Below are 49,138 nucleotides of genomic sequence, written 5' to 3' on the forward strand. Positions count from 1 at the left end.
CGCCGCGGCCGTCCGCAAGTACAGCTGTCGGTGACCCCTCAACGCCAAAACGCACGCCCCCAAACGCGAATGTGTCCCACCCGCCGCGATATCCCTGCCGATTCGCGGCGACCCTGTCATCAGGTCTTGGGTGCTCCCGCGATCGGACGAGATGATCTCGATCCGGCGCAGTTTCTTCCCAAGCCCCTGAGCTCGTTGCAAACCTTATTGCAATTAATTCGCAATAGCAACTGATGCGGATTGCCGCGGAGGATAGTTCGCACCTCGGTGTGACGGGACTGCAACAAATTCCCGAGGCCTGAAAACGGATGACCCCGCCCGGGGGGACATCCGGGCGGGGTCGGGGCACGACACGGGGTGGATGAGGCGCCCGTGTCGGACGCAGGATCCACGTGAGATCGGCCTCAGGTACTCAAATCAGTAGCAGCTACGAACGCGGCCAACGTACTGGCCGAAGGCGTTGTACTGGGCGACCCAGCCGCAGCGGTGATAGCCGTAATAGGGATCGTTGCTGGCGGCGATCGCGGTGCCGACGACGGCGGCGGTAGCGATACCCAGGCCGACACCGACGCCCCAGCCGAGCGGCTTGGCTTGCGCCTGCGAGGTGGTGGCCACGACGCTGCCGGTCAGGGTGAGCGCGGCGAAGGCAACTGCGAAAATCTTGGTCTTGATCGACATTTGAAACTCCATCCGGGTTGAGGCGGTCCGTTGTGGCCCGCGTGCCCAGTTGGACGGAGGCTCCTCGAATCCGGTTCGAAGGCCGCGAATTCAGTCGCGCAGTTCGAATCCTTCCTGAATGATTACAATGAGATACGAGCTAGCCGAGGGGGCCTTTGGCGAGCCTGTTCACGTCGAAGTTATCGACCTCGGCAAGCAGTTCGCAAAAGGCGCGGGCGCCCTGGTCGATCAGCTGCTCGCCCTTCGCGGCCACGGCCAGCGTCGCATTACCGACGGCACCGCTCGGGTGGAGATCCTGCGCCTGCCAGGCGAAGGGCGCGGGCCGCTGCGTCGACAGCCAGCGATATTGCTTCTCCAACGCGATGCTGCTCGCGGGGAAATCCGCGATTGCATCGGCGCGCACCTGATCGGGATAGCGCGCCAGCATGATCGAGGTCTCCACCGCGCCGCCATGAATGCCGTGGCGCACTTCGTCGGCCGGGAACAGCTTGTCCGCGGCTGACAGCCGCGACCACGACGTCGTCACCACCAGCAGCTTGTGATGCGCGCGAAGATCCTGAGCAATCAGCATCATCGCGGCGCTGTTGCCGCCGTGGCTGGTGATGATGACGAGCTTCTTCAATCCGCGCCGCGCGACGTCCTCGCCGATTCCTGTCCATCTCTTCAGCGCGATTTCGGTCGGCAGCGTCTGCGTGCCCGGATAGTCGATATGCTCGGTGGAAATCCCGACCGGCTCAACAGGCAGGAAAATCGCCGGAATGTTCGCGGGCAACAGCTCGTGCATGCGCGCGAGATAGGCGTCCGCAATCAGCACGTCGGTTGTGAGCGGCAGGTGCGGGCCGTGCTGCTCGGTCGCCGCCAGCGGCAGCACTGCGATCCAGCGCGACACGTCGGTGAGGCCAGCTTCGGACCAGCGGATATCGGTCCAGTCGCGGGAGGGCGTCATCAAGGTTTCTTTGGAGGTTTCTTTGCCCAAATTTGTCACGTAGTTTGGGGTTATGGAGGGGACGCGGACTCGGCCGGCTTGCGTCCCCGATTGCCTTGTTATCATGGGCCGGAACGATCGACGGAGTCCAATCATGCGTCTCATCCATCTCTGGCGAGCGTTAACGGGGGCCTTGGTGGCCGCATCTCTCGCGGCCCTGCCCGTGCGTGCCGAAACGCTCGACAAGGTCACCTTCGGCACCAATTGGGTTGCCGAGGCCGAGCATGGCGGCTTTTTCCAGGCCGTCGCCGACGGCACCTACGAGAAATACGGCCTCGACGTCACCATCGTCCCCGGCGGGCCCAACGAGAACAACCGGATGCTGCTGATCGCCGGCAAGATCGATTTCTTCATGGCCGCGAACACGCTGATGTCGTTCGACGCGGTCGCCAACAACGTCCCGGTCGTCACCATCGCCGCGGTGTTCCAGAAGGATCCGCAGGTGATGCTGACGCAGCCCGACGCCAAGGTCGCCAAGATCGAGGACCTCAAGCCGCTGACGCTGTTCGTCTCCAAGGAGGGCATGACCAGCTATTTCCAGTGGCTGAAGTCCGAATACGGTTTCAGCGAGAAGAACGTTCGCCCCTATAATTTCAATCCGCAGCCCTTCATCGCCAATCCCAAGAGCGCGATGCAGGGTTACGTCACCTCCGAGCCCTTCGCGGTCGAGAAGGCGGCCGGCTTCAAGCCCAATGTGCTGCTGCTCGCCGATTACGGCTTCAACACCTATTCGACCCTGATCGAGACCCGCCGCGACGTGGTCGAGAAGAAGCCCGACCTGGTGCAGCGCTTCGTCGACGCCTCCATGGTCGGCTGGTACAATTACATCTACCGCGACAATTCCGCGGGCAACGCCATGATCAAGAAGCTCAATCCGGAGATGACCGACGAACTGCTCGCCTATTCCGTCGCCAAGATGAAGGAATACGGCATCGTCGATTCCGGCGAGTCGCTGAAGAACGGCATCGGCGCGATGAGCGACGATCGCTACACCTCCTTCTTCAACAAGATGGTGAAGGCGGGTGTCGTGAAGCCGGACCTCGACTTCCGCAAATCCTATACGCTGCGCTTCGTCAACAAGGGCGTCGGCGTCGAGCTGCGCCCCAGCAAGCCGTAGCGCAAGGTCGATGTCGTCAGTCAAAACTACGGCGGGGGTCGAGACCGGCCTGACGGCCCTCGCCGTCAGCCTGCGCGGCGTGACGAAGGCCTATGACAACGGCGTGATGGCGCTCGGCCCGCTCGATCTTGCGGTACGCAAGGGCGAGTTCATCTCGCTGCTGGGACCGTCCGGTTGCGGCAAATCCACCGCGCTGCGGCTGATCGCGGAGCTCAGCGCGCCGTCGTCCGGGGTCGTGCGGTTGGCGCGTCAGGAGAGCAAGGCGCAGCCGGGCCATGTTCAGCCAGGTCATTTTCAGCCAGGTCACGGCATCGGCTTCGTGTTTCAGGAGCCGACCCTGATGCCCTGGACCAGCGTGCGCGAGAACGTGCGGCTGCCGCTGAGGCTCGCAGGCGTGCCGAAGGCGGACGCGCGCGCGCGCGCCGACGAGGCGCTGGCGAGCGTCGGGCTTGTTGATTTCGCCGAAGCCTTTCCGCGCGAACTCTCCGGCGGCATGAAGATGCGGGTGTCGCTGGCGCGTGCGCTCGTCACCGACCCTGATATCCTCCTGATGGATGAACCGTTCGCGGCGCTCGACGAAATCACGCGCTTCCGCCTCAACAACGATTTGCTTGCGCTGTGGCGCAGGCTCGGCAAGACCGTCATCTTCGTGACCCATTCAGTGTTCGAATCTGTCTATCTGTCGCAGCGCGTGGTGGTCATGTCGGCGCGGCCGGGCCGCATCCAGGCCGACATCCGCATCGAGACGGTCGAGCCGCGCGGCGAGGGGTTTCGCACCTCGGCTGCCTATTCCGATTATTGCCGGACCGTGTCGGCCGCGCTGGCGCCATCCTATTCAGGGCAGTCGACGCTATGAATGCGCAAGCGACCGTCGCGGCAAAGCCGTCCGGCGCAAAACGCGCGTTGCGTTTCGTGCTGCCCGTCATCGTATTCGCGGCGGGACTCCTCGCCTGGGAACTCGTGGTCCGCATCAAGGACATCCCGCCTTACGTGCTGCCGGCGCCCTCGGTCATTTTTTTGACGCTGATCAAGGACTGGGCGGTGCTGTCACAATCGCTCGCCGCAACGTTGCTGACCACGCTTGAAGGTTTTGTGGCAGCCAGCATCGGCGGCATCGCGATGGCGCTGCTGTTCAACCAGTCCAAATGGGTGGAAGCTTCACTGTTCCCCTATGCCGTAGTGCTTCAGGTCACGCCGGTCATCGCGATTGCGCCACTGCTGCTGATCTATCTGGAGCAGCAGACCGCGGTCGTGGTCTGCGCCTTCATCGTCGCCTTTTTCCCGGTGCTGTCGAACACCACGCTTGGGCTCAATTCGGTCGATCGCAACCTCGCCGGCCTGTTCCAGCTCTATGGCGCTTCGCCACAGCAGACCCTGCGCTTTCTCAAGCTGCCAGCGGCGCTGCCCTATATTCTCGGCGGCCTGCGCATTGCCGGCGGCCTGTCGCTGATCGGGGCGGTCGTGGCCGAGATCGCGGCAGGAACGGCCGGCGCCGGCTCCGGGCTCGCCTACAGGATCGCCGAATCCGGCTACCGGTTGAACATACCCCGCATGTTCGCAGCGCTGCTGTTGCTGTCGCTGGCCGGGATTGTCATCTATGGGGTGCTGGCGCTAGTTTCGCACCTCGTTTTACGGCGCTGGCATGAGAGCGCGCTTGGAAAGGACAACTGATGACCACCGGTTCGATTTCGTCCGAAAAGATCGACCTTCTGATTTATGGGCCGGTCCGGCCGATCCTCGAGAACGGGTTTTCCGATCATTTCGTCGTGCACAAGGCGGAGACGCGGGGCGATCTCGAGCGGCTGACGCCGGCGACCCGCGAAAAGATCCGCGGCGTGGCGGTGACCTATCACACCGTGCGCGCCGACAAGGATTCGCTGTCGCAATTGCCCAAGATCGAGATGGTGGCGAGCTTCGGCGTCGGCTACGACCACATCGACTCCAAATACGCCGCCGAGCACAACATCATCGTCACCAACACGCCCGACGTGCTGACCGAGGAGGTCGCCGACGTCGCCATGGGCCTTCTGATCTCCACCGTGCGTGAGTTCATCAAGGCCGACCGTTATGTGCGCTCCGGCCTCTGGCAGACCCAGAACTATCCGCTCAGCGTCGGCTCGCTGCGCGACCGCAAGGTCGGCATCGTCGGCATGGGCCGGATCGGACAGGCGATCGCGCGCCGGCTCGATGCCTCGCTGGTGCCGGTGGTCTATCACACCCGCAATCCGTCCAAGGACGTCTCCTACAAGCACTACCCTGACCTGATCGAGATGGCGAAGGCGGTGGACACGCTGATGGTGATCGTGCCCGGTGGCGCCAGCACCAACAAGATGATCAACGCCGAGGTATTGAAGGCGCTCGGCCCGCGCGGTGTGCTGGTCAACGTCGCGCGCGGCTCCGTGATCGACGAACCGGCGCTGGTCCAGGCGCTCAAGTCCGGCACCATTCTGGCGGCCGGTCTCGACGTGTTCGCGGCCGAACCCACCGTGCCGGACGAGCTCAAGACCATGCAGAACGTCGTGCTGTTGCCGCATATCGGCTCGGCCTCGGTGGTGACGCGCAACGCGATGGATCAGCTCGTGGTCGACAACCTCAAGTCCTGGTTCGCCGGCAAGGCGCCGTTGACGCCGGTTGCGGAGACGCCGTTCAAGGGACGCTGATGAACGCGCTTCGCCTCGCTTCGTGGGTGGTGGCGGCGCTTGTCGCCGCCTCGACGCTCGCGCAGGCGCAGGATACGACGACCCTGAAGAAGGAAATGGTCGGGCAGTGGGAGCTCTCGACCACCGAGCGCAGCAAGACCTGCGTGGTCACGATGAAGGGCGAGGCAGCCGGGCAGGGTTTCAAGCTCGAGCTGGAGCCGGCCTGCAAGGCCGCGCTGCCCTTCACCAAGGGCATCGTCGCCTGGAGCGTCAGGGGCCTCGACATCGTCCGTATGCAGGATGCGAGCGGTGAAGCCGTGATCGACTTCACCGAGGTCGAGGCCGGTATCTTCGAGGGCCTGCGGCAAGGCGAGGGCGTTTACATCCTGCAAGACCTCGCCGCCGCCCGCTCGATGGCGAAGTCGATGGACCAGATGATCGGCGACTGGTCGATGGTGCGGAGCAACGGCCAGCCGGTCTGCGCGCTGACGCTGACCAACACGGAAGCCGGGCCCGACAATTTCCAGGTCTTCCTCAAGCCGAAATGCGACGCGGCCATCGCGCAGTTCAACCCCACGCAATGGCGGCTCGAGCGCGGTCAGATCATTTTGATGTCGAAGGCCGGCGACGCCTGGCAGTTCGAGGCCGACGACAACGCGCAATGGCGGCGCGTTCCCGATACCGCCGATCCCCTGATCATGCTGCGTCAGTAGGCGCCGCGAAATGCGACCTCATCCTGAGGGCCCGCCACAGGCGGGCATCTCGAAGGATGGCCGCAGGTTACGTCGTCGCCTTCGGTGGCGGCGCGGTGCCTTGGGCCCACTTCTCCAGCTTGCCGAGCACGCCCCAGGCCGTGAGTGCCAGGGAGATCGGCATCGCGAACTGGCCGAGGCCAGGCACGGCGGACACGATCGTCCCGAGCAGTCCGGCAATACCGCCCGCGTTGGGGCTCGCCGTCACCGAAGAGAGCAGCGCCGTGATCAGCGAGCCGCCGATGCCGAGCGCAGTCTTCTTGCCGTCGAGCATCTTGCCGATGGTGTCGCCGAGCGCGCCGTTGACCTGGCCGAGGACGGGCTTGCCGTCCTTGTTGAGCAAGGTACTGAGCAGGTCGACCACCTGCTTCAACTGATTGACGGGAGCGGGGCTGGTCGGGGTGACTGGTGCTGGCATGGGAGCTGTCTTGTTGACGAGGGAAAGGAGCCGTTCGAACAGGCTGATCGGATCGTTGGTGGCGGGCAGCGTGTTGCCCGATGTCGTTGTTCCCGGCGTCACGCCGCCGGCCGGTGGCCGCAGCAATTGTGCGAGGTCCTCAAGCCGCTTCATGATCTGGGACACATCGCCGGTCGGTCCGGTGGGGCCCGACTGCGCCGTGCGCGTGAGGGCGGCGATCGTGGCGCCGTCGAGAAGTCCGGTATCCCTCAGGCCGTTCCGCTGCTGAAACTGCGAGACCGCGGTCTTCGTCTTCGGTCCACTGATGCCGTCCTCGTCGAGCGGCGGATTGGCGCCGAGCTTGTTGAGCGCCTGCTGCATGAGAACGATCGTCGATGCCGAGTCGTCCTCCGGTTCCACGCGGCTCGCGAATTGCGGGTTGCCGTCGAGCGTGATCGAGGAATCGAGCGACATCATCGCATGCAGGATCACGGCGGTGCCGAGCTGGGAATCGACGTGGTTCGAATCGAACACATGGTCGCGGACGAACTTGCCGGCCCTTGCCTCGGGCGGGCCATACAATGTCGAACCACCATAAAGATAGGGTGAATTGCAGCCCTTGGCGTGATAGCCGAAGCCGTTGAACGCCTCGAGCCGGAACAGAATCCGCGCGATACCCCAGTCGTGAGCGCCGACGAAATTTTCGATTCTGAATGCATCCACGGCGCCGTCCACGAACGTGGCAAACGGACCGCGCCCTTTCGGAACGACGGTCGTGGCGCGATGAAGCGTTTCGCCGTTGCCGAGATAGGTGTCGAAATCGAAATTGGACTCGCGGTAATGACAGAGGGCAGCGAAATACCAGGGGACGCCGGTCAACCGCTCGACCTGCTGATAGGTCGCCTTGCCGTTGATGGCCTTGCGTGCGACCCCGTTCGCGTCGGAGAGGCGTGGAGGCCGGATCTCGAGATTGGCCCAATTCCGCTCGTATTCGCTTTTCAAACTCTCGAATGAGACCATTTTCCGCTCCTGCAATGAATGAATTATCGCAACTCCGTGTCAGTCCAAGTGAACCAGGTGCCGTGATCAGGGCGTGACGGCAGCGTGATCTCCCAAATCTGGCAGGCCGCCGGCGCGGCGCGTGTGAACTGGGTTACAGCCTCGCCGGGAAAATGAGCGGCGGGACCGGGATCGAGGCGGTCGCCCCCGAGGGAACCGGCAGGGACCCTCCTCCGTTAGCGACGCGAGGCAGTCCCGCAAGGATTCCTGCATGACCAAGCGCGTCCTCGCGATCGGCATCGAACCCGGCAATGCGGACTACAGCGCATTCCCGCTGCTCACACCGGAACTCGTGCGCGACTACATCGATGCGCAGCTGCTGCGCCTGCGTGATCTCGGTTACGAGGTCACGAGCTGCCTGATCGATCTCGATGCCGCGGCGGAAGCCGGCGTCACGGCGGCGCTGCGCGACGAGAGCTTCGACTGCATCGTGATCGGCGCGGGCCTGCGCGAGCCGAAGGAGCGTCTGCTGCTGTTCGAGAAGGTGCTCAACCTCGTCCACCGCCTGGCGCCTGACGCCGCGATCTGTTTCAACACCACGCCCGCCGACACCGCCGAGGCCGTGCAGCGCTGGGTCGATGCTTGAGATGAATCGGCAAGCCCGTGCATCGCAGGCGGCATCATTAAAGCCGCCGTCGCGCTACGCCTCCGGCGCCACCGCATGACGTGATGAGGCGCGGCGTCGGCAATTTGTCTGGCCCGAATCCGCTTCCGGCGCTATGACTCGCCTGACCACAGGGGAGGGCGAGCATGCTTCGAGGTCTTCGTATTGGAAGTTTCGCAATCGCGGCATGTCTGACGGTCGCGATGGCGATGCCGGTCCACGAGGCGGCGGCGCAGGACGCAATTGGCGGTGCCATCCTCGGCGGCGTCGGTGGAGCGATCGTGGGTGGCGCGCTCGGCGGGGGCCGTGGAGCCGCCATCGGCGCCGTCGTCGGTGCCGGCACGGGCGCTGCGATCGCCTCCGAGGGCGAACGCCGCCGCTCCGGCTACTACGCCTATCAGCGCGGGTGCTACATGCAGCGCCGGGACGGTTCCTACGTCCCGGTCGATCCCCGATACTGCTACTGAGATCGAGACGAGCTGTCGCGCCTCAGCTTTTCGCCGCTGACTCCGGCATGATCTGGAGCAGCGGCTCCGGCCGGATCGAGACCTGGCCGGCGAACGGCCGGTCGTGCGCCGCGATCAAGAGAACCGAGGTCGCGACGCCGGTCGCGAACAGGCCCATCGCGATCGCCGATCCCAGCCGGTTGTCGCAATGGACAAGGCCGATCACCAGCAGCGCGCAGGCCGCCTGGAGATACAGGCACCACCATTTGACCGAATTCACCGCGGCGAGGCTGACGATGATCCGCTGCCGCCGCGCATCCAGCGCCTGCTGGAGCGCGCTGATGATCTCGTGCTGCACGGTCTCCTGATTCCGGCCCTGCGGCGCCATCGCGACGACGAGCTGCAAGGCTTCGGCGAGCGCGGGCGGCGTCACCTTCAGCGACGCCTCCTGATGCGCCATCATCGGCCATTCCACCGTGACGGCCTGCTCGACATAGTCGCGCACCAGGCCGCGCAGCCTTGTCTCCTGCTCTGCCGGCAGGCCGGCGGCGAGCAGCACAGCGCTTCGCAGCGCGCTGGCCTCACGGCTCACCGCGGCGCCGGCGCGGTCGCTGTCGCCCCAGACCTGCGCCGCGGTAAAGGCGACGAACAGGCCGAAGATGATGCCGAGCACCGGCAGCATGCCCGGTGAGATCGCCTTCAGCGATTTCGCGCGCTCCCCCGTTGCGACAAGCGCGACGGCCGCGAAGATGGCCATCGCCACCAGATAGGTGAAACCGAAGACCACCAGCGCCATCCAGGGCAGTGGCAGATTGTGCAGCCAATCGCTCATGCTGTCCTTGTCATGTGATTCGATAGCCTAGATCAACCGCAGCCCACGCAGGCTGGCATGGCCGCCTCGGCCCACGATGATGTGGTCGTGCACGGAGATGCCGAGCGGCTTTGCGATGTCGATGATCGCTTTCGTCATCTGGATGTCCGCCTGCGAGGGCGTCGGATCGCCTGAGGGGTGGTTGTGCACGAGGATCAGCGCGGTCGCGGACAATTCCAGCGCGCGCTTGATCACCTCGCGCGGATAGACCGGGGTGTGGTCGACGGTGCCGGTCTGCTGCACCTCGTCGGCGATGAGCTGGTTGCGCTTGTCGAGGAACAGCAGGCGGAATTGCTCCTTGTCGGCAAACGCCATGCTGGTGCGGCAATAGTCGATCACCTCGTTCCAGGACGACAGCGCGTTGCGGTTGTTGACCTCGCCCTTGGCGACGCGGTGCGATGCCGCCGCGATCAGCTTGAGCTGGTGGATCGCGGGCTCGCCGACGCCGTCAACCTCGCGCAGGCGCGCCACCGGGGCATGGACGACTTCGGCGAACGAGCCGAATGTCTTGATGAGCGTCTTCGCCAGCGGCTTGGTGTCGCGCCGCGGCAGCGCCGGAAACAGCGCCATCTCCAGCAGCTCGTAGTCGCTGAGCGCATCCGCACCGGCGCTGTAGAAGCGCTCGCGCAGCCGCTCGCGATGGCCGAGATAGTGCGGCGCTTCCTCCGGCTTGCTCTTGTCGTGGTCTGACTTGGCGGGCATCGGCCGCCAGCATTGCCGCGGACCAGCGCTTTTGCAACCGTCAATTGCGGGACGGCGCGCAGGCCCTGGCATCTGGCTTTGAAGATGGTGACTCAGCCCGCCGGTCTCCTGGCGCCGTGCGCTGGTGCGGGCACCGTGACCGCCACCACACCGGCGAGAATGAACAGCATTCCGGCAAGACTGGACCAGGTAAATTGCTCGCCGAGCCATGCGGTACCGAGCGCCACCGCGAAACCGGCGCGCAGATAGCTTCCGCTTGTCGTGCCGAGCGGACCGAGCGTGTGGATCAGCCGGAAATAGATCACCATCGCGAAAGCCGTGCAGACCACCGCGAGCGCGATCACCGCCGCGATCGCCTGCGCCGGCGGCGGCGGCAGTGTCCACGGCTGTTCGAGAGCGGCGGCGATCGGGAGCATGAGAAGCGCCGCGCAACTCATGGCTCCGGCCGCCGTGACGATCGCGGGACGGCCCGAGAAGCGCTGCCCCCATATCGGTGCGAGCGCATAGCAGAGGCTCGCGCACAGTACCGCTGCCTGGCCCAGCGGAACGGCCGTGCCGATCCCCGCAAACGCATCGGTACCTATGGTCACGGCGACGCCCGCGAGACCGAGACCGACGCCGATGATCTTCTGGCCGTTGACGGTCAGCCGCCCGCGCATGGTCATCATCGCGATCGCGAGCACAAACATCGGCGGGGTTGCATTGAGTACGCCGGCGAGACCGCTTGCGATATGTGCCTCGCCCCAGCTGATCAGGGTGAAGGGCAGCGCACTTTGCAGTAGCCCTTGCACGAAGAGGGCCGCCCAGTCCGATCCTCGGCGGGGAAGGGCGTGTCCCTGCGCGAGAGCGATCAGGATCAGGATAATGGCCGCGATCGTCACCCGCGCGGCGACCATCGTGAAGGGCGGAATCGTCTGGATCGCGACCTTGATCAGCGTGAACGAGCTGCCCCAGATCAGCGAGAGCAGCAGCAGGAGCCCGATCTCCAGCGCGAGAGTGGTCTTGCTTCGCGTCGTTTGTTGCCCTTGCATGCTCATGCGATTTGCTCCTGAAGCGATCGACACCATGATCCGGAGCGCCGGGAGAGGCTGGCTGAATTCGGACCTCATCGCCCGATCGAGTCCGATTTCAGCTACTCGGCGTGCAGCGCGGGCATTATTATCGCGCAATGGCGACAGGCTCGGCGCATCGGCAAACGCTGCCACCGCATCTCGACTGGGAAACCTGCGATCGGGCTCGGCTGGCCCGTGCGCGCGCTTTCGACGGACTGTTCTTCTCCGGTGTCCGCTCGACGCGCATCTATTGCCGGCCGGTCTGTCCGGTTCGTCCTGCTCGCTCCGAGAACGTCACCTTCTATGCGACAGCTGCCGCCGCCGAGCGGGCCGGTTTTCGCCCGTGCCTCCGCTGCCGGCCGGAAACGGCGCCGGGGTCGCCGGCCTGGATGGGAACGGCGAGCACCGTGGCGCGCGGGATGCGTCTGATCCATGACGGTTTTCTGGATGAGGCGTCAATGACGGAGCTCGCAGAAGCCCTTGGCGTCGGGCCGCGCCACCTGCTTCGCCTGTTCATGCGCCACGCCGGGGCGAGCCCGAGCGAGATCGCAGCGACGCGGCGGGTGCAGGAAGCCAAGCGCTTGATCGACCAGACCAGCATGACATTGGCGGAGATCGCCTTCGCCGCAGGTTTCGGCAGCGTTCGCAGATTCAACGATGCCTTTGCCGCGACCTACAAGCGGCGGCCGTCGTCGTTCCGCCGGCCGCGATAGGCGCGCGTCGGCGCTTGCGCCGCCATCACCCGATCTGCTTTTCGCCGTGCCGCTCCGATAGCGTGAAGATCTCGACGCCGGTGGCGGTGACGCCGACGGAGTGCTCGAACTGCGCCGACAGCGAGCGATCGCGGGTGACGGCGGTCCAGCCGTCGGACAGGATCTTCACATGCGGCTTGCCGAGATTGATCATCGGCTCGATGGTGAAGAACATGCCCGGCTTGAGCTGCACGCCTTCGCCCGGCCGGCCGATATGGATGATGTTCGGCTCGTCGTGGAACATGCGCCCGAGGCCATGACCGCAGAAATCGCGCACCACGCTCATGGCCTGCGGCTCGACGAAGCTCTGGATGGCGTGGCCGATGTCGCCGGTGGTGGCGCCGGGCTTCACCGCGGCGATACCCCGCATCATCGCCTCATACGTCACTTCGATCAGCCGTTCGGCCTTGCGCGCGATCGGGCCGCACGCATACATGCGGCTGGAATCGCCATACCAGCCGTCGACGATGAAGGTGACGTCGATGTTGACGATGTCGCCCTCTTTCAACGGACGGTCGCCGGGCATGCCGTGGCAGACCACGTGGTTGAGCGAGGTGCAGGTCGAGTAGCGGTAGCCGCGATACATCAGCGTCGCCGGATAGGCATTGTTGCTGAAGGCGAAGTCGCGGACGAACTGGTCGATGCGCTCGGTCGGCACGCCGGGCCCGACGATGTCGGTGAGCTCGTCGAGGCACTTCGCCACCAGCGCTCCCGCCTTGCGCATGCCGGCAAAGGCGCTCGGTCCGTGCAGCTTGATCTGTCCGGTCTTGCGCAGGGAGGTATCGGAAGCTTCGACGTAACTCATGCGGGCGCTATCTTCTGGGGTGGGCTCGATATCGGCGGAAAGGCTTGATTTCACGCTCCAATTTAATGATTGCGAGCCTTCATGCAAGTCAGACGTGCCTGCCTTGCGCCCGTAAGCGGGCCTAATTCGGGACTTCTACGGTGGTTTCCACCGGCAGGGCGCCGCCGCGGATGCGGATTTCGCGGACGGGATAGGGAACCCGGATGCCCTCGCGCTTGAAGGCGTCCCACAGTGACAGCATCACGTCGCTCTTGACGTTGTCCATGCCGTCGGGGTCGGCGATCCAGAAGGTCAGCGAGAACTTCATCCCGGCTTCCGCGAACTCGGTCAGGATAGAATTCGGCGGCTTGCCCTTCTGCGCGCGGGGATGAGCGGCAGCGGTCTCGGCGGCGAGCTTGCAGACCAGCCGCGGGTCGGCGTCGTAATTGGTGCCGAAGGAGATCTTCACCAGCGTGTTCTTGTCGGTGTAGGTCCAGTTGACGACCTTCTGCGTCACCAGATCCTCGTTGGGGACCAGGAATTCGCGGCCGTCGCCGGCGGCGACGGAAATATAGCGCGTCTTCATCGCGCTGATCCGCCCCGTGTTGTCGCCGATGGTGACGAGGTCGCCGGGCTTCACCGATTTGTCGGCGAGCAGGATGATCCCCGAGATGAAATTGGCCACGATCTTCTGCAGGCCGATACCGATGCCGACGCCGACCGCGCCGGAGAACACCGCGAGCGCGGAGAGGTCGATGCCGACCGCGCCGAGCGCAATGACAATTGCGATGGCCAGAAGTCCGATGCGGATGATCTTGATCAGCAGCACCTGCACCGACGGGGTCAAATCGGTGGTCGAATTGATCCGGCTCTCGGCGAAATTGCTGGCGATATTGGTGGCCCAGAGCGCGATGAGCAGCAGCGCGCCGGCCTTGATCACCAGCAGCGGCGTCAGCCGCAGGCCGCCGAGCACGATGGCGAAGGAATCCAGCAAATCCACCGTCGCATCGAGCTGGCCGAGGATGGAGAGCGCGGCGACAAACCAAGCCGTGATCGACACCAGCTTGACGATGAAGGCGTTGCGCAGCATCGAGGTCAGCAGCCGGATCGCGAGCCAGGCCAGCCCGAGCTTGGCGGCGACCATCAGCAGATAGCTGCGGCTCGGCCACGTCGCGTGATACATCACCACGCGGGAGATGATCACCAGCAGGGTGAACACCGCCGTCGAGGCGCTGCTCACCATGACGCGGGCGAAGTGCCGGAGCGGCAGCGGCCAGTGCATCGCCAGCGATGTCATGTCGACGCGGTGGCGAACCCCGGCTTCCGCGGCATAGGCGATGCCGGCCGCAGCCAGGATCAGGCCGAATTGCAGGTAGAACCAGGGTGAGGAGATCTCCGCCCCGACGCTGCGTGGGGTGGTCTGCACGAACTCCATGAAGTCTTTGAGGTCCATGTCCATCGGTCTCGTCGGGAAGCGGGCGGGAGGATTTGATTCGAGGGCGCCGCAGAATCCCACAAAGGGAGCGGCCGGGCCACCGATACACCGCTAAGTGAAGTGCGTTAAGGCCGCAAAATACGGGCAGATTGCCGCGAGCGGGAGAAAATGGGTTGGCGCGGGAGTCCGCCGACGATAAGGATGCCATTCCAGCGAATTCGTACCCGGAAGGTGGATGGCCTCCCTCGACTCTGTCAGCCTCGCCATATTGCTCGGCGCCGTCCTGGTGTTGGCCGGCATCCTGTCGAGCCTGCTTGCACTGCGCTTCGGCGCGCCCTTGCTGCTCGTCTTTCTTGCCATCGGCATGCTCGCGGGCGATTCCGGCCCCGGCCAGCTTCAGTTCGACGACGTCCGCACCACCTATCTGGTCGGCTCGGTGGCGCTTGCCCTGATCCTGTTCGACGGCGGCCTGAAGACGCGCTTTGCCAGCATCCGCACCGTGCTCGCGCCATCCGTGGTGCTCGCCACCGTCGGCGTGCTTCTGACTGCGCTGATCACGGCGCCGTTCGCCAAATACGCACTCGATCTCAACTGGACGGAGTCGCTGCTGGTCGGCGCCGTGGTGGCCTCGACTGATGCCGCCGCTGTGTTCCTGCTGGTGCATACCCAGGGCCTGCGCCTGCGCCCGCGTGTCGGCGCGACGCTGGAAGTGGAATCCGGCACCAACGATCCCTTCGCGATCTTCCTCACCTTGATGCTGGTCGAATACATCTCCCTCGGAACGGGCACGGCCGGGCATGTGATGATGGAGTTCTTGCTGGAGGCGGTGCTGGGCGCCGTCGTCGGCTTCCTCGGCGGACGTCTGGTCGTCGTCGCGCTCAACCAGGTGGCGCTGCCGCAGGGCCTGCATGCGCCGTTTGTCACGACTGCGGCGCTCGTCATCTTCGGTGGCTCGCAGATCATGCATGCCTCGGGTTTTCTCGCGGTCTATCTCGCCGGCATCATCATCGGCAACCGGCCGACCCGTGCGCATAATTCGGTGGTGGCGTTCCTGGATGCTGCGACCTGGCTGGCGCAGATCGTGATGTTCGTGCTGCTCGGCCTGCTGGTCTCGCCGAGCCGGCTTGGCGCCAGCGTGCTGCCGGCGGTCGGGATCGCCTTCGTGCTGATGCTGGTGGCGCGGCCGATCGCGGTGTTCGTGTGCCTGGCGCCGTTCCGCTTCAACTGGCGCGAGAAGATCTTCATCGCCTGGACCGGCCTGCGCGGTGCGGTCGCGATCTTCCTGGCCTCGATCCCGATGCTGGTCGGGCTGACGAAAGCATATCTCTATTTCGACGTCGCCTTTGTTGTCGTCATCATCTCGCTGCTGCTGCAAGGCTGGACGCTGGCGCCGGCCGCGCGCAAGCTTCATGTCGCGCTGCCGCGCGCCGAGCGCGGCCCGCGCCGCGTCGAGCTCGATCTGCCCGGCCAGCTCGAGCAGCAACTCGTCGGCTATCCGGTGCGGCCCAAGAGCCTGTATTTCCGCCGCGGCCTGATCCCGTCCTGGTCCAAGCCGACGCTGGTGATCCGCAACGAGAACATTCTGACGCCGGTTGAAGCCGAGCCGATCGCGCCGGGCGACTACATCTATCTGCTGGCGCCGCCGGAAAAGGCCGAGTCGCTCGACCGCTTCTTCGTCGACATGCAGCCGAGCTCGGCACCCGATCCGCATCTGCTCGGCGACTTCATGGTCTCCGGCGAGCATACGCTCGCCGAGCTCGCGGAGATCTACGGGGTGAAGGCCGGCGAAGACGAGAGCAAGCTGACTTTGGCCGATTATTTCGACGTCCATCTCGACCGCGCGCCGAAAGAGGGCGCCGAGCTTGCGCTGGATCCGATCGTGCTCGTCGCGCGCTCCATCTCCGGCGGCCGAGTCAACGTCGTTGGCCTGCGCCTGCCGGAAGACGAGGAAGCGCCCGCGCCGCTGACGCGCAGGCAAGCGCTGCGCCGCAAGCTAGCGGAGCTGTGGACCTCGGTGGCGGGGGTCTAGTCATCTCGTTGTCACTCCGGAGCGCGCGCTAGCGCGAACCCGGTGTGACGAAAATGAGGAGCCGCCACCAAATCGCCGCAACCGCCAAAGATTTGCGCCTTCGTGATCCCTGTGTCCGGAACGCTCCGCGACGCCGCTCGTTCTTAGCCGCGTAAACGTATCTGACAGGAGCAACCTATGCGAAATCTCATCTTGCCGGCCGTCGTCGCGATCGGTCTCGGATCGGCGGCCCCGGCGATGGCCTATGACACCGGCGATCAGATCTCGATGCAGGCCGCGCTCGACGTCGCGAGTGATATTGGTGTCATGACCATTTCGCACACCGAGTTGGCCGGCGACGAATGGCAGATCGAAGGCCGTGACAGTGTCGGCCGCTGGATGGAAGTCGATGTGGACGCCCGAACGGGCGAGGTGCGCAACGTCGATCGCGGCTGGTAGTGACGGGCTGTAAGTTAGAGCGAGGCGGTTCGTCGAAACGCGATCCGCCTCGTCGCTACGTCAGCACCTTTACCCCACCAAACGACGTCACCCGCCCCTGCTTCAGCATCACGATCTGCGTGGCGAGCTGGCGCAGCTCGGCGACGTCGTGGCTGACATAGACCATGGGGACATTGGCCTCGTCGCGCAGCCGCACCAGATAGGGCAGGATCTCGAGCTTGCGGCCCTCGTCGAGCGCGCCGAGCGGCTCGTCGAGCAGCAGCAGGCGCGGCCTCGACAGCAGCGCGCGGCCGAGCGCGACGCGCTGGCGTTCGCCGCCGGAGAGTTTTCCGGGGCGGCGATCAAGCAGCGCACCGATGTCGAGCAGGTCGATGACGCGCGCGTGCTGGGCCGGGTCGGACGCAAGGCCGTTCATGCGCCGGCCGTAATCGAGGTTTTGCGCCACATTGAGATGCGGAAACAGCCGCGCGTCCTGGAACACATAGCCGATGCGGCGGCGATAGGTCGGCACATGAATGCCGGCCGCGGTGTCGTCGACGGTCTCGCCGTCGATCACGATGGTGCCGCGATCCGGACGCAACAGCCCTGCGATCATGTTGACCAGCGAGCTCTTGCCCGCGCCGGAGGCGCCGAACAGTCCGATGACGCGGCCCTCGCTGGTGAAGGACGCGGACAGCGAGAACTCGCCGAGCTGCTTTTCGATGTCGACGCGCAGCATGGTCAATTCCCGTGCAGGCGCTGCGTGGCGCGGCGGGCGAACCACTCGGCGGCGATCAACGCGCCGAGCGCGAGCACGATCGAGACGATCACCAGTCGCCCCGCGGCCGCGTCGCCGTCAGGCGTCTGGATCAGCGAATAGATCGCGGACGAAATCGTCTGGGTCTCGCCGGGAATGTTGGAAACGAAGGTGATGGTGGCCCCGAACTCGCCGATCGCTTTGGCAAAGCCAAGCACCATGCCGGCGAGGATGCCGGGCAGCGCCAGCGGCAGCGTCACCGTGAAGAACACTTTCCACGGTGCCGCGCCGAGCGTTTCGGCGGCCTGTTCGAGCCGGCTGTCGATCGCCTCGATCGACAGCCGTATCGGGCGCACCAGCAGTGGGAACGACATCAGGCCGCAGGCGAGCGCAGCGCCGGTCCAGCGAAAGGCGAAGACGATGCCGAGCGTATCGGCGAGGAAGCCGCCAATGAGGCCGCGGCGTCCAAACGTCAGCAAGAGCAGATAGCCGGTGACAACAGGCGGCAGCACCAGCGGCAGATGCACCAGCGCATCGAGCACCGACTTGCCCCAGAAATCACGCCGCGCGAGCAGCCACGCCAGTGCAATGCCGAACGGCGTTGCGACCAGCGTTGCGACGATCGCGACCCTGAGGGAGAGCAGGATCGCCGTCCATTCAGCGGGAGAAATCTCGGACATCAAGTCGCAGATATCACGTCGGAGATATTAAGTCGTGGGGCTGACCAGGTACTTGAAACCGTATTTCTCCAAAATGGTCTTGGCAGCGGTCGAGCGCAGGAAGGCGAGGTAGTCACTGGTCTCGCCCTTCGCGACCGTGGTCGCAGCAACCGGATAGATGATCGCGGGGTGCGAGTCCGCCGGAAAGGTGCCGACGATCTTCACGCCTGGCTCGACCTTGGCATCGGTGGAATAGACGATGCCGAGATTAGCCTCGCCGCGGGCCACCAGCGTCAGCGCGGCGCGCACGCTCTCGGCCATCGCGAATTTCGGCTCGGCGGCCTGCCACGCCCCGAGCTTCTCCAGTGCCGCCTTGGCATACTTTCCAACCGGCACCGACTTGACGTCGCCGGTCGCGATCCTGCCGTCGCCGGCGAGTTTTGCGAGGTCGAAGCCTTGCGCGATGGTGACGTTGTCGATCTTGGAATCCTTCGGCGCGATCAGCACGATGCTGTTGCCGAGCAGATTGACCCGGGTCGGCTCGTTGATGGCCTTCTTGCTTGTCGCGTAGTCCATCCAATCGGTATCGGCGGAGACGAACACATCGGCCGGCGCGCCCTGCTCGATCTGCTTGGCGAGCACCGAGCTCGCGGCATAGCTGACGCTGAACTTGACGCCGGTTTTTGCGGTGTAGGCGGCATCGACCTCGTCGAGCGCGTTCTTCATCGAGGCGGCGGCGAACACGGTGATGGTCTTGTGCTCGGCGGCGGCAGGCGAAAGGCTCGCGGTCAGAACGAGCAAAACCGAAAAAAGCGCGGAAAGGCGGGACATCGAAAGCGCTCCATGCGCACGCTCAGGGCACGCGAGGCGGCGCGCGCAAGACGGCGTTGGTTGAGTCAGGCTGCGACCGGCGGAAGCGCTGTTCCGGCAAGCCCGCCGGACTTACGGTCCGGCAAGCGATCGCTGGTGCGACCATAACAGGCTGGCGAAACAGGTCAAAGCCGACGTTTGGTCCGATCCAGCTCCGATCCCGCAAGGCGAGGAGGACAGCCGGCTAAGGCTTCGCGTCCCTCGCATGCAGCACCACTTTGCAGGCCGCCGGCATCTGCGCCAGCGTCATCGGCGGTTTCGGCTTCGGTGGCTCCGGCGGCGGCTTGGGGTGCAGCACGCCATCGCTGAACCAGTAAGCGAGATCGGAGGGCTTGCAGCCCTCGTCCTCGGATTGCGAGGACTGGCCTTCGCATTCGCCCGCGCCCGCCGGGCAGCGCATGCGGATATGGAAGTGATAGTCGTGGCCCCACCACGGCCGTATCTTCGACAGCCAGGAACGGTCGCCCTTGGCCTCACGGCACAGCGCCTTCTTGATCGCGGCATTGACGAAGATGCGCTGCACCGCCGGCTCCCGCGCCGCGTCTCGCAGCACCAGCACATGGCCTGGCGTGAACACTTTTGGATCGATGTCGAGCCGGTCCTGCCGCACCATCATCACCGCCGACATCTCCTCACGCTCCTCGCGCGACAAACGTCGGTCCGGCATCGGCGTCAGCCAGATATCGGCGTCGAGGCCGATCTGGTGACTGGCATGGCCTGACAGCGCCGGCCCGCCGCGCGGCTGGCCGATGTCGCCGACCAAAATGCCCGGCCATCCCGCGTCCTTGTGCACCCTGGCCGCGAGGCGCTTGATCAGCGCGATCATCGCGGGGTGACCGTAGCTGCGGTTACGCGACAGTCGCATCACCTGCCAATTGTCGCCGTTGAGCGGCATCTGCTCGGCGCCGCCGATGCAGCCCTTGACGTAGGAGCCGATGACATGGGCCGGTCCCCTCGACGGCAGCAGCTTTCGCGCGAACAGCTCCCTGGCGCCGATACTGGGATCGTTGGGATTGGTGAGCGGCGGCAGCGGTTTCGGGGTCACGCTGCCTTTGTCCTGGGCCAGCGCGTCGCCGGCGGCCAGGAGCGTCATGACGAGCAGGAGGGGGGTGAGGCGGCGGGGACTCATGCTGGCAACCTTATAACCCAACACCGCGTCGGGGTTAAGAAACAGTCGTTCGGCCAAAATATCGTCCGAAAGTCGCAGTTCCCCGCGCGGAGCCGGTCGTTTTTAACGGCGCGATAACCCTCTCATGCATTGGCCAAAATTCGTGCGGAGGACGCATACTCACTCCGCTCTGCATGCAATCGCGCGCGATCCCGGAAATAATTCAAGGCAGCGCGTAATTTTTGCGCCATCTCGTTCTCCAATGGCGACGATGCGATGCGCTTGGCGCGCCCGTCGGCGCTGCCGCGCCTTGTAAACGGGCAATAACGGCTGACTTCTTGTGGCTGCCAGTCCGTGCGTCCAACCGTCGAACTACCCAAGATTACCTTTTTTTCAGACACTTGCTCCACACCTTGCGGTCGCTGAGTGCGACTGGGACGAGTGAAGTTGAGTTCGGGGTCTCGAAAACCAAAAAAGCGGAAGGGGAGCGTGCTTGGCAGGCTCGGCCTGCACCCGCGCAAGCCGCGTTTTGCGCGCGCGCCTCATCCTCCGTCCGAACGCGACGAGGTTCTGCGCAGCCGCGCCGAGGCGGAAGCCGCGATCGCGGAAGCGCGCAAATCCCATGAGCGTCTGCGTCAGGCCATCGAGATCCTGCCGCAGGGCATCGTATTTCTCGATGCCGAGGGCCGCTACGTCCTCTGGAACAAGCAATACGCCGAGATCTACAGCAAGACCGCCGATCTGTTCGAAGAAGGCGCGCGTCTCGAAGACACGCTGCGCATTGGTGTCGCCCGCGGCGACTATCCCGAGGCTGCCGGCCACGAGGAAGACTGGATCGCCGAGCGGCTGCAAAAACTCTATCAGCCCGGCGCGCGCCACGAGCAGAAGCTGGCGGACGGTCGCGTCATCCTGATCGACGAGCGGCTGACCGGCGACGGCGGCGTCGTCGGCCTGCGCGTCGATATCACCGAGTTGAAGCAGCGCGAGGCCTCGTTCCGCCTGCTGTTCGACGGCAATCCCGTCCCCATGATCGTCTGCGCGCTGGACGATGAGCGTATCCTCAGCGTCAACGATGCGGCGGTCGCCCATTACGGCTACAGCCGCGCCGAGTTCGAGCGGCTGACAATCCGCTCCCTGCAGGCTTTCGAGAGCGAGCCGCCCTGGACCTCAGATCCGACCGGCGAGGAGCAGGCCGGGCGCACCTGGAAGCACGTCAAGGCCGACGGCGCGCTGATCGATCTTGCGATCTATTCCCGCGAACTGAGCTATGCCGAGCGGCCCGCGGTGCTGCTCGCGCTGATGGACATCACCGAGCGCAAACGCGCCGAGGCGCGGCTCGCCTTCATGGCGCAGCATGACGGCCTGACCGGCCTGCCCAACCGCAGTTTGCTGCGCCAGCAGGTCGACGAGATACTGCTGCACACCCGCCGCAGCACCGACAAGGTCGCGCTGCTGATGCTGGGGCTCGACAATTTCAAGGCGGTCAACGACGCGCTGGGACACGCGGTCGGCGACAAGCTCTTGCGCGGAGTCGGCAAGCGGCTGCGCTCGACCTTGCGCGAGGAAGACGCGCTGGCCCGGCTGAACTCGGACGAGTTCGCGATCGTGCAGAGCGGCCTGACGCGCCCCGAGGACGCGGTGTTGCTGGCGAAGCGCCTGCTTGAAGCCATCGCCGATCCCTATCTGCTCGACGGCCATTCCGTGGTGATCGGCGCTTCCATCGGCATCGCGATGGCGCCGGGCGACGGCGATGATTCCGAGAAGCTGCTCAAGAGCGCCGGCATGGCACTGTCGCGCGCCAAGCTGGATGCGCGCGGCACGTTTGCGTTCTTCGAGGCCGCGCTCGACGCCAAAGCGCAGGGCCGGCGCAAGATCGAGGTCGAGCTGCGCGACGCGATCCAGAGCGACGTGCTGCGTCCGTACTACCAGCCGCTGATCGACCTCCAGAGCGGCCGCATCACCGGCTTCGAGGCGTTGGTGCGCTGGCCGCATGCCGATCGCGGCATGGTCTCGCCGGCCGAGTTCATTCCGGTGGCGGAAGAAACCGGGCTGATCAACCCGCTCGGTGGCTTGATGCTGCGCCGGGCGTGCCTGGACGCCGCGACTTGGCCCGACGACGTCCGCGTCGCCGTCAATCTGTCGCCGCTGCAGTTCCGCAGCGGCAATCTGCTTTCGGTGGTGACGGACGCGCTGAAGCATTCCGGCCTGCCGCCGCGGCGGCTCGAGCTCGAGATCACCGAGACGCTGCTTTTGGAGAAGAGCGCCCAGGTGCTGGCGACGCTGCATGCGCTGCGCGCGCTCGGCGTACGCATCTCGATGGACGATTTCGGCACCGGCTATTCCAGCCTCAGCTATTTGCGCAGCTTCCCCTTCGACAAGATCAAGATCGACCAATCCTTCGTGCGCGATCTCGGCGCCAACCGCGAGGCCCAGGCGATCATCCGCTCCATCGTCAGCCTCGGCAAGGGGCTCGGCGTCATCATCACCGCCGAGGGTGTCGAGACCGAAGCCGAGCTGAGCTGCCTCCGGGCCGAAGGCTGCGACGAGGGTCAGGGTTTTCTGTTCAGCAAGGCCCGGCCGAACGCCGAGATCGTCAGCCTGCTGGCCGCGCAGCGCGGCATCGACGGATTGGACGAGGACGCCGCGCTGGTGGCGTGATGCTGCAGTCTGATACGGTCGAACCTTGAGCCGTCCGCCGGCGTCTTATGGCTGGATCGGACGAGCGGATGCGACATTGCCATCGCCTCTGACGCCTCAACCCTGACGCCCGGACCGCGCTACGCCCGCTTCTCGCGGCGGCTGAAAGCCATTCTGCTCGACTGGATGCTGGCGATGGCCCTGCTGTTCGGCGCCTTGACGGTGGCGAGCAACGTGCAGAACGACACTTTGTGAGCTAGGCGGCGCCGCGCAGGCCCGCGAGGAAGGTGTCGACGCTCTGCCGGAGCGCGGAGGCGTGCTGGCCGAGTTCACCCGAAGCAACCATGACATTGCTGGCCAGTGCGCGCGACTGGTCGGCGGACTGGCTCGCGCCGGCGACATTGGCCGAGACGTCGGTGGTGCCGGCGGACGCCTGCTGCACGCTGCGGGCGATCTCCCGCGTCGCCGAGCCCTGCTCTTCGACTGCAGCGGCGATGGTGGTGGTAATGCCGCTGATCTCGCGGATGGTGTCGCTGATCCCTGAAATCGCCGTGACGCAATTGCCGGTCGCGGCCTGGATCGCGGTCACCTGGCTTGCGATCTCGTCGGTGGCCTTCGCGGTCTGGCTGGCGAGCCCCTTTACCTCGGCGGCGACCACCGCGAAGCCGCGGCCGGCTTCGCCCGCACGCGCCGCCTCGATCGTGGCGTTGAGCGCCAGCAGATTGGTCTGGCTTGCGATCTCGCTGATCAGCCGCAGCACGTCGCCGATGCGCTCGGCTGCGGCGGCGAGGCTCGTGACCATCGCCGTCGTTTCGGTGGCCTTGACCACCGCGCCGCTCGCGACCTGACTGGAATGGGTGACCTGGCGACCGATCTCGTTCACCGATGAGGCCAGCTCCTCGGTCGCCGCAGCGACCGCATTGACGCTGGTCGAGGCCTCCTCGGAGGCTGTCGCCGCGGCGGAAGCACGCTGCGAGGTGCCGTTGACGCTCGTGGTGATCTCGCCGGCGACGTGTTGCATGCCTTCGGTCGCCTTTGCGACGGCCGACACCACGCCCTTGACGTCGGCCTCAAAACGATCAGCCATCTGGCGCTGCAGCGCCTGTTTCTCCATTTCTGCCCGGGCCTTGTCGGCCTCCTGCGCCTCGCGCATTGCCTCTGCCTCAAGCATGTTGCGGCGGAACACGTCAACCGCCTTGGCCATGGTGCCAAGCTCGTCCCGGCGTTCGCTCCCGGGAATGGTGACGCTGGTATCGCCGCTCGATAGCCGGTTCATGACCGCGGTGATCGCGGCAAGCGGCCGCGACAGGCCGCGGCCGAGCAGGAACGCCAGCACGATGGCGGCAGCGAGGATCGCGACCGTGCCGAGGATCAGATTGCGTTCCGCGGCCGCGAAAGCGGCCTCGTATTCCGTCGTGTCCTTGATGATTTCAAGGACGCCGACCGGCGCGCCGGCGTAGTTCTTGATCGGCCCGGCGTAGACGGCGACTGGATGACCGTCGAGCTCGGCTTCGCGCAGCAGCGGCGCGCCGTCGATCGCGGCTTTCAATTCGTCGGGCTTGGCGACCGCGTTCTCGCCGAAGGTGGACGACAGCTTGTTCAAATTCTTGCCGTCGACGGAGTAGACGGCAAGGTCGATGCCGAAGCGCTTTTTGGCGCGGTCGACGAATTCCTTGCCGAAGGCGGCGCCGACGTCGACATTGGCCAGGTTCTTGCCGTCGCGCACGATCGGCGTCATGCCGAAGATGCCGAGCGCTTCGCGGCCCGGCTCGACGCCGACGATCTGCCGGCCGGTCTTGAGCGCCTCGACCACGGTGGCGCGGCGGGCGGAAACGTCGTCGCCGAAAGTCTTGGGCGCGTGGACGCGGACGAAGGAGATCGCCGGCGGAAGCTGGAAGGTGATCAGCGGGATGCCCTGCGCCTTCAGCGCCTTGTTGGCGTCGCCGAGCAGCGTGAGGAGACTGTCGCGGTCGCCCTTGGCGATGGCATCGCCGACCGGCGGCAGGGCCGCGATCACGGTGGAGACTGCCAGCGCGGCACGTCCTTCATAGTCGATCGCGGCGATCACGCTTTCATATTGCAGCTTGAGCTGCTGATCGAGCGCGAGCCGCGTCAGCGCCCGCTGCTGGCTGATCGAGAAGCCGGAGAGAATGGCGCAGGCCACCGCAACGGTGAGCGCGATGGCGAGAATCAGGCGGGCGGCAATCGACTTGAGTTTGAACATCGAAAATTCCCAGGCATTTCCAAATCTTGCTTTTGCGGAAGGTCCCAGAAATTGCTTAACAACAAGGCCGGCACGTCCTCCGTGTTTCAACGGATTCGTTGCCATCCTTTTGCATGACTCAATGCAGTGAGCGCATGGAGCATTGGTCATTCGTCATAGCGCGAGACAAAGCGCCGCAGCTTCATTCGCCTGAGACTATCGGTTTTCGGCAAGGATCGCCTTGCCGACGTCCTCGTAATGCGTGTCGCGCGCCTGGATCTGCTGGGCGATGGCGTGCATGTCGCGAAACCGCCGCTCGAACGGATTGCCGCGGAATACCGCGGTCGCACCCGCCATGTGATAGGCGGTGTCGACCACGCGCGCCGATTGATGGATGGTCCAGGTCGCAGCCAGCCTGACGGCGCCGCGATGTGCCGTGCTGAACTCGCCGCTCGCGCTGAGATCGCGCCACATCGCATTCGCCGTTGCATAGAGATAGGCGCGCGCGGCGCGCAAATCGCCCTCGGTGCGGCCGATCAGGCCCTGGACCGCCTGGTTGTCGCGCATGGTGTGTGCGGCCAGCGACTGATGCTTTCCACGTGCCAGCGCGATTGCCGCATCCAGCGTCGCGCGCGCCACGCCGAGCGAGACCGCGGCAAAGCCGAGGCTGAAGGTCGAGCCGGTGCCGATCCTGTAGAGCGGGCCGGTCTCGCGCAGCGCGGACGGCACGTCACGAAACGCCGTGAAACGCTCGGGGATGAAGAGGTCGCTCACCTCGTACGCGTCGGTGCCGGTCCCGGCGAGCCCGATCGCCTGCCAAACGTCATGAAGCGTCGCGCTCGCCACCGGAAACAAAATAGTCCGCACCTCCGGCGAGCCATCGGCATTCTTGCGCGGCGTCCCGTCAGCACCGACGATGCGGACATGCGCCCCCAGCCAGCTCGCCTGCCGCGAGCCCGAGGCAAAGTCCCAGCGCGCCGTGACGCGGTAGCCGCCCTCGACCGCCCGCGCCTCATGTGCAATCGCGCCCCAGGCGAGGATGCCGGGGCCCGCGTTGAAGATCTCCCGCGCGGTATCGTGATCGAGCGAAGCTGCGATCATGGCGCAGACCGTGCACTGGCCGAGACACCAGGCCGTGGAGGCATCCGCCTTCGCGATCTCCTCCAGCATCTGCATGAAGGCTTCCGGTGCAGCTTCAGCGCCGCCGAGGCTTTGCGGCAGCAGTGCGCGGTAGAGCCCGTTCTCGATCAGTGCCGAGACGACGGGAGCGGTCAGCCGCCGCGTCCGCTCGATCGCGTCAGCTTCGCCCGAAATGAGCGGCGCAAGTGCGCGGGCACGTTCGACGAGGCCAACTCCGGGAGTTGCGTTCATGCGCGTTTTCCTCGCCCATTCTGCCGTGAGCGGTAAGACGCGATGGTGGTCTATTTGGCAGGGAGGATCAAGGTGGTGCGGTTGTCATTTCGGGGCGCGCGATCGCGCGAAGTGTCTTGCGTCCCGATCTTGATGGCGTGGACCGGACTTAGCACGGGTCATCGAGCACTCGCTCCATGATGATCGTGCGTTCGTCACCATAGTAGCTATCGCGTACGGCATTGAACCCGAGTCGTGCGTAGAAAGTTTCGGCGGTGACCGAGGAAGGAACGGTCAACGCGGGAATGTTCCGTTCGCGCGCCGTACGCTCGATCTGGGCCATCAGCAGCTTGCCGACACCTTGGGCCTGAACGTCGGGAGCGACGAAGACCGTGCGGACGACGCTTCCGTCAAGGCTTGCCGTTCCGACGAGGCGGCTGCCGATGATGGCGACAAAGACAGTACGTTTCCCGATCAGCTTCCGTACGGCGCCTGGACTGAAACTGCGCTCGACCCTCCCTATGATCTCGTCGGTATAGTCTTTCGGATTGGTTTCGCGCAGCGCCCGCAAGATGACCGCGCTGATGGCAGCGGCGTCATCGTCAAGCGCAGGCCTGATTTTGCATTCCATGAACCGCTCCGCTGAAGCCCTTGAGAATGACTGACGCCTGCGTCCCAGATTGGCAATCAGCTTGTCGCGCAACCAGAGTTGATGCTACCGTCTGTAGCACAATCTTGGGAGGCCGCCCACGGGGCACGTCATGAAGGAGCCAACCCGCCGCGGTGTTCGGCCTGCCGCAGCTTCCACAAGCGTCGAGGAGCAGGCCGAGCCAAAGCTCCATGACGCACCCATGAGCGATATCATCAATGCTTTGACCAGTGGACGGGCCACCGCTACGGCGCTGGCCAAAACCTATCTGGCGCGCATTGATGCCTACGACCGTGGTGGGCCCATGCTCAACTCCGTGCGCGAGCTCAATCCCGACGCGCTCATGATCGCCCGCAAGTTAGATGGCATCGTGCCATCGGCCAAGCGGCCGCTGGCTGGCGTACCGATCCTAGTGAAAGACAACATCGCGACCGGCGACAGGCAGCCGACGACAGCCGGCTCGCTGGCGCTGGAGGGGGCGCGCGCGAGGGACGATGCCACGATTGTCAAGCTGCTGCGGGACGCCGGCGCGGTGATCCTGGGCAAGGCAAACCTGACGGAGTTCGCCAACATCCTCGCGATCGACATGCCCTCGGGCTATTCGTCGCTGGGCGGTCAGGTCAGGAATCCCTACGTACCGGCGCTCGCCGACGATCACGGTATCCCGCTCGTGGACCCGGGCGGATCGAGCTCGGGTTCGGCGGTCGCCGTGGCGGCAGGTCTGTGTGCAGCCTCTATTGGCACCGAGACCTCCGGCTCCCTGCTGCATCCGGCGAGCCGGAATGGCCTCGTCACCGTGAAGCCGACGGTCGGACTGATCAGCCGAGCCGGCATCGTGCCGATCTCGCACAGCCAGGACACAGCGGGGCCGATGACGCGCACCGTGCGAGACGCCGCGATGCTGCTGAACGTGCTGGCCGCAAAGGACCCGCTCGATCCGGTGACGGAGCGGCAGCGCAGGCCGGCCGATTACACCGCCGATCTCGCGCGGGATGCGTTAAAGGGTGCGCGCATCGGTGTGCCGAGCGACCCCGCCGACCCGCTGAACGATTGCTACTACGGCAAGTTGCCACCCGACGGGACCAAGCTGATGGCCGACGTGATCATGGTGCTGGAGGATCTCGGCGCCGTCATTGTGCGCGCCAGCATGCCGACCGCCGGCTGGATGAACGGACCAGGCACGATCATGGCCGTGCTCAATCGCAATCCGCTGAGCGCCAACAAGGGCAATCCGGTCGCGCAGCGGATCGTCTTCCTCTACGAGCTGAAGCATGACGTCAATCTCTATCTGAGGGATTGGGCGATCGAGACCGACATCAAGACGATCGCCGACATCGTGGCCTTCAACGACGATAACGCCGAAAAGGCGCTGCGTTTCGGCCAGGACCTGTTGCTCGCCGCCAACGCGACCAGGGGCGATCTCAGCGAGCGCGAATACAAATCCGCACGCGCCATGGATCTGCTCACCGCCAGGACGCGCGGCATGGATGCCTACATGAACCAGCACAAGCTTGATGCTGTCCTATTCCCCGGCGCTATGGGCGCCCCGATCGCTGCCAAAGCAGGTTATCCCAGCGTCATGGTGCCTGGAGGCTTCGTCTCGGGGGCCGACGACAAGGACACGCCGGACTATCCGCTCGGCGTCACCTTCGCCGGCCGTGCCTGGAGCGAGCACAAGCTGCTACGTCTGGCCTACGCGTTCGAGCAGGCGTCACGGACGCACAAGCCGCCCCCCGGCCTACCCGGCCTTTAGCTGGGGCCAGCAGGCAACTTAAGCCGTCTCCGATGTAGCGCGTAGGACGGGGAGAGCGAACGCGAAGCCCATCAAGCTTCAGCCTTACGATCGGATCGAGCTAACAAGAATCACTGCTCCGCATCAGGGTAACGGGTTTTGCCAGGGCTCAACCCATCCGGCGAGCTTGATGCGGTGAGTCCGACTTGACCCAGCCGAGCAACATCATGCTTCCATCAATGGACTGCTTTCGGCCGCGCACCTGGCTTATGGTGCGTACCGAAGCGTTCGACCATTGTGGCGCTGGCCTGGTTGAGCCCGATGATTTCGACTTCGGCGCCGTGGCGACGAAGCTTGAGAACGATGTCATCCAGTGCTCCGATGGCAGTGATGTCCCAGAAATGCGCGTCGCTGACGTCGATTCGGACCCGGCTCGGTACATCGAGATAGTCGAAGGCATCGACGAGACTGTTGGAGGAGGCGAAAAACACCTGCCCTGTCACGAAGTAAGTGATTTCGCGTCCGTCTTCGGATAGCTCCGTTTCGATCCCGAGCAGGCGTGCCACCTTGCCGGCGAAGAACACGCCGCTGAGTACGACGCCCGTGAGCACGCCCATCGACAGATCGCCGGTCGCCACAACCACGACGACGGTGGCCAACATCACAACGCTCGAACTTAGGGGATGGGACCGCAGGTTAAGGAGGGACGACCAGTTGAACGTGCTGATCGAGACCATGATCATCACGGCCACGAGCGCGGCCATCGGGATCTGCTTCACCCACTCGCCAAGGACAACGATCAGGAACAGCAGGAAGGCGCCGGCGAAGAACGTTGATAGACGGGTGCGCGCGCCGGCGGTGACGTTGATGACCGATTGCCCGATCATGGCGCATCCGCCCATTGCACCGAGGAAGCCGGTGACGAAGTTGGCGACGCCCTGGCCTACGCATTCCCGGTTCTTATTGCTGCCGGTATCGGTCATGTCGTCGACGATCGAAGCCGTCAGAAGCGATTCCAGCAGCCCGACCGCAGCCATCGCCAGCGAGTACGGCAGGATGATCCTCAGGGTCTCCAGATTGAAGGGGACTTGGGGGATCGCGAAGAACGGAAGGCTGGACGGCAATTCGCCCATGTCGCCGACGGTACGCAGCTTGATCCCGGACCACAGCGTAAACGCGGTCAGTACGATGATGCTGACCAGGGCGGACGGCACTCGTTTGGTGACGTAAGGGAACAGATAGATGATGGCCAAGCCCGCGCTGACCATGGCGTAGGTTTCCCAGCCGACGTGCGTCAATTGCGGCAACTGAGCCAGGAAAATGAGAATGGCCAAGGCGTTTACAAATCCGGTCATGACCGAGCGGGACACGAACTTCATGAGCAGACCAAGCCGCGCGGCCCCTGCGGCGATCTGAATCAGTCCCATCAGCACCGTCGCGGCGAACAGGTACTGGAGGCCGTGATCGCGCACCAGGGTGATCATCAGCACCGCGGTCGATGCCGTCGCTGCGGAGATCATCGCCGGCCTGCCGCCGACGACGGCAGTCACGCAGGCGATCGAGAATGAGGCGTAAAGGCCCACCTTCGGGTCGACGCCCGCGACAATCGAAAAACCGATGGCCTCCGGAATGAGCGCCAGCGCGACGAGAACACCGGAGAGCAGGTCCGTGGAAACGTTTGTCAACCACTCGCGGCGGAACGTTTGGTAGAACGTCATTTTGCTGAAACCAATAAGACCAGCGAGGCGACGGGCGGCGCCCGGTCGGCCTAAAGTTAAGCTTCGATATCGCTACGCTGAGGGTTTCCGGGGGATGGGCGCCCGGCCGAGCCACCCGATGAACTCGGGTCCGACGAGCGTTCTCAGTACGATTGCCGCGACGCAACGGCAAGCCAGATCTTGTCGGACGCTAGACGTTCGCCATCGGGAGCAATTCCAGCTTTGCGGATGATTTTTCCAACAGCCGGGCGTGCGCTGTCCGCCGAGGATCATTCCGGTAGTTTTGAAAGTCCGCTTCGGACGTGAAGCTGACGATGTGGATCTCGACGGTGCCGTCCGGATTGCGAAGACGGCGCTCCAGAGATCCATTGAACTCAGGCAACAGCGGCAGGACGGCATTCTCGTAGGCTCGAAACGCGTCGACGCCCTCCGGAGGTATCCGGGCTATGAGCACAAACGTGACGGGGGTCGTTTGATAGGACATCACCGTCTGCCGACTGCACCCGCTTCCATGATGCCATCATGCCCCTGTTTTGCCCGACAAGTCAAACCGGCTTCGTAAAAAACGAAAAAGCGCAGCGCCAACAATGGGTCGGCTACTGTGCATGGGGTTGTTTTCGCGTTTCTTATTTTCCGGCCCAAACGTTCCGGATCGGAGCTGTCCGAGCCCCCGCCTCAGCTATCCACCTTCAGCGCGGCAATGAAAGCTTCCTGCGGGATGTCGACCTTGCCGAACTGCCGCATCTTCTTCTTGCCTTCCTTCTGCTTCTCCAGAAGTTTTCGCTTACGGGTAATGTCGCCGCCGTAGCACTTTGCGGTGACGTCCTTGCGTAGGGCGCGCACCGTTTCGCGGGCGATCACCTTGCCGCCGATCGCCGCCTGGATCGGGATCTGGAACATGTGCGGCGGGATCAGCTCCTTCATCTTCTCGACCATGGCGCGGCCGCGCCCCTCCGCGCGGGTGCGGTGGACCAGCATCGAGAGCGCGTCGACCGGCTCGTTGTTGACCAGGATCTGCATCTTGACGAGATCGGCCGGCTTATAGTCGGTGAGATGATAGTCGAACGAGGCGTAGCCCTTGGAGACCGATTTCAGGCGGTCGTAGAAGTCGAACACGACTTCGTTGAGCGGCAGATCGTATTTCACCATGGCGCGAGAGCCGACGTAGGTCAGCTCCTTCTGCGAGCCGCGGCGGTCCTGGCACAGCTTCAGCACGCTGCCGAGATATTCGTCGGGGGTGAGGATCGTGGCCTCGATCCAGGGCTCCTGGATCTCCGCGATCTTGACCACATCAGGCATGTCGATGGGATTGTGAATCTCGATCTCGGTGCCGTCGTTGAGCTTCATCTTGTAGATGACGCTCGGCGCGGTTGCGATCAGATTGAGATCGAACTCGCGCGACAGCCGCTCCTGGATGATCTCGAGGTGCAACAGGCCGAGGAAGCCGCAGCGGAAGCCGAAGCCGAGTGCGGCCGAGGTTTCCATTTCGAACGAGAAGCTGGCGTCGTTCAGCCGCAGCTTGCCCATCGCGGCGCGCAGCGTTTCGAAGTCGTCGGCATCGACCGGAAACAGGCCGCAGAACACCACCGGAATCGCAGGCTTGAAGCCCGGCAGCATTTCGGTGATCGGCTTTCTGTCGTCGGTGATGGTGTCGCCGACGCGGGTGTCGGCAACCTCCTTGATCGCCGCGGTGATGAAGCCGATCTCCCCGGGGCCGAGCTCGTCAACCTGCGTCATCTTCGGGGTGAAGAAGCCGACGCGCTCGACGTCATAGGCAGCACCCGTGCCCATCATGCGGATGCGGCCGCCCTTCTTCATCACGCCGTCGACGACGCGGATCAGCACGACCACGCCGAGATAGACGTCGTACCAGCTGTCGACCAGCAACGCCTTCAGCGTGGCGTCGCGATCGCCCTTCGGCGGTGGCAGGCGGGTGACGATCGCTTCGAGCACGTCGGGAACGCCGAGGCCGGTCTTGGCCGAGATCATCACGGCGTCCGAGGCGTCGATGCCGATCACGTCTTCGATCTGCTGCCTGATCTTCTCGGGTTCGGCGGCGGGAAGGTCGACCTTGTTCAGGACCGGCACGATCTCATGACCGGCGTCGAGCGCGTGGTAGACGTTGGCAAGCGTCTGCGCTTCCACGCCCTGGCTGGCGTCGACCACCAGCAGGGAACCCTCGCAGGCCGCCAGCGACCGCGAGACTTCGTAGGCGAAGTCGACATGGCCCGGCGTGTCCATCAGGTTGAAGATGTAATCCTTGCCGTCCTTGGCGTGGTATTTCAGCCGAACCGTCTGCGCCTTGATGGTGATGCCGCGCTCGCGCTCGATGTCCATGGAATCGAGCACCTGCTCCTTCCCGGCCATTTCGCGGTCGGTGAGGCCGCCGGTGATCTGGATCAGACGGTCGGCGAGCGTCGATTTGCCATGGTCGATATGGGCGACGATGGAGAAATTGCGGATGTTGGAAATGGGGACGGTCGTCATGGGCGCGGGATACCACTCACATCCCCGTGCGGCAACCATATTGCTGTAATTTCAGGGCCTTTGTTCACGCCAAGCTGATTCCACTGGGTGCCAAAACGCGCTACGCAACGGCCCATGTCGACCACTTCTCTTCCCACCGCCGGGGCGCGCGCGAAGACCCGGGCGAGCTATGCCCGTTTTCGGGCCTGGCTGGTTGCCAGCGCGATCCGGCCGGAGGCGCGCCTCTGGCTGGTGATCCAGCTCGCCATCCTGCATGCGGTGCTCTGGACCTTCATCCTGATCAACCTGAAGGCCGCGCAGGACGTTCACATGGACGTCGCAGAAGCCTGGGGCTGGGGGCAGAAATTCCTGTGGGGCTATGGCAAGCACCCGCCGCTGTCGGGCTGGGTCGCCGGCGTCTGGTTCATGGCATTCCCGCCGACGGACTGGGCGACCTATGCGCTGGCGATGGCGACCGTCAGCGTCGGCATGGTAATCTGCTGGCTCATCGCGTTGCGCGTCGTGGATGCGCGGCGCGCGTTCCTGGTCGTGGTGATGGTCGCGCTCTACCCGATCTTCAATTTCAAGGGTTTCAAGTACAATCCCGACCTGCTCCAGCTCGTCACTTTGCCGCTCCTCGTGCTCGCCTATCTCAATGCGTTCGAGAAGCGGAGCTGGCAATCCGGAGTCTTGCTCGGACTTGCCGGCGCGCTGGCGCTGATGACCAAATACTGGGTGCTGACCATGATCGGTGCCATCGGGCTTGCCGCGTTGATCCATCCAGAGCGGATGAGGTTCCTGTCGTCGCCGGGGCCATGGGTTGCGATCGTGACGATGGTGGTGGCGATGATCCCGCACATCGTCTGGCTGGCGGAGGCGCATTTCGTGCCGCTGACCTATGCCGGCGACACCTACAGCCTTGAGGACAGCGGCCAGGTGCATCAGCTCGTGGCCGGCTATGCCCTGCATAATCTGGCGCTGCTGGCATTGCCGGTGGCGCTGGCCGCGCTGGCGATGGCCCTTGTGCCGCATTGGGTCTCGCTGCTCATGCGCGCGCCCTTGCGCATCGTCACGCGGGCCTGGGCGCGCGGCGCGAATCCCGGTGTGAACCTTTCGCAGGCGCGCAACGTCTGGATCATCCAGATCATCGTCGCATTCGGCCCCGCGCTCGGCGCGCTGGCCTTCAGAATCTACATGAAGACCGACTGGGGCATCTCGCTGTTCTTCCTGGTGCCGCTCGCGCTGGTCGCGATCCCGGCGTTGCGGGTGCAGAGTGCTGCGCTGTTCAACATTGTCGCGATCTGGCTCGTGCTCAGCGTCGCGACGCTCGCTGCCTCGCCCTGGATCGCCGCGCGCGAGATGGCGGCCAATGCCGGCAACACGGCGACCTATGGCGCGCGCTCGGATCTCGCGCGTGAGCTGGCGCAGGCCTGGCACGCGCGCTTCGCCTCGCGCTGGGCGGTCGTCGCGGGCACCATGGAATCGATCCAGCCGATGGTGTTTTACAGCCCCGATCATCCGGCCGCGTTCACGCCGCTCGAAGCCTGGGGGTCCGGGTTGATCTCGCCCGATGACGTCAAGCGATACGGCTTCATCGGCGTGTTCGATCCGGCCGACGGTCGCTTGCCGGCGTTCGAGAAATGGGTGTCCGAGGTTGCGCCGAACGCCGAGCGCATCGTGATGACGACGCGCCGCTTCACTCACGGCAAGGCCGGTCCGTCGATGAGCTGGAATATCTACATCGCGCCGCCGGGGAAATGATCGAGGCGAAGCCGCCTAAATCCCTTCCTCGTTGAATTTGCTTTCAACGAGCTCGGTGATTGCGGCGAGTGCGGCTTCGGCATCGTCGCCGGCGGCCGCCACAGTGATGGTCGTGCCGGGACCAGCGGCGAGCATCATCAGGCCCATGATCGAGGTCCCGCCGACGGTCTCGCCGCCGCGCGTCACCCAGACCTGCGCGTTGAAGCGCTCGACGGCCTGGACGAACTTTGCGGAGGCCCGCGCGTGCAGGCCGCGCTTGTTGATGATCAGAAGGTCTTTGGAGATCGCGCCCGCGGGCACACCCGTCCCGGCTTGCGGCGCCTCGTCGCTCATTTGCCGGCGAGCACGCGGCTGGCAATGGTGACGTATTTGCGGCCCGCTTCCTGCGCCATCGCGATCGCGTCGGGCAGCGGACGCTCCTCGCGCACCTTGGCGAGCTTCACCAGCATGGGAAGGTTGATGCCCGCGAGCACTTCGACCTTCGGCCGGCTCATGCAGGATATTGCGAGGTTCGACGGCGTGCCGCCAAACATGTCGGTGAGGATCGCGACGCCGTCGCCGGAATCGACGCGGTTAACCGCTTCTATGATGTCGCTTCGACAGAGATCGGAATCATCTTCGGCGCCGATCGTGATCGCTTCGATTTGCTTTTGTGGGCCCATGACATGTTCAAGCGCTGCCTTGAATTCGTCGGCAAGGCGCCCGTGGGTCACAAGTACTAGACCAATCATCGGAAAACTCCTCGCGGGCGCTTTTGGTGCACCGCACGAACGCGCCACTTTGACCATCCAGAGCCCCCGCGCAAGAGGGGATGTTGCGTATCTCCCTGAATCTAGACGGATGGATGAGGGGAGCTGCGCCGGTCTATTCGGTCGCGAGTGTGGGGTTCATATGGTTACCATTTCCCTTCAAACAATCGCCTGAAGGGTTAACGGAAGATGAACTCTTGGTAGTGGTCAAGGCGGCGACAACCAAAGGAAGTGGCGAATAGTCGCGGCCAACCGGGATTCGCGGTATTTCGGCACCTAAAATGCTTGTTTTCAGGGATTCGGCCGCTGGCAGCCGCTCCGCGTCCGCTGCGTCGAGATCGACCACGAGGCCGACGGTCGCATGCTCCACGAAGTCGCAGCGGCGGATTCCCAGCCCCCGGATTTCGATCAGGCCGGCCAGTGTCCTGCTCGGGCGGACCTCAATTTCGCGGCCGACTGTCGCCAGATGGACACGGTCATCACCGACCAGGACGGCCCTTTCGACCACGCCGCTGCGCCCCGCCATGATCAAATCGAACGCAAGGCGCGACTTGCCGGAGCCGGAAGGCCCGCGGATCAGCACCGCCAGATCTCCCACCTTGACGGCGGAGGCGTGAATGCTGGGGCCGCCCTCGCTCATAGTGCCGGCAGCCTCACCACGAAGCGCGCGCCGACAGCGGTAGGCGCTCCGTCCTCGTCCGGCGGGCCAGGGCGGTTCTCCGCCCAGATGCGTCCGCCATGGGCGTCGATGATCTGCTTGGAGATCGACAGGCCGAGGCCGGAGTTCTGGCCAAAGCCCTGATGTGGTCGGTCGGTGTAGAAGCGCTCGAAGATGCGTTGCAGCGCGTCGTCGCGGATGCCGGGACCGTCGTCGTCGACCACGATCTCGATCTCTCCGCGCACGCGGCGGCAGGTGAGGCGCACCTTGTTGCCGGGCTCGGAGAAGGATTGCGCGTTGGCGAGCAGGTTGGAGACCACCTGTCCGAGCCGCGAATCGTGGCCGGTCACGGCGAAACTGTCGGTCGGGCTGCGGCCTTCGAAGCGCGTTTCGACCGCGACGTCATGGCCGAGCTTGGTTTCATTGGCGACGGAGACGAGCGTCGTCAACAGGCGGCGCAGGTCGACCGGGATCGCATCCTGGCGCTGCAGTTCGGCATCGAGGCGGCTGGCGTCGGAGATGTCCGAGATCAACCGGTCGAGCCGCTTGACGTCATGCTCGATCACCTCGAGCAGGCGTGCGCGGCTGTTGTCGTTGCGCGCCAGCGGCAGCGTCTCGACCGCGGAGCGCAAAGAGGTCAGCGGGTTCTTCAATTCATGCGCGACGTCGGCAGCGAACATCTCGATCGCCTCGATGCGGCTGTAGAGCGCGCTGGTCATGTCGCGCAGCGCACCGGAGAGATGGCCGATCTCGTCGCGACGGCGGGTGAAGTCGGGAATCTCGACGCGGGTGTTGATGCGGCGGCGGATGCGCTCGGCGCTGTCGGCAAGCCGGCGCACGGGCCCCGCGATCGTGCTCGCAAGCAGCAGCGACAGCATGATCATGACCGCGGCGGCGACGCCGCCCACTTTGAGGATAGCGAGGCGCTCGGCGGTGACCATCTGGTCGATGTCGTCGCCCTGCGTCGACAGCATCAGCGCGCCGTGGATGGCGCGCGAGCGCAGCACGGGGACCGCGACCGAGACGATCACCTCGCCGCGCGAATTGACCCGCACCATCGAGCGCTTCTGGCCCTGGAGCGCGTCGCCCACCTCCGCATAGCCGTTGCCGTTCTCGGGCCCGAGCTCGCGATAGAGCGGCAGGTCGCCGCGGTTCAGCCAGGTGCGGACCGCGACCATGCCGCGTTCGACGATGCCCGGGTTCTCGGCGGAGACCGACGGCAGGGGGAAGCGCACCACGGTCTCGAGGCTGCGGCTGTCGACCAGCAGGCTGCCGTTCGGGTCGTAGATGCGGGCGCGCGTCTTGGTCGGCGAGATCAGCGTGCGCAGCACCGGCGCCACGCGCTCCGGATTGATCGGAAAATCCAGCGGCGAATACTCGTCCGACCCGCCATAGGTCTCGCCCGGCTTGAGGTCGAGCAGCCGGTCGGGATCGATGGTGATGGCGTTGGTCTGCACCGTCGCGGAGGCCGCGATCGCGCCGGCGATGATCTCCGCCTGCACCAGCAGGCTCTGCGCGCGCGCGTCGATCAGGCCGGCGCGGAACTGCGACAGATAAAGGATGCTCGCCACCAGCGCCACGAGGCCGGCGAGGTTGAGCGAGACGATGCGGCGGGTCAGGCTCGAGAAGGACAGCGCGAAGAAGAACTGCCCGGCGCGCGTCAGCCAGTTCAGCGGCCGCCAGCCGTGCACGGCCGGCTTGTCATCGGCCAATTGATCCGGATCGCCGTGGGCGGTGACGTCCTCGGCGTTCTGGTTCTCGTCAGGCTGCGTTCGGTCAAGCAATGCTCACGCCCGCGTTAGGACAACTCGTGCGAAGGTCCTCGCATCCTAGAGCCATCCCGGTCGTGATGGAATCAGAACCGGCGATGCTCTCAGTCTTTGGTGAAGGCGCGTGCGCCTCAGGCTTCCTTGAAGCGGTAGCCGACGCCGTAGAGCGTCTCGATCATCTCGAACTCGTTGTCGACCACCTTGAACTTCTTGCGCAGTCGCTTGATGTGGCTGTCGATGGTGCGGTCGTCGACATAGACCTGATCGTCATAGGCGGCGTCCATCAGCGCGTTGCGGCTCTTCACCACGCCGGGCCGGGTCGCGAGCGCCTGCAGGATCAGAAATTCGGTAACGGTCAGCGTCACCGGCTCGTTCTTCCAGGTGCAGGTATGCCGTTCCGGATCCATGCGCAGCAGGCCGCGGTCGAGCGCCTTGGCGTCGTTCTCCTTCGGCGTGACGGTCGGGTCCTTCGGCGCCGACCGGCGCAGCACGGCCTTGACGCGCTCGACCAGCAGGCGCTGCGAGAACGGCTTCCGGATGAAGTCGTCGGCGCCCATCTTGAGGCCGAACAGTTCGTCGATCTCTTCGTCCTTGGAAGTCAGGAAGATCACCGGCAGGTCGGATTTCTGCCTGAGACGGCGCAGCGTCTCCATCCCGTCCATGCGCGGCATCTTGATGTCGAGGATGGCAAGATCGGGTTGGGTGGTGCGGAAACCGTCAAGCGCGGAGGCGCCGTCGGTGTAGGTCATGATGCGGTAGCCTTCGGCTTCCAACGCGATCGAGACGGATGTGAGAATGTTGCGGTCGTCGTCGACCAAAGCGATTGTGGGCATGAGCCTCTGCTTTCTGCTTTCCGTTTGAATCGTGGCTTAAAACGGCGAGCAATCCAGTGGTGCGCCGCATAGATGGGTGCCGATTTGGCAGTCGAACCTTGTTACCGAGCAATGCAAGCTAGGCTGAAGTGTGACCAAGTTCCACGAAACACGGCAGGTTCGCCGTATCTCGACCCATAACCAGGCCCCGGTTTACCCGAAAAATGGCCCTCCATGCAACCACCTGAGCCGAGAAAGCCGATGCAACCGACCTCCGATTTCGACCCCGGAAAGCTCGCCAAATCGCTGCTGCGGCGGTCGCGGCAGGGGGCCCTGGCAACGTTGATGGCCGGCAGCGGCGATCCCTATTGTTCCCTGGTCAATCTGGCCAGCCATCCGGATGGCTCGCCCATCCTGCTGATCTCGGGATTGGCCGTGCACACCAGGAACATCCTGGCCGATAGCCGGGTCTCCCTGATGCTGGACGAGCGGGCGGCGGGCGATCCCCTGGAGGGCGCCCGGATCATGCTGTCCGGTCACGCCGAGCAGGCCGATGCCGACAAGGATCTGCTCCGGCGACGGTATCTCGCTGCCCATCCCTTTGCGGAAGCGTTTGTTTCCTTTAAGGATTTCTCCTTCTACCGGATCCGGCCCACGGGAACCCATCTGGTTGCCGGCTTCGGCCGCATCGTCGATCTCAAGCCCGGGCAATTCCTCACGGACCTCACCGGGGCCGAGGATTTGCTGGCGGCGGAGGAGGGAGCGGTCGCGCACATGAATGCCGACCACCGCGACGCCATGGGCCTCTATGCAACAAAACTGCTCGACGCGGCCGAGGGCGACTGGCGCTGCACCGGTTGCGATCCTGAGGGCATCGACATGCAGGAGGGCCAGACCGTGCTCCGGCTGGAATTCCCGGAGCGGGTGGCTGATGGCACGGCGCTGCGCAAGATGCTGGTCCGCCTCGCTGGCGAAGCGCGCACAAAGACGGACCCGAGCGCAACAATTTGAACGCTGCTGCCCACCGCCGCGACCCAAGTCCGTAATCGGTACCGTAACCGGTCCGAAGGCGGCGGCGAGAGTGTTCATGGCAGGATGTAATCGACTGGCGCTGGTTGCGGGTTTGGCGCTCGCGATCACCGCATCGCTTGTCACGCCAAGCTTTGCCCAGAAAGGTCTCGCCCAGAAAGGTCTCGCCGCGGAGAGCGCGCGGATCAACGCACTCATGAGCGCCGGCAAATATTCGGAAGCACTACCTTTGGCGCAAGGCATGGTCGCGAGCCTGGAGAAGAGCGACACCGGTCGCGAACTCGCCGCCGCGTTGAACAACCTTGGTTAGGTTCACGCCGGTCAGGGCCACGACGATCTGGCGGAGCCGCTCTACAAGCGCGCCATCGCTTTGATGGAAAGATCGCTCGGTCTCGAAACCCCACTGCTTGGAGCCGAACTGAGCAATCTCGCCGCGCTCTACCAGCGGCAGGGCCGTTATGCCGAGGCCGAGCCGCTGTTCAAGCGTGCGCTCGCCGTTCGCGAGAAGGGACTGTCGCGCGAGCACCCCGACGTCGGTCAGTCGCTCAACAATCTCGCCACGCTCTATGTGAAGCAGCAGCACTATGCGGACGCCGAGCCACTGTTTCAGCGGGCGCTGGCGATCTACCAGAAGGCTGGCGGCCCCGAGCATCCGGCGGTGGCCACGGTCCTGAACAATCTCGGCCAGGTCTATCGCGATCTCAACCGCGATGCCGACGCGGAAGCGCCGATCAAGCGCTCGCTCGCGATCCGCGAGAAGGTGCTGGGACCGGAACATCCCGACGTCGCGCGCTCCCTCAACAATCTCGCCGGCCTCGACGAGCACCAGCAGCGCTACGCCGACGCCGAGCCGATCTATCGCCGTGCGCTGGTCATCCGCGAACGTGCGCTCGGGCCCGATCATCCAGAGGTCGCGACCTCGACCGGCAATCTCGCTTATTTCCTCTACGTGTCCGGGCGCACCGCGGATGCATTGCCGTTTGCGGAAAAGACGTTGCGGGACGATCGCGCGCAGTTGCGCGTCGTGTTGCCGGTCCTGTTCGCCGCGCGCCAACAAGATCTGCTGCCGGGCGACAAGGCGCTGGACCAGGCCCTCTCCGCGATCCAGCGCGGCACGCAATCCTCCGCCGCGGCCGCCGTGAACAAGCTCGCGGTTCGGCTTGCCGCCGGCAGCGACCGGCTTGCCGAACTGGTGCGCCGGGACCAGGATCTTGCGGCTGAATCCGAGGCACTCGACAAAGCGATCGTCACCGCGGTGTCGAAGCAATCCGCCCAGCGTGATCTCGCAGCCGAGCAGCGCAGCCGCGCGCGGATCGCAATGATTGCGAACGAGCGTGCGGGCTCGCAGAAGACGCTCGCGGTCGAGTTTCCCGACTATGCGTCGCTCTCCAATCCCCTGCCGTTGACAGTAAAGGACATCCAGCCGCTGCTGTCGGCCGACGAGGCGATGGTGCTCTACTCCGTCGTCGACAAGCAGAGCTATGTCATCGCGATCACACGCGAGGGCGTCGACTGGAAGGCGATTCCACTCGGGGCGGATGCGCTGGCGCAGAAGGTGACTGCCTTCCGCAAAGGACTCGATATCGGCAAGGCGCGCGATAAGGCGCGCGATGCGTCCGGCAAATCCGGATTGTTCGATCTCGGGCTGGCCAACGAACTCCATGTCGCGCTGCTCGGTCCGGTCGAGGCGTTGACGAAGGACAAGCGCAGCCTGCTGGTGGTGCCGTCGGCTGCGCTGACTGCATTGCCGTTTCATCTGCTCGTCACGGAGAAGCCACCGGCTGCGATCCCGGACACGCTCGAAGGCTATCGCGGCGCCGCCTGGCTGCTGCGGCGTCAGGCCGTCTCGGTGCTGCCGTCGGTGGTCAGCCTGAAATCGCTGCGCGCCTTCGCGCGGAGGGATCATGGCGTGAAGCCGATGACCGGCTTTGGCGATCCCGTGTTCAATCCTGCGCTTGAAGCGCCCGCCCAGCGGCGCGCCGCGAACGGCAAGGTCGCCGCGCGCAGCATCGCGACCATCGCCTATACCGACTTCTGGCGCGGTGCCGGCGTCGATCGCGCGCGGCTTGCGCAGGCGTTGCCGCAACTGCCGGATACCGCCGACGAGTTGAACGCGGTGGCCAGGGATGTCGGGGCTGCCGAGGCCGATATCCATCTCGACCGCGACGCCAGCGAGACGACGCTCAAGCGTGCAGCGCTTGCTCAATACGGCATCATCTACTTTGCCACCCACGGCCTCGTTGCCGGTGATATCAAGGGCCTGGGTGAGCCCTCGCTCGCGCTCTCCATTCCCGATCAGCCCACGGAGCTCGACGACGGTCTGCTCACCGCGAGTGAAGTCGCCCAGCTCAAGCTCAATGCGGATTGGGTTGTGCTGTCGGCCTGCAACACCATCGCAGGCGACAAGCCCGCCGCCGAGGCGCTGTCGGGACTGGCACGCTCGTTCTTCTATGCCGGCGCCCGCGCGCTGCTGGTCTCGCATTGGGCGGTGGATTCGGAAGCTGCCACCCGCCTGACCACGACGACTTTCGAGTTGCTCAAAAACGATCCAAAAATCGGTCGTGCCGAAGCTTTGCGCCGCGCGATGTTAACCTATGTTGATGACACCTCGTCACCGCGCAATGCCTATCCCGCGATGTGGGGGCCGTTCGCGCTCATCGGCGAAGGCGAGGCACGATAGGACGGCGTTAGAAATTGCTCAGAGAAACTGTCCTTGGGCATTTGTGCGTCGCAATAACCTTGGGAAACGCCGAAACGTGCATTTGGTTGCGCGATCATTCGTGATTTTTTGATGCGCCTGCTCAGAGCTGACATGCGCGGCGTTTGGCGCGGTCCTTGAATAAACCAAATCCTGCGGGATCAGCTTGGCAACGCCAGCGTTCATCAGTATTAGGTCGCGCAGCCGAGGCCGGATGGCCTATCATTCACGGTGACCGCGACGGCGCTAAAGCATGATCGCGCTGAGAGTCGCGGGTTCTAGGAGGATTTTTCGTGCAAGAGACGGGCGTGCGCAACGGTGCCTTCGGTGCCGACAAATTTGGTTTAAAGAATCTCAAGCAGGTTCACTGGAACCTCGGTGCGCCGCAACTCTATCAATACTCACTCTCCGCGGGCGAGGCGGTGCTGTCGGCCGACGGCGCGCTCTGCGCCGACACCGGCGAGTTCACCGGCCGCAGCCCCAAGGACAAGTTCACGGTGCGCGACGCCACCACCGACAAGAAGATGTGGTGGGCCGGCAACCAGTCGATCACGGCTGAGCAGTTCGAGACGCTCTACCAGGACTTCCTCAAGCACGCCGAAGGCAAGTCGCTGTTCGCGCAGGACCTCTACGGCGGCGCCGATCCGGCCTACCGCATCAAGACTCGCGTCTTCACCGAGCTCGCTTGGCATTCGCTGTTCATCCGCACGCTGCTGATCCGCCCCGAGGCGGTCGAGCTGCCGAGCTTCACGCCGGAGCTCACTATCATCGACATGCCGAGCTTCCGCGCCGATCCGAAGCGCCATGGCTGCAAGTCGGAGAACGTCGTCGCGATTGATTTCGCCCGCAAGATCGTGCTGATCGGCGGGTCTTATTATGCCGGCGAGATGAAGAAGTCGGTCTTCACCACGCTGAACTACTATCTGCCGGAGCGTGGCGTGATGCCGATGCACTGCTCGGCCAATGTCGGCGCCAAGGGCGATGCCGCGATCTTCTTCGGCCTGTCCGGCACCGGCAAGACCACGCTGTCCGCCGATCCCAACCGCACGCTGATCGGCGACGACGAGCACGGCTGGGGCCCGAACGGTGTCTTCAATTTCGAAGGCGGCTGCTATGCCAAGTGCATCAAGCTGTCGCAGGAAGCCGAGCCCGAGATCTACGCGGCCTCGACGCGCTTCGGCGCGGTGCTCGAGAACTGCGTGCTCGACGAAGACACTCGCGTGGTCGATTTCGACGACGGCTCCAAGACCGAGAACACGCGTTCGGCCTATCCGCTCGAATTCATCCCGAACGCCTCGCGCACCGGCCGCGCGCCGCAGCCGAAGAACGTGGTGATGCTCGCCGCCGATGCCTTCGGCGTGCTGCCGCCGATTGCCAAGCTGTCGCCGGCGCAGGCGATGTATCACTTCCTGTCGGGCTACACCGCCAAGGTCGCCGGCACCGAGCGCGGTCTCGGCAACGAGCCCCAGCCGGAATTCTCGACCTGCTTCGGTTCGCCCTTCCTGCCGCTCGACCCCTCCGTCTACGGCAACATGCTGCGCGACCTGATCGCCCAGCACAATGTCGACTGCTGGCTGGTCAACACCGGCTGGACCGGCGGCAAGTACGGCACCGGCTCGCGTATGCCGATCAAGGTGACGCGCGCGCTGCTCACCGCCGCGCTCGACGGCTCGCTTCGCAACGTCGAATTCCGCACCGACAAATATTTCGGCTTCGCGGTCCCGACCGCGCTGCCGGGTGTGCCGAGCGAGATCCTCAACCCGGTCAACACCTGGAAGGACAAGGACGAGTTCGACAAGACCGCCCGTGCGCTGGTCGGCATGTTCCAGAAGAACTTTGCCAAGTTCGAAGCGCAGGTCGACGCCGAGGTCCGCGCCGCTGCGCCGGACGTGAAGCTCGCGGCGGAGTAGATTGCTTCTGCTTGAATACAAAAGGGCGGTCGCAACGCCGCCCTTTTTGTTTGTGCGATATCTCTCCACTTGTCATTGCGAGCGCAGCGAAGCAATCCAGAATCCCTCAGCGGAAATAGTCTGGATTGCTTCGCTGTGCTCGCAATGACGAATCCGCGGAAGCGCCTACGCCTTGAAATACGCAATCTGCGTTGTCGTCGCGAGCAGTCGCCCGTTCGGTGACCACAGCTCGGCGTTCTGGTCGGCGTAGCTCTTGTGCATGATCTTCGCATCGGCCGTCGCGAGCACGCGGGTGATGTCCTCGGCCGCGAGCTCTTCGCTGTCCGTGTGGAAGTAAGTCGTCAGCGACACCGTGCCGAACGGCACCAGCTCGCGCCGCGCGTGGAAGATGCGGCCGAAGAAGGCGTCCGACATCGACATCAGCGACGGCATGTCGAGCTTGCGTGGCGTGCGGTCGCCGATCCATATTTTTGAATAGGTGCTGGCGAGCTCGGCCTGCGGCGGCCCGATCCTCATCTCGCCCTCGACGAACCGGAATTCATACTGGTTGGCCCAGGACGCCGCGATCTTCGGGAACGGCAGCGTCTCTTCGAACGGCTTAGTGTCAGGATATTGCGCCACCCTGTGCTCCCAGGACGGCCGGCGTTCGGCGAACACGGCGGTGGCGAGCGTTGCGACCTCACCGCCGCCTTGCGACAGTTCGACGCTCCAGTGCTGGCTGGAGCGGTTGGCCTTCACCAGCCGCAGGTCGAGATCAAACGGCCCCTTCGCGATCGGCGCGCAGTAATTGACGGTAAGCGCCAGCGGATCACCGGCGCGTTCCGGATGGTCGATCAGCGCGCGCAAAATGGTCGCCGCGGTGACGCCGCCGAACGGGCCGACGAAGGCCCAGTAATCGTCACTGGTGTGCCCTTGCCAGCTGCTATCGCCCGCGGTGATGCGGGTGGCGTCGTCGAAAGGGTGCGGAAGCTTGGCGTGCATTGTCATGTCCGGCGCTCAATGACGGACGTCATATCACGTCCGTCGTCGGCCTGTGCAATTACCTCTGGAGTAGCCGATTTCACGCTGCGGAAAATCAGCCGGCCGCGCCGCGCTGGTCCTCCGCGTCCTGGAATGGCGGCGTGATCGGATTGACCGGTACGTTCCAGATTTCCTCGGCATATTCGCGGATGGTACGGTCGGAGGAGAACCACGCCATGCGCGCGACGTTGAGGATGGAGGCGCGCGTCCAGGCCGGCGCCACTTGCCAGCGCGCATCGACGCTGCGCTGCGCCTCGTAATAAGAATCGAAATCGGCGCTGACCATGTAATGGTCGAGGTAGCGTAGCGCGTGCGCGATGGATTCGAAGCGGCCGGGATCGCCGGGCGAGAACTCGCCGGCGCCGATCGCATTGATGGCGCGCTGGAGCTTTGGCGAATTGCGGATCACGTCGGAGGCGTCCAGCCCCTGCTTGCGCCGCATCATCACGTCGCCGGCTTCCATGCCGAAGATCGCGATGTTCTCCGCGCCGACATGGTCGCGGATCTCGATGTTGGCGCCGTCGAGCGTGCCGATGGTGAGAGCACCGTTCAGCGACAGCTTCATGTTGCCGGTGCCGGAGGCTTCCATGCCGGCGGTCGATATCTGCTCGGACAGGTCGGCCGCCGGAATGATCACCTCGGCGAGGCTGACATTGTAGTCCGGCAGGAAGACGACCTTGAGCTTGCCGTCGATCGCGGGATCGTTGTTGACGACTTCCGCAACGTCGTTGATCAGCTTGATGATCAGCTTGGCGTAGCGGTAGCTCGCCGCGGCCTTGCCCGCAAAGATCTTCACCCGCGGCACCCAATTGCCGTTGGGGTCGTCCTTGATCGCCTGGTACAGTGCAACTGTCTCGATCACATTGAGAAGCTGGCGCTTGTATTCGTGGATGCGCTTGATTTGCACGTCGAACAGCGCGGTCGGATCGACCTTGATGCCGAGCCGTTCGCCGATCAGGCGCGCCAGCGCGGTCTTGTTGTGAAGCTTGACGCTGCGGAACTTCTTCTGGAATTCGACGTCGCTGGCGCGAGCTTCGATCAGGCTGAGCTGCGTCGGATCGTCGAGCACGGCGTCGCCGCAGGTCTCGCGCAACAAATCTGTCAGCTTCGGGTTCGCCAGCATCAGCCAGCGGCGGAAGGTGATGCCGTTGGTCTTGTTGGTGATGCGGCCGGGATAAAGATGGTTGAGGTCGTGGAACACGGTCTCGCGCATCAGGTCCGAATGCATCGCCGAGACGCCGTTGATGCGGTGCGAGCCGACGAAGGCGAGCTGGCCCATGCGCACGCGCCGCCCGCTCCTCTCGTCAATCAGCGAGACCGAGGCACGGAAGTCGATGTCGCCGGGCGCGCGCGCTTCGGCGAGCGCGAGATGCTGCACGTTGATGCGGTAGATGATCTCGAGATGCCGCGGCAGCAGCCGCTCGAACAGCTCGACCGGCCAGGTCTCGAGCGCCTCGGGCAGCAGCGTGTGGTTGGTGTAGGATAGCGTAGCGACCGTGATCTTCCAGGCTTCGTCCCAGCGGAAATTGTGCAGGTCGACGAGGATGCGCATCAGCTCGGTGACGGCGAGGCTCGGATGGGTGTCGTTGAGCTGCACCGCGACCTTGCTCGACAGGCTGCGGAGTTGGCCGTCCGACGCAAGATGCCGCTTGATCAGATCCTGCAGCGAAGCCGAGACGAAGAAATATTCCTGGCGCAGCCGCAACTCGCGTCCCGCCGGACTCTCGTCGTTCGGATAGAGGAATTTGCAGATCGCTTCCGCGCGCGATTGCTCGGCGGTGGCGCTGACATAGTCGCCCTTGTTGAAGGCGTCGAGCTTCAACGGATCGGGCGAGCGCGCCGACCACAGTCGCAGCGCGTTGACGTGCTGACCGCGCCAGCCGACGATCGGCGTATCATAGGCGATCGCCTGCACGGTTTCGGACGGATGCCAGATCGCGCGGTCGCGGCCCTTGTCGTCGACATGCTCGATGCCGCCGCCGAAATTGATGTCATAGATCACTTCCGGCCGCTGCAATTCCCAGGGGTTGCCGAAGCCGAGCCATTCGTCCGGATATTCCTGCTGCCAACCCTGATTGATGATCTGGCGGAACAGGCCGTAATCATAACGGATGCCGTATCCGATCGCGGGGATCGACAGCGTCGCCATGCTTTCCATGAAGCAGGCGGCAAGTCGGCCGAGGCCGCCATTGCCGAGCGCGGCGTCCGGCTCGCATTTGCGCAGCTCCGGCAGCGATACGCCGAGATCACCGAGCGCGACCTCGAAGATCTTGAGAAGCCCCATGTTGTTGAGCGCGTCGGTGAAGAGACGGCCGATCAAAAATTCGAGCGAGAGATAATAGACGCGCTTGCGCCCGGCATCGTAGCTGCGTTTCTCCGCGCTGAGCCAGCGATGCACGATGCGGTCGCGCAGCGCCAGCGCCGCGGCCTGGTACCAGTCGTGCCTGGTCGCCATGCCGGCGTCCTTGCCGACGGCGAGGCGCAGCTTCGCCAGGATCGCGCCCTTGATCTCAGCCAGTGCGAGTTCGTCGATGGGCTGGCCGGGTGCGGGTGCGGGAAAATTGGGCTGGAACGATGAATCTTGCAAAGCCGTCACTTCCTGGTCGAAAGACTACTACTCACCCTACGCATTTTGGCACCGTACCGGAACCATCGCTGGCGCGGCCGTGCACTGCGCTGGCGTAAAATTATGCAAGGAACGGGCCGATTTGGGAACCCGGACGCCTACGGGGAAACGTGGATTTGGTGCTAGAATGGCGGCAGATTCAGCCTTCAGTGTAGAGGAGACGTCCCATGAAGCCTCTGATGAGACTGCTGATCGAAATCGCCGCGGTCGCCTTCCTCGTCGTCTGCATCACCGCCTCCGGCGCAGCCTTCGCCGCCGGCAAGATGGGCCGCAGCGCCGACGGCCTGAGTTGCGCCGTCACTCTCCCGCAAAACGCATCCCCCGCCATGCGCTGCGCCGCCATCAAGCGCCAATGCGGAGGCAAGTTTTTTGCGAGCACCTGTGGGGACAGGCTGATGTCGGCGGTGAATTGAGGGAGTTGAGACGAAGCGAAACCGCCTCCACATCGTCAGCCTGGCGTTCGCCAGGGCGACGGACGTTTCCCTCACCATCCGCATGGTCGTCGGAACAAATTAAGAACACTTTAGCAAGTCTTTGATATATCATCGTGATTCGGCGTGCGGCCGACCACAATATCTAGCGTCCGTCAGACTTTGCGAGGACTACATGTCCACCATTGCCTTCGATCAATTTGCCCTCACCAGGATCGCCGATTTCGCGCGCTCGCTGTCGCGGCTGCATCAGGCGGCGCGGCGCTATGCCGTCGATGACGACCAGTTCGACCGCGAGTTCAACGCGGTGTGCCAGTCGATCTGGCGCTACACCATCGACGACGTCAGCGACGATTTGTTCTCGGCCGAGGACCATCTGTTTCTCGACACGCTGGACGAAGCGCATGCGCGCATCTTCGCGGCCGAGCAGGGTTATGACCTCGTCGACGATCAGGGCATGCTCACCGACTGGTGGGGCTTTTGCTGGATGATCTTGGCCGAAAAGCGCGGCCTGCTCACGGCGGACAACCGCGCCGCCGCGCGCGCGGCGATCGAGGAGAAATATCTGGCGGCGCCGAACGTGATCGGGGTGATCATCGGTAGGTAGTGCTCTCGCTCCTCATCCTGAGGAGCGCGCTTGCGCGCGTCTCGAAGGATAGAGGCCCGAGCTGCGAGACCCGGGCCTCTATGGTTCGAGACGGCGCTCACGCGCCTCCTCACCATGAGCCCCCAGCTCCGAACCGGCGCTGCACACGGACCATGAACACGGTATCGTGGCTGCGGGGTTCCGCCTGGAGCAGTGTGGCC

The 49,138-nt window shown here is 64.5% G+C and carries 44 protein-coding genes, 1 pseudogene and 1 other annotated feature (1 of these 46 only partly in view); of the genes and pseudogenes, 18 read left to right on the plus strand and 27 right to left on the minus strand.

What is annotated here, in order from left to right:
- From ABIB06_RS21270 to ABIB06_RS21280, 3 genes are all read right to left on the minus strand, one after another.
- On the minus strand, positions 1 to 18 hold the beginning of the coding sequence (locus tag ABIB06_RS21270) for a carbohydrate porin (RefSeq protein ID WP_354050248.1). It extends 1,962 nt beyond the left edge of the window; only the first 18 of its 1,980 coding nucleotides appear in the window; its start codon is at positions 16 to 18; its stop codon lies beyond the left edge, outside the window.
- 399 nt (positions 19 to 417) lie between these two features.
- A complete protein-coding gene (locus tag ABIB06_RS21275) occupies positions 418 to 678 on the minus strand; it encodes a hypothetical protein (protein ID WP_354050249.1) in 261 nt (86 codons plus the stop codon).
- Positions 679 to 817: 139 nt separating this feature from the next.
- Complete coding sequence (locus ABIB06_RS21280; protein WP_247348638.1) at positions 818 to 1,624, minus strand: creatininase family protein; 807 nt, start codon at positions 1,622 to 1,624, stop codon at positions 818 to 820.
- Between the two features lie 133 nt (positions 1,625 to 1,757).
- Here ABIB06_RS21280 and ABIB06_RS21285 point away from each other — a divergent pair, with 133 nt between their 5' ends.
- The 5 genes from ABIB06_RS21285 to ABIB06_RS21305 are packed head-to-tail and all read left to right on the plus strand — an operon-like array spanning position 1,758 to position 6,132.
- Positions 1,758 to 2,780, plus strand: coding sequence for an ABC transporter substrate-binding protein (locus ABIB06_RS21285; protein WP_247348640.1), 1,023 nt, complete (start codon positions 1,758 to 1,760; stop codon positions 2,778 to 2,780).
- Positions 2,781 to 2,790: 10 nt separating this feature from the next.
- Positions 2,791 to 3,636 (plus strand): ABC transporter ATP-binding protein, encoded by an 846-nt coding sequence (locus tag ABIB06_RS21290; RefSeq protein ID WP_247348643.1) that lies wholly within the window; start codon positions 2,791 to 2,793, stop codon positions 3,634 to 3,636.
- Positions 3,633 to 4,451 carry an ABC transporter permease gene (locus ABIB06_RS21295; RefSeq protein ID WP_247348645.1) on the plus strand — a complete coding sequence of 273 codons (819 nt, stop codon included), beginning with the start codon at positions 3,633 to 3,635 and terminating at the stop codon, positions 4,449 to 4,451. The genes ABIB06_RS21290 and ABIB06_RS21295 overlap by 4 nt, the downstream gene beginning before the upstream one ends.
- Positions 4,451 to 5,440 carry a 2-hydroxyacid dehydrogenase gene (locus ABIB06_RS21300; protein ID WP_354050251.1) on the plus strand — a complete coding sequence of 330 codons (990 nt, stop codon included), beginning with the start codon at positions 4,451 to 4,453 and terminating at the stop codon, positions 5,438 to 5,440. Before ABIB06_RS21295 ends, ABIB06_RS21300 begins: the two co-directional genes overlap by 1 nt.
- Entirely contained in the window at positions 5,440 to 6,132 is a 693-nt protein-coding gene (locus tag ABIB06_RS21305; RefSeq protein WP_354050253.1) for an AprI/Inh family metalloprotease inhibitor, read from the plus strand. Before ABIB06_RS21300 ends, ABIB06_RS21305 begins: the two co-directional genes overlap by 1 nt.
- A gap of 67 nt (positions 6,133 to 6,199) precedes the next feature.
- On the opposite strand, the gene ABIB06_RS21310 is transcribed toward ABIB06_RS21305, so the two are convergent.
- Complete coding sequence (locus ABIB06_RS21310; RefSeq protein WP_354050255.1) at positions 6,200 to 7,588, minus strand: peptidoglycan-binding protein; 1,389 nt, start codon at positions 7,586 to 7,588, stop codon at positions 6,200 to 6,202.
- A gap of 250 nt (positions 7,589 to 7,838) precedes the next feature.
- Here ABIB06_RS21310 and ABIB06_RS21315 point away from each other — a divergent pair, with 250 nt between their 5' ends.
- The gene (locus ABIB06_RS21315) at positions 7,839 to 8,213 is read left to right on the plus strand and encodes a hypothetical protein (protein WP_354050257.1); all 375 of its coding nucleotides are present in this window, start codon (positions 7,839 to 7,841) and stop codon (positions 8,211 to 8,213) included.
- Between the two features lie 164 nt (positions 8,214 to 8,377).
- The gene (locus ABIB06_RS21320; RefSeq protein WP_247348654.1) at positions 8,378 to 8,698 is read left to right on the plus strand and encodes a YMGG-like glycine zipper-containing protein; all 321 of its coding nucleotides are present in this window, start codon (positions 8,378 to 8,380) and stop codon (positions 8,696 to 8,698) included.
- Positions 8,699 to 8,720: 22 nt separating this feature from the next.
- On the opposite strand, the gene ABIB06_RS21325 is transcribed toward ABIB06_RS21320, so the two are convergent.
- The 3 genes from ABIB06_RS21325 to ABIB06_RS21335 form a co-directional block, all read right to left on the minus strand.
- Entirely contained in the window at positions 8,721 to 9,509 is a 789-nt protein-coding gene (locus tag ABIB06_RS21325) for a bestrophin-like domain (RefSeq protein WP_247348657.1), read from the minus strand.
- A gap of 27 nt (positions 9,510 to 9,536) precedes the next feature.
- The gene (radC, locus tag ABIB06_RS21330; protein WP_354050259.1) at positions 9,537 to 10,250 is read right to left on the minus strand and encodes a RadC family protein; all 714 of its coding nucleotides are present in this window, start codon (positions 10,248 to 10,250) and stop codon (positions 9,537 to 9,539) included.
- A 92-nt stretch (positions 10,251 to 10,342) separates the two neighbouring features.
- A complete protein-coding gene (locus ABIB06_RS21335) occupies positions 10,343 to 11,287 on the minus strand; it encodes a DMT family transporter (RefSeq protein WP_354050261.1) in 945 nt (314 codons plus the stop codon).
- Positions 11,288 to 11,418: 131 nt separating this feature from the next.
- On the opposite strand from ABIB06_RS21335, the gene ABIB06_RS21340 reads away from it, so the two are divergent.
- On the plus strand, positions 11,419 to 12,015 hold the full coding sequence (locus ABIB06_RS21340) for a bifunctional transcriptional activator/DNA repair enzyme AdaA (protein WP_247445392.1): 597 nt from the start codon (positions 11,419 to 11,421) through the stop codon (positions 12,013 to 12,015).
- A 25-nt stretch (positions 12,016 to 12,040) separates the two neighbouring features.
- Here ABIB06_RS21340 and map read toward each other — a convergent pair whose 3' ends face one another.
- Both map and ABIB06_RS21350 read right to left on the minus strand, forming a co-directional pair.
- On the minus strand, positions 12,041 to 12,859 hold the full coding sequence (gene map / locus ABIB06_RS21345) for a type I methionyl aminopeptidase (RefSeq protein WP_354050262.1): 819 nt from the start codon (positions 12,857 to 12,859) through the stop codon (positions 12,041 to 12,043).
- Positions 12,860 to 12,980: 121 nt separating this feature from the next.
- Positions 12,981 to 14,297, minus strand: coding sequence for a mechanosensitive ion channel family protein (locus tag ABIB06_RS21350; protein WP_354050264.1), 1,317 nt, complete (start codon positions 14,295 to 14,297; stop codon positions 12,981 to 12,983).
- Between the two features lie 211 nt (positions 14,298 to 14,508).
- On the opposite strand from ABIB06_RS21350, the gene ABIB06_RS21355 reads away from it, so the two are divergent.
- Both ABIB06_RS21355 and ABIB06_RS21360 read left to right on the plus strand, forming a co-directional pair.
- The gene (locus tag ABIB06_RS21355; protein ID WP_247348664.1) at positions 14,509 to 16,302 is read left to right on the plus strand and encodes a potassium/proton antiporter; all 1,794 of its coding nucleotides are present in this window, start codon (positions 14,509 to 14,511) and stop codon (positions 16,300 to 16,302) included.
- A 177-nt stretch (positions 16,303 to 16,479) separates the two neighbouring features.
- Positions 16,480 to 16,740, plus strand: a complete 261-nt coding sequence (locus tag ABIB06_RS21360) for a PepSY domain-containing protein (protein ID WP_354069214.1) — start codon at positions 16,480 to 16,482, stop codon at positions 16,738 to 16,740.
- Positions 16,741 to 16,795: 55 nt separating this feature from the next.
- On the opposite strand, the gene modC is transcribed toward ABIB06_RS21360, so the two are convergent.
- The 5 genes from modC to ABIB06_RS21385 form a co-directional block, all read right to left on the minus strand.
- Positions 16,796 to 17,458, minus strand: a complete 663-nt coding sequence (modC, locus tag ABIB06_RS21365; RefSeq protein ID WP_354050267.1) for a molybdenum ABC transporter ATP-binding protein — start codon at positions 17,456 to 17,458, stop codon at positions 16,796 to 16,798.
- A gap of 2 nt (positions 17,459 to 17,460) precedes the next feature.
- Positions 17,461 to 18,156 carry a molybdate ABC transporter permease subunit gene (gene modB, locus ABIB06_RS21370; protein WP_354050268.1) on the minus strand — a complete coding sequence of 232 codons (696 nt, stop codon included), beginning with the start codon at positions 18,154 to 18,156 and terminating at the stop codon, positions 17,461 to 17,463.
- Positions 18,157 to 18,183: 27 nt separating this feature from the next.
- On the minus strand, positions 18,184 to 18,966 hold the full coding sequence (modA, locus tag ABIB06_RS21375) for a molybdate ABC transporter substrate-binding protein (protein ID WP_354050270.1): 783 nt from the start codon (positions 18,964 to 18,966) through the stop codon (positions 18,184 to 18,186).
- Positions 18,967 to 19,189: 223 nt separating this feature from the next.
- Positions 19,190 to 20,134 carry a penicillin-insensitive murein endopeptidase gene (gene mepA, locus ABIB06_RS21380; protein WP_247348674.1) on the minus strand — a complete coding sequence of 315 codons (945 nt, stop codon included), beginning with the start codon at positions 20,132 to 20,134 and terminating at the stop codon, positions 19,190 to 19,192.
- 122 nt (positions 20,135 to 20,256) lie between these two features.
- Positions 20,257 to 20,514 (minus strand): hypothetical protein, encoded by a 258-nt coding sequence (locus tag ABIB06_RS21385; protein WP_247348676.1) that lies wholly within the window; start codon positions 20,512 to 20,514, stop codon positions 20,257 to 20,259.
- Positions 20,515 to 20,602: 88 nt separating this feature from the next.
- On the opposite strand from ABIB06_RS21385, the gene ABIB06_RS21390 reads away from it, so the two are divergent.
- Positions 20,603 to 22,771: an EAL domain-containing protein gene (locus ABIB06_RS21390; RefSeq protein ID WP_247348679.1), complete on the plus strand. Its 2,169-nt coding sequence runs from the start codon at positions 20,603 to 20,605 to the stop codon at positions 22,769 to 22,771.
- A gap of 235 nt (positions 22,772 to 23,006) precedes the next feature.
- Here ABIB06_RS21390 and ABIB06_RS21395 read toward each other — a convergent pair whose 3' ends face one another.
- From ABIB06_RS21395 to ABIB06_RS21405, 3 genes are all read right to left on the minus strand, one after another.
- Entirely contained in the window at positions 23,007 to 24,974 is a 1,968-nt protein-coding gene (locus ABIB06_RS21395; RefSeq protein WP_247348681.1) for a methyl-accepting chemotaxis protein, read from the minus strand.
- 195 nt (positions 24,975 to 25,169) lie between these two features.
- Positions 25,170 to 26,324, minus strand: coding sequence for an acyl-CoA dehydrogenase family protein (locus tag ABIB06_RS21400; protein WP_247348683.1), 1,155 nt, complete (start codon positions 26,322 to 26,324; stop codon positions 25,170 to 25,172).
- A gap of 148 nt (positions 26,325 to 26,472) precedes the next feature.
- Positions 26,473 to 26,934 (minus strand): GNAT family N-acetyltransferase, encoded by a 462-nt coding sequence (locus ABIB06_RS21405; protein ID WP_247348685.1) that lies wholly within the window; start codon positions 26,932 to 26,934, stop codon positions 26,473 to 26,475.
- Between the two features lie 130 nt (positions 26,935 to 27,064).
- Between ABIB06_RS21405 and ABIB06_RS21410 the strand changes: the two genes are divergently transcribed.
- The gene (locus ABIB06_RS21410) at positions 27,065 to 28,705 is read left to right on the plus strand and encodes an amidase family protein (RefSeq protein ID WP_346730974.1); all 1,641 of its coding nucleotides are present in this window, start codon (positions 27,065 to 27,067) and stop codon (positions 28,703 to 28,705) included.
- 215 nt (positions 28,706 to 28,920) lie between these two features.
- On the opposite strand, the gene ABIB06_RS21415 is transcribed toward ABIB06_RS21410, so the two are convergent.
- From ABIB06_RS21415 to lepA, 3 genes are all read right to left on the minus strand, one after another.
- Positions 28,921 to 30,402, minus strand: a complete 1,482-nt coding sequence (locus ABIB06_RS21415) for a SulP family inorganic anion transporter (protein ID WP_247348688.1) — start codon at positions 30,400 to 30,402, stop codon at positions 28,921 to 28,923.
- A gap of 81 nt (positions 30,403 to 30,483) precedes the next feature.
- Positions 30,484 to 30,537: a sequence feature (sul1 is cis-regulatory element that is thought to sense ions involved in sulfur or methionine metabolism; They are found in Alphaproteobacteria), on the minus strand.
- A 55-nt stretch (positions 30,538 to 30,592) separates the two neighbouring features.
- Positions 30,593 to 30,889, minus strand: a complete 297-nt coding sequence (locus ABIB06_RS21420) for a hypothetical protein (protein WP_354125633.1) — start codon at positions 30,887 to 30,889, stop codon at positions 30,593 to 30,595.
- A gap of 188 nt (positions 30,890 to 31,077) precedes the next feature.
- Positions 31,078 to 32,889, minus strand: a complete 1,812-nt coding sequence (lepA, locus tag ABIB06_RS21425; RefSeq protein ID WP_247348692.1) for a translation elongation factor 4 — start codon at positions 32,887 to 32,889, stop codon at positions 31,078 to 31,080.
- 114 nt (positions 32,890 to 33,003) lie between these two features.
- Here lepA and ABIB06_RS21430 point away from each other — a divergent pair, with 114 nt between their 5' ends.
- Positions 33,004 to 34,629 carry a glycosyltransferase family 39 protein gene (locus tag ABIB06_RS21430; protein WP_354050277.1) on the plus strand — a complete coding sequence of 542 codons (1,626 nt, stop codon included), beginning with the start codon at positions 33,004 to 33,006 and terminating at the stop codon, positions 34,627 to 34,629.
- 15 nt (positions 34,630 to 34,644) lie between these two features.
- On the opposite strand, the gene ABIB06_RS21435 is transcribed toward ABIB06_RS21430, so the two are convergent.
- The 5 genes from ABIB06_RS21435 to ABIB06_RS21455 form a co-directional block, all read right to left on the minus strand.
- Entirely contained in the window at positions 34,645 to 34,962 is a 318-nt protein-coding gene (locus ABIB06_RS21435) for an HPr family phosphocarrier protein (protein WP_247445378.1), read from the minus strand.
- Positions 34,959 to 35,360, minus strand: a complete 402-nt coding sequence (locus ABIB06_RS21440) for a PTS sugar transporter subunit IIA (RefSeq protein ID WP_007597752.1) — start codon at positions 35,358 to 35,360, stop codon at positions 34,959 to 34,961. The genes ABIB06_RS21435 and ABIB06_RS21440 overlap by 4 nt, the downstream gene beginning before the upstream one ends.
- 133 nt (positions 35,361 to 35,493) lie before the next feature.
- Entirely contained in the window at positions 35,494 to 36,018 is a 525-nt protein-coding gene (locus ABIB06_RS21445; RefSeq protein ID WP_247348698.1) for an HPr kinase/phosphorylase, read from the minus strand.
- Positions 36,015 to 37,820 (minus strand): sensor histidine kinase, encoded by a 1,806-nt coding sequence (locus tag ABIB06_RS21450; protein WP_354050280.1) that lies wholly within the window; start codon positions 37,818 to 37,820, stop codon positions 36,015 to 36,017. Before ABIB06_RS21450 ends, ABIB06_RS21445 begins: the two co-directional genes overlap by 4 nt.
- 116 nt (positions 37,821 to 37,936) lie before the next feature.
- On the minus strand, positions 37,937 to 38,638 hold the full coding sequence (locus ABIB06_RS21455) for a response regulator transcription factor (protein ID WP_007597749.1): 702 nt from the start codon (positions 38,636 to 38,638) through the stop codon (positions 37,937 to 37,939).
- Positions 38,639 to 38,878: 240 nt separating this feature from the next.
- Here ABIB06_RS21455 and ABIB06_RS21460 point away from each other — a divergent pair, with 240 nt between their 5' ends.
- The 3 genes and pseudogenes from ABIB06_RS21460 to ABIB06_RS21470 all read left to right on the plus strand — a co-directional run bounded on the left by ABIB06_RS21460 (position 38,879) and on the right by ABIB06_RS21470 (position 44,254).
- The gene (locus ABIB06_RS21460; protein ID WP_354050283.1) at positions 38,879 to 39,628 is read left to right on the plus strand and encodes a HugZ family pyridoxamine 5'-phosphate oxidase; all 750 of its coding nucleotides are present in this window, start codon (positions 38,879 to 38,881) and stop codon (positions 39,626 to 39,628) included.
- A gap of 76 nt (positions 39,629 to 39,704) precedes the next feature.
- Positions 39,705 to 42,326 (plus strand): annotated as a pseudogene (locus tag ABIB06_RS21465) (CHAT domain-containing protein).
- A 311-nt stretch (positions 42,327 to 42,637) separates the two neighbouring features.
- Positions 42,638 to 44,254, plus strand: a complete 1,617-nt coding sequence (locus tag ABIB06_RS21470; protein ID WP_247445374.1) for a phosphoenolpyruvate carboxykinase — start codon at positions 42,638 to 42,640, stop codon at positions 44,252 to 44,254.
- A 165-nt stretch (positions 44,255 to 44,419) separates the two neighbouring features.
- On the opposite strand, the gene ABIB06_RS21475 is transcribed toward ABIB06_RS21470, so the two are convergent.
- Together ABIB06_RS21475 and ABIB06_RS21480 are read right to left on the minus strand one after the other, a co-directional pair.
- Positions 44,420 to 45,235: an acyl-CoA thioesterase gene (locus tag ABIB06_RS21475; RefSeq protein ID WP_354050285.1), complete on the minus strand. Its 816-nt coding sequence runs from the start codon at positions 45,233 to 45,235 to the stop codon at positions 44,420 to 44,422.
- Positions 45,236 to 45,329: 94 nt separating this feature from the next.
- Positions 45,330 to 47,861 carry a glycogen/starch/alpha-glucan phosphorylase gene (locus ABIB06_RS21480; RefSeq protein WP_354050286.1) on the minus strand — a complete coding sequence of 844 codons (2,532 nt, stop codon included), beginning with the start codon at positions 47,859 to 47,861 and terminating at the stop codon, positions 45,330 to 45,332.
- A 218-nt stretch (positions 47,862 to 48,079) separates the two neighbouring features.
- On the opposite strand from ABIB06_RS21480, the gene ABIB06_RS21485 reads away from it, so the two are divergent.
- Positions 48,080 to 48,313, plus strand: a complete 234-nt coding sequence (locus tag ABIB06_RS21485) for a hypothetical protein (protein WP_354050287.1) — start codon at positions 48,080 to 48,082, stop codon at positions 48,311 to 48,313.
- Positions 48,314 to 48,506: 193 nt separating this feature from the next.
- Positions 48,507 to 48,938 carry a hypothetical protein gene (locus ABIB06_RS21490; protein ID WP_247445369.1) on the plus strand — a complete coding sequence of 144 codons (432 nt, stop codon included), beginning with the start codon at positions 48,507 to 48,509 and terminating at the stop codon, positions 48,936 to 48,938.
- Positions 48,939 to 49,138: the final 200 nt, after the last annotated feature.

This window comes from Bradyrhizobium sp. LB8.2, assembly GCF_040548035.1.
Classification (GTDB): domain Bacteria; phylum Pseudomonadota; class Alphaproteobacteria; order Rhizobiales; family Xanthobacteraceae; genus Bradyrhizobium.

Excerpts from the sequence above, each read along its gene's own strand:
- ABIB06_RS21275 (WP_354050249.1), bottom strand. The coding sequence starts at position 678 with ATGTCGATCAAGACCAAGATTTTCGCAGTTGCCTTCGCCGCGCTCACC.
- ABIB06_RS21280 (WP_247348638.1), bottom strand. The coding sequence starts at position 1,624 with ATGACGCCCTCCCGCGACTGGACCGATATCCGCTGGTCCGAAGCTGGC.
- ABIB06_RS21285 (WP_247348640.1), top strand. The coding sequence starts at position 1,758 with ATGCGTCTCATCCATCTCTGGCGAGCGTTAACGGGGGCCTTGGTGGCC.
- ABIB06_RS21290 (WP_247348643.1), top strand. The coding sequence starts at position 2,791 with ATGTCGTCAGTCAAAACTACGGCGGGGGTCGAGACCGGCCTGACGGCC.
- ABIB06_RS21295 (WP_247348645.1), top strand. The coding sequence starts at position 3,633 with ATGAATGCGCAAGCGACCGTCGCGGCAAAGCCGTCCGGCGCAAAACGC.
- ABIB06_RS21300 (WP_354050251.1), top strand. The coding sequence starts at position 4,451 with ATGACCACCGGTTCGATTTCGTCCGAAAAGATCGACCTTCTGATTTAT.
- ABIB06_RS21305 (WP_354050253.1), top strand. The coding sequence starts at position 5,440 with ATGAACGCGCTTCGCCTCGCTTCGTGGGTGGTGGCGGCGCTTGTCGCC.
- ABIB06_RS21310 (WP_354050255.1), bottom strand. The coding sequence starts at position 7,588 with ATGGTCTCATTCGAGAGTTTGAAAAGCGAATACGAGCGGAATTGGGCC.
- ABIB06_RS21315 (WP_354050257.1), top strand. The coding sequence starts at position 7,839 with ATGACCAAGCGCGTCCTCGCGATCGGCATCGAACCCGGCAATGCGGAC.
- ABIB06_RS21320 (WP_247348654.1), top strand. The coding sequence starts at position 8,378 with ATGCTTCGAGGTCTTCGTATTGGAAGTTTCGCAATCGCGGCATGTCTG.
- ABIB06_RS21325 (WP_247348657.1), bottom strand. The coding sequence starts at position 9,509 with ATGAGCGATTGGCTGCACAATCTGCCACTGCCCTGGATGGCGCTGGTG.
- radC (WP_354050259.1), bottom strand. The coding sequence starts at position 10,250 with ATGCCCGCCAAGTCAGACCACGACAAGAGCAAGCCGGAGGAAGCGCCG.
- ABIB06_RS21335 (WP_354050261.1), bottom strand. The coding sequence starts at position 11,287 with ATGAGCATGCAAGGGCAACAAACGACGCGAAGCAAGACCACTCTCGCG.
- ABIB06_RS21340 (WP_247445392.1), top strand. The coding sequence starts at position 11,419 with ATGGCGACAGGCTCGGCGCATCGGCAAACGCTGCCACCGCATCTCGAC.
- map (WP_354050262.1), bottom strand. The coding sequence starts at position 12,859 with ATGAGTTACGTCGAAGCTTCCGATACCTCCCTGCGCAAGACCGGACAG.
- ABIB06_RS21350 (WP_354050264.1), bottom strand. The coding sequence starts at position 14,297 with ATGGACATGGACCTCAAAGACTTCATGGAGTTCGTGCAGACCACCCCA.
- ABIB06_RS21355 (WP_247348664.1), top strand. The coding sequence starts at position 14,509 with ATGGCCTCCCTCGACTCTGTCAGCCTCGCCATATTGCTCGGCGCCGTC.
- ABIB06_RS21360 (WP_354069214.1), top strand. The coding sequence starts at position 16,480 with ATGCGAAATCTCATCTTGCCGGCCGTCGTCGCGATCGGTCTCGGATCG.
- modC (WP_354050267.1), bottom strand. The coding sequence starts at position 17,458 with ATGCTGCGCGTCGACATCGAAAAGCAGCTCGGCGAGTTCTCGCTGTCC.
- modB (WP_354050268.1), bottom strand. The coding sequence starts at position 18,156 with ATGTCCGAGATTTCTCCCGCTGAATGGACGGCGATCCTGCTCTCCCTC.
- modA (WP_354050270.1), bottom strand. The coding sequence starts at position 18,966 with ATGTCCCGCCTTTCCGCGCTTTTTTCGGTTTTGCTCGTTCTGACCGCG.
- mepA (WP_247348674.1), bottom strand. The coding sequence starts at position 20,134 with ATGAGTCCCCGCCGCCTCACCCCCCTCCTGCTCGTCATGACGCTCCTG.
- ABIB06_RS21395 (WP_247348681.1), bottom strand. The coding sequence starts at position 24,974 with ATGTTCAAACTCAAGTCGATTGCCGCCCGCCTGATTCTCGCCATCGCG.
- ABIB06_RS21400 (WP_247348683.1), bottom strand. The coding sequence starts at position 26,324 with ATGAACGCAACTCCCGGAGTTGGCCTCGTCGAACGTGCCCGCGCACTT.
- ABIB06_RS21405 (WP_247348685.1), bottom strand. The coding sequence starts at position 26,934 with ATGGAATGCAAAATCAGGCCTGCGCTTGACGATGACGCCGCTGCCATC.
- ABIB06_RS21410 (WP_346730974.1), top strand. The coding sequence starts at position 27,065 with ATGAAGGAGCCAACCCGCCGCGGTGTTCGGCCTGCCGCAGCTTCCACA.
- ABIB06_RS21415 (WP_247348688.1), bottom strand. The coding sequence starts at position 30,402 with ATGACGTTCTACCAAACGTTCCGCCGCGAGTGGTTGACAAACGTTTCC.
- lepA (WP_247348692.1), bottom strand. The coding sequence starts at position 32,889 with ATGACGACCGTCCCCATTTCCAACATCCGCAATTTCTCCATCGTCGCC.
- ABIB06_RS21430 (WP_354050277.1), top strand. The coding sequence starts at position 33,004 with ATGTCGACCACTTCTCTTCCCACCGCCGGGGCGCGCGCGAAGACCCGG.
- ABIB06_RS21435 (WP_247445378.1), bottom strand. The coding sequence starts at position 34,962 with ATGAGCGACGAGGCGCCGCAAGCCGGGACGGGTGTGCCCGCGGGCGCG.
- ABIB06_RS21440 (WP_007597752.1), bottom strand. The coding sequence starts at position 35,360 with ATGATTGGTCTAGTACTTGTGACCCACGGGCGCCTTGCCGACGAATTC.
- ABIB06_RS21445 (WP_247348698.1), bottom strand. The coding sequence starts at position 36,018 with ATGAGCGAGGGCGGCCCCAGCATTCACGCCTCCGCCGTCAAGGTGGGA.
- ABIB06_RS21455 (WP_007597749.1), bottom strand. The coding sequence starts at position 38,638 with ATGCCCACAATCGCTTTGGTCGACGACGACCGCAACATTCTCACATCC.
- ABIB06_RS21460 (WP_354050283.1), top strand. The coding sequence starts at position 38,879 with ATGCAACCGACCTCCGATTTCGACCCCGGAAAGCTCGCCAAATCGCTG.
- ABIB06_RS21475 (WP_354050285.1), bottom strand. The coding sequence starts at position 45,235 with ATGCACGCCAAGCTTCCGCACCCTTTCGACGACGCCACCCGCATCACC.
- ABIB06_RS21485 (WP_354050287.1), top strand. The coding sequence starts at position 48,080 with ATGAGACTGCTGATCGAAATCGCCGCGGTCGCCTTCCTCGTCGTCTGC.
- ABIB06_RS21490 (WP_247445369.1), top strand. The coding sequence starts at position 48,507 with ATGTCCACCATTGCCTTCGATCAATTTGCCCTCACCAGGATCGCCGAT.